The following is a 51,855-nucleotide window of genomic DNA, read 5'->3' as shown; positions in this document are numbered from 1 at the left end:
CTCTGGCTTGACCGCGACGGCCAGAATCTCGCGGACTTCGGCTTCGGTACTGTGCCCATGTTGAGCGGCTCGCACCCGCAATGCGCGGTGCACCTCGTCGGGCAGATTGCGCACGGTTAGCATTGCCATAGCATCACCTCATAAAAATGCATTCGATGCCTTCATAGTATATGTTTGAAGACAAAAGAAACAGGGGCACGGTTTTCAGAGCCGAAATCGGCAGGCAAGCCGCGGCAGATCACGGATTTCAAGCTGCTGCTCTGCAGCCCGCACCAATAGGCTATCTACAGGTAGCCTGCCGTGGAGGCCTTATGGCTGTTGGTTCCTGGCGCATGCCATTTCAAGGTGCCCGTATCCATTGGCTCGCAGGCTACCTATTACTGAGCCACCGCGCTGCGCGACCATAGAGGGTCAGGTGCGCATTCTTTTCACTCCCTCTCTGGTGTACAAAAATCAACCTGCCCAGCACCATCAAACCTTGAGATCATAGGAAGTGCTCCGCCCCCCGGACTCCGATTTGCACAGAACGCCAAGCGCGACCAGTTCGTAGATGTCGCGCAACGCCGTGTCCGGCGAGCATTTGGCGATGGCGGCCCATTTGCTGCTGGTGAGTTTTCCTTCAAATCCGTCGAGCAGGCGGTTTAGCAGTTTCACTTGACGCTCGTTGATCGGTGTTGTGGCCCAGCGCTGCCAGAAGCGCGTTTTGCCGAGCACGGCATCCAGAGTGACCTGCGCGCTGTCGATGGCGCGCCCAAGGTTGTCAAGGAACCAGAGCAGCCAGGCGGTAACGTCGAGGTCGCCTTTTTGCGTACGTTCCAGGATGTCGTAGTAATCCCGTCGTTCGTGCTGGATCTGTGCCGAGAGGCTATAGAAGCGTTGTGGACTGCCGTCTGCACGTGCCAGCAACAGGTCACCGATGGCGCGCGCGATGCGGCCGTTGCCATCGTCGAAGGGATGCAGGGTGACCAGCCACAGGTGGGCCAGACCGGCTTTCAGGATGGCGTGATCCTTGGTGTCGCCATTCAACCAGTCGAAAAAGCAGGCCATCTCGCTGGACAGACTGCCTGCTGGTGGCGCCTCGAAATGAATCTTTTGCCGACCGATAGGACCGGAGACGACCTGCATCGGGCCATTGCTGTCATTCCGATATGCTCCGGCCTGAATCCGGGTCAGCCCGCTGTAGCCGGTAGGGAAAAGCGCGGTATGCCATGAGAACAGACGATCCTGAGTCAATGCCGTCGCGCAGTTCGTGGTGGCATCGAGCACCATCTCGACCACGCCTTCGACATGACGATCCTTCGGCGCGAGTGCGCCGATGTCCACCCCCAAGCGGCGGGCAATGGAGGAACGCACGGTCTCTGCATCGAGTAGTTCCCCCTCGATTTCGCTGGTCTTGAGCACATCTGCAGTCAGCGCAACGAGGCTAGCCTGATTGCGCAAGTCCATGCCGACGTCGGTGAGCCTGCCTATCAACTGTCCCTGAGCGCGGCTGACGCGTGCCAGCGGGTTGGTCAGCGTGGTCAGGTCATAGTGCCATTTTGGCCAGTCGCCGTATTGCCAAATATAGATGGGTTCTCTGTTTTTCATGCGGAGATTGTGGTGCTTATTCTCCGCAAAGGCAAGATATTGGCCGCATATGTTGCGGAGAATAAGAAGTCTATTCTCCGCAGATTGATCGTTTTTCGGAAATCGACATGAAATCGATAGAGTTAGAATTAAACCTAAAAACCTCAGTTCAAACCACGGCGACACGGCGGGCACAGCGAAAAGCCTCAGTTTTTCAGGATTTCATGGCTAACCCAAAGGGTGAGTCATGAAAACATTGCAAGTCATTGTTTTTCCGTTGTGTTCGCCGTGTTCGCTGTGGTCAACTGCTTTTTATAGGTTAAATGATCCTGGCGTTAACCGGTTAAGCGAAAAGAGAGTTCGATGGAGTCTGGCACCATCGATTCCCTGGCCCGATTCCACGATTCCACGATTCCTCGACTCCACCTCCGGAAACCGATGCATGGAGGGTTGGATCGGGAGCCAGCAGCGTTTTGACCTTACGCGCGCTGACGATTAAACCTAAAAACCTCAGTTAACAGGGGCTAATTGACCGCAAAGCCAGGTTTGACGGGTGTTTAGCCCTCACCCCAACCCTCTCCCGCAGGGAGAGGGAGTTTACACCCTTCACCCTGCGGGCCGGGGATGAGGGCTTGCGACATTGGCATCACATCCAACTGAGGTTTTTGGATAAAAGTCGCACCAGAGATTCGCTGCCGGCCTGGTCATGCATGATTCTGATGAATTACGCCCATTTCATTCAGTGCCGCGCTGACCGCGGTCACCGCCCTGTCCATGACCTCCCCGTCGATGGCGCCAATGCATCCGACGCGGAAAGTATCGACAGCGGTCAGCTTTCCTGGATACAGGATGAAGCCCTTATCGCGTACCCGCCGGTAAAACTCGACGAAATCGTAGGCTTCATCTGCGGGGGCATGGAAGGTGACAATGATGGGTGCCTGGTCGGCATCGTCGATAAAAGTGCGAAGCCCCAGAGCGCGCATTCCGTTGATAAGTGCTGCACAGTTTTCGGAGTAGCGTTTATGGCGAGCCGGCTGACCGCCTTCCTGCCAATACTGATCCAGCGCCTTGCGCAACGCCGCGACAACATGGGTTGGCGGGGTGAAGCGCCATTGGCCTGTTTTCTGCATATAACGCCATTGATCGCAAAGATCGAGGACCAGGGAATGGCTATTATTTCCGGCGTGTTCCAGCGCTTCGCTTCGGGCAATGACAAAGCCCATCCCCGGCACCCCTTCCAGGCACTTGCCGGATGCCGCCACCAGGGCGTCAAAGGGAATTTCGCGAACATTGATGGGAATCGCGCCATAGGAACTCATGGCGTCGATAATCAGCTTGCGGCCCCGCGCCGCGACCACGGCGGCGATTTCCGCTAGCGGATTGAGGATGCCGGTGCCTGTTTCACAATGGACCTGGGCGACATGGCTGATTGCCGGGTCGGCGGCCAGGGCGGCATCGATACGCGCAGGGTCGGCTGGTTCGTCCTCGCGATGCTCCAGCACGACGGCTTCACGGCCAAGGTAACCAAGTATGCGCACGATGCGCTGGCAGTAAGCGCCGTTATTGGGTACCAGAACCTTGCTTTGCTTCGGTACCAGCGTTCCCAGGGCGGCCTCGACGGCAAAGGTGCCGCTCCCCTGAAGGGGAATGCAGACGTGGCTGTCTTCACCTCCGACAATGGCTGTCAGTTCCTTGCAAACCGATGCCGTCATTTCATTGAAGGCACTGTCCCAGGACCCCCAGTCGCAGAGCATGGCTTCCTTGGTGGCGGCGGATGTGGTCAACGGCCCCGGAGTCAATAGAACTGGCTCATTCATTTTCATCTCCATCAGGATCAGGGAACAATGGCGGCACGTAACACGCGCCGGGCGGCGGCATCGGCCATGGCTTCATTCACCCGATCGAGCGGATACTTGCCATCGACCAGATCATGAAATGGAAAGCGCCGACGGTTGGCCACCACGAAATCGAGGGCTTCAATCAGATTGCGCGGGTGGTAGTTATGCACACCACGCAGCGTGAGTAGCTTGCGGAGCAACAGATTGGCGTCGATTGTCACCAGTGCATCCGGATTGACCACGCCAGCGAGAACATACGTGCCACCGACGCGAAGCATCTCGATGCCCAGGGGAATGACCTCCGGCACGCCACAGACCTCGATCACGACATCTGCGCCTTCGGGACGACAAACTTCCCGTATCTGGCGCAACAGATTGGCCTTGTCGGTGGTTGCCGGGTCGAGGGCGAGATACACCCCGAACTGCGAGGCCCGCTCTCGCCGTTCAGGAACGGTATCAAGTCCAATCACGGCACGGGCACCACGCGCTTTGGCGATTGCTGCACCATACAATCCGAGCAGACCCAGCCCCTGGATCACCACCGTTTGCCCCATCCGGATGTTGGCGGCTTCGGTGGCGGCGATCATCGTCGCTACGCCGCAATTGATGGGTGTCGCCTCCTCATCGCTTAGTTCGTCGGGCAAACGCAAAATCCACGAATTCGGCAGGATGTAGCAATACTCCCCGAAACCGCCGTGGTGATGTGGCAAGGTTGCCGCCGCCATGTGCCCATATTTATCCACACCGGGCGATTTCTGTGGCAGATCCAATATCTCGCTGAAGTAGTTGCGACCCGGGATGAAATATTCGCTCCAGGTAATGCGGTCGCCGGGACTCAGCGAGTCGCCGCGCATGTCCTTGTCCACACCGTCACCGAGCGCCTCGATGACGCCGATAATCTCGTGACCGAGCACACCGGGACAGGGGTTGGGGCGATGTCCCTGATAGGAATGGATGTCGGAGCGACAGATCGTGGACATGCAAATGCGCACCAGCACTTCTCCTGGCTTCGGCGGGTGCAAGGGGTATTCACGAATCTGAAAGGGTGCGTTGGCCTGATCATAGACGGCAATTCTGCCGCTTGGGGTAATGTTCATGGACGCACTTCAACGCCGTTGATTGCATAGTCGAAAATCTGATGGCTCTTGAGTGTTCCGCTGGCGGCACGCTGCCGATAGCTCTCGCTCAGAGGATGATTCAGGATGAAGGGCACCTGTGCTTCGGTCACGGCGCCATGGCTGCGTAACCGGGCGTCGCCCAGACTCGACAGATCGTGTTCGGCCTCGGAGGCTCCGATGACGACATTTATGTCGCCAATGACCGCAACATCGCCTTCGCGATCAGGCGGTAGATCGAATTGTCGACAGACCGTTGCCTTGTCGAGTGCAGCTGCGATACCGGGCATGTCCTTGAGCAGATCGATGATTGCTTCCGGCGTTGCCTTGCCGCCAAGACACCAGACGCGCACGAAACCGCCCAGTGCCCCATGGTGTTTCACGAAAGCATCCGTTATGGGGCAGATCACGCGTGTATCGCCCATCCCGAACTCCTGATCAAGGATATCCTGCAGATAAATCACGTTGGGTTTGCCTGCCGGCGTCGACTTGTCGTTCATCCCATGATCCGCCGTCAGCGCTACGATCGCACCCAACTCGGCGAGGCGTCCAAACTTCTCATCGATGCGGCGATAGAACTCGTTGGCCACCGGATCGCCCGGCGCATGTTTATGCTGGATGTAGTCGGTCAGCGATAGAAACATCAGGTCCGGGCGGTCACGCTCGAGCAGACGCACGCCGGCTTCGAGTACGAACAGCGACAAGTCCATCGAATACATGTCCGGCAGCGGCATGCCTACCAGGTCGAGAACGTTTTCGATGCCGTTTTCCTGCAAGCTGCACTGATCGGCTTTCTCGGACGAAAAACTGATATTCCCCCGGGTCAGATCGAGATCCTTGCCCAATTGCTTGCGCAGCTTGTCCTTGGCCGTGATCGAGACGACTTTTGCGCCGACATCGGCGAACTCGGCCAGGATGGTGCGGCTACGCAACAACGCCGGATCCGTCATCACGACGGCCTCGCGGGTGGCGACATCAAGATAGTAATTGCCCGAGATGCCATGCACCGCAGGCGGCGCGCCGGTAATCAGCGACATGTTGTTGGGGCAGGTAAAGCTCGGTACCGTACCATCCGAAATCGCGCTGAAGCCCTCGCGCATGAAACGGGCGATGTTAGGAATGATCCCGTCGCGGATGCACTGCTCGATATAAGCAGGATCGCCACCATCGATGCAGACGACGACGACAGGGCGCGAAGGCCAACGGTAGGTAACGCCATTTAATAGAATGCTTTGACTGCTCATTGAATGTTCTCCGAATTGAAGCTTGCGATGTTCTTGTTGATATGGACTAAATGGCCCATTGGCGGATACGGGCGGAAATCAGGTCGATCAGCGTGACGGAGATGATGATGAAAATCAGCACTGCCGCCGTTTCTGCATAGTCGAAACCGCGTATGGCTTCATGCAGAATCACGCCGATGCCTCCGGCGCCCACCATGCCGACCACCGAGGCCGAACGGACGTTCGACTCGAAGCGGTAGAGCGCGTATGAAATCCACAGCGGCAAAACCTGCGGGATAACGCCGTAAAGAATTTCCTCAAGCGCATTGGCGCCTGTGGCGCGCACGCCTTCCACGGGACGGGGATCCATCGCCTCGACCGCTTCGGCAAACAACTTGGCGAGCACACCGGTGGTATGGACCCAGAGCGCCATGACCCCGGCAAAGGGACCAAGACCCACGGCAACGATGAACAGCATGGCGAAGACCATTTCGTTGATGGCGCGGCAAGCGTCCATCGCACGGCGCATCGGCTGATAGACCCACTTGGGGACGAGGTTCTCCGCCGACAGCAAGCCGCAGGGAATGGCGCAAATCACCGCCAGCACCGTACCCCAGATGGCAATGTGTATGGTGATCGCCATTTCCATGAGATACATGCGCCAGTCGTGAAAATTCGGCGGGAAAAAGTCCCGGGCGAACACGGCCATGTTGGTTGAATCCCTGATCAAATCCAGCGGCCGCATGTCGGCGCCTTCCCACGACCAGATCAGGAGAATGAAAAGTCCTCCCCACGCCAGATTCGTTGTCAGACTGGTCGGGGGTGGAACCAATGGCACATCGCGGATGCTTGGTTTGATGTTCATCCTTAAAACCTCGGTTGGATGTAATGCCAATGTCGCAAGCCCTCATCCCCGGCCCTTCTCCCGCAGGGAGAAGGGTGCAAACCCCCTCTCCCTGTGGGAGAGGGTTGGGGTGAGGGCCACCCCCCCGTTAAACCTGGCTTTGCGGTCAATTTGTCGCTCTCAACTGAGTTTTTTAGGTTCATGACAAGTCACAACGGATGGAATCAGAAAAGGCTGCTGAAAAACACAGCCATTCGATGAGATTCACAACCACGATCATTTCATCTGCTTGGCGAGATCGCTCAGCTTGGCGTCAATTTCAGCCAGCTTGGCACTCCTGTCCGTCTCGGACATATTGACGTCGGTCTCGAACTTGCGACGATCCTTGAAAAGTTCGAGTTGGCGGATGGGTAGCAACTGGGCATCGGTCGACGCCTTGAAGCCAGCCAGGCGATACATATTCTTCAGAATTTCTTTTTCCCGATCGTCCTTGCCGTAGCCGACCATGAAATCCTGAATCTTCTTCTTCATGTCGGCCGGTAGGTCCTTGCGCCAGACCAGCGGATCGCGCGGAATCAGGGGCGAAGTCCAAAGAATCCGGATTTGCTCCATTTTCTCGGGGGACTTCTCCTTGATCTTCTGGGTCATCTCGCTGTTACTGGTGGCTACATCCACTTGCTTGTTAAGAACCGCGAGAAAGTTGCCCTCGTGATTGGAGGAGCGCATGGCCTTGAAATGAGTTTTTGGATCCAGCCCGTTCATGGTGAACACGTAATAGGTCGGCACCAGCGTACCGGAAGTGGACTGCGGATCACCGATCCCGAACGTGTATTCCTTGCCGTTTTTCAGCACCTGATCAAGCGATGTAATACCACTATCTCGATGCGAAATGATGTAGGAGTAATAACCGGGCGTGCCATCGAGATCGACAAACTGCACAAAGACTTCGCCACTGGCACGATCAACGGCATCGATCGCCGCCTTGTTGCCATACCAGGCAATTTGTACCTTGTTGAAACGCTGCGCCTCGATGATTCCGGCGTAGTCGGTGGCGTAGAAGCCATTCACCTTTACGCCGACCGCTTTTGACATGTCGTCAAGGAAGGGCTCCCACATCTGTTTGAGTGCCCCCGCCTTTTCGGTGGCGATAATTCCGAAATTGAGTTCTTTGATCTCTGCGGCATGAACAACGCCCGATAAAACGATGGCGACAACCGCCAACAGGGATTTGATCTTGTGAATCATGGTTTCTCCTTCAAAGGGTGGTGCTGGATAAAAAATGGTTATCGGGCCGCAGCCATGGCGAGGCTGAGCCCGGGTTCAGGTTGCTTCATTGCCGGGCTATCGAGCATCTTGCCGAACAGTTCCTTGGCGTCCGCGCCATACAGTTCGCCCAGCAATTGCGGCGTCAGGGCCGCCGAAGGTCCGTCGTATACAACGCAACCGCGATGCAGGGCGACGGTTCGCGGGCAATACTTGAGCGCGAATTCAACCTGGTGCAGGGAGACGACTACCGTACAGCCGCGCTTCCGATTCATTGACGCCAGCAGTTCCATGACGTTGCGTGAGGATTCCGGGTCGAGCGAAGCGATTGGCTCATCGGCCAGAATCACCTTGGCGCGTTGCACCATGCAGCGCGCCAGTGCTGCCCGTTGTTGCTGGCCACCGGACAGGGTGGCGGCACGTTGCCAGGCAGACTGCTCGATACCCACCGCGACCAGCGCTTCCAGTGCTTGCTGGCGCTCATTCAGCGAAAAGCGCATCAGCAAACTGCGCCACAGGCTGGTTCGATAAAGCAGGCCAGTCAACACGTTGGTAATCACCGGCAAGCGGCCGACCAGATTGAACTGCTGAAAGACAAAACCGATATTGGCGCGCAGGCTGCGGATCCTTGGCGCCACCTTCCCGTCTTGCTGTATCAGTTGCTCCAGCACAACGATCTTGCCGGCATCGGCCGCAATAAATCCGGCAATGTGCCTGAGCAGGGTCGACTTGCCCGATCCGGAAGCGCCTATCAGAGCCACCATTTCACCCGAGTCAATATCGAGGCTGACATCCTGCAATGCCTTGCAGGATGGAAATGTCTTGCTGAGATTTCTGATCTGGATGGCAGTTCCCATGGCGTCCCGAATACTTTCTGCGTGTGATTAATCAAACTGCAACACTTCGCAATCTATACTTCGAATGTTGCAGATTGTTTACAATAAGCAACGAATCTATAAGTTAAGTATCTGCCATCAATATTTCGGTTTGATTAAAAACATGAATAAACAACTTCCCGACCACCCATCCAGCGCCATCCAGTTATTGCAGAGCCATTCCCTGCCCTCACTGGTTCAACAGCACCTGGAAACAATGATCGTTACGGGGCAACTGGCACCGGGTAGCAAGCTCACCGAAATCCCCTTGGCCGAACTGCTAGGGGTTTCGCGAGGTCCGGTACGCGAAGCATTTCGCGGCCTGGAGGAAAAGGGCCTGGTGCGCGTCGAGAAAAATCGGGGCGTATTCGTTCGTAACATCACCGCAACCGAGGCCGACGAGATTTATGAAGTGCGCGTGGCGCTGGAAGAACTTATCGTAAAAAAGCTCGCAGCCGCCCCCCCGGACACCAAGGCTTCGTGGCTGGAGAGTCTAGAAACTTTGCTATCCAGTGCCGAGAAGCTGGCCAGCAACGGGGATTTCGCCAATGCCCATGCCTGCAACATCGAGTTTCACGACCGCCTGGCCATCCTGACCGGCAATCAAACGTTGCTGGATAGTTATCGTCGACTGGTCAACGAGCTTTCTCTGTTTCGCCATCAGGCACACGTAAAGGTCCGTGATGCATCCAGCTTGATGGCTTCAGTGAGGGATCACCAAGCCGTGCTTGCGGCCATCACCGAAGGCGACGGAAAACTGGCCTGTCGTCTCATTCGTGTGCACATTGAGGCTAGCCGCAAGCGCCTGCAACGATTGCTTGCCGATCAGGAAGCCGTCATTCCGCTCCTCACGGAGCGCAAGCAGTAACAAATCGATATTTTCAATTCACTCTGGAGTAATCCCATGAACTTTCGAAAAGAAACCATGCGCATCTGTGGTGTGCATGAGGAACGTGATCGCGTCATCGAAGTCCGGAATCCATTTACCGGCACCTGCATCGGATCGGTACCCAAAGCCAGCGTGGAGGATGTACGACGAGCTTTCGCCATTGCCCTGGCCTACAAACCACGCCTGTCGCGCTACGAGCGTTCTTGCATTCTCCAGCGTGCTGCAGAAATCGTTGTGGCTCGCGTCGAGGAAATAAGCAATCTCATCACTGCCGAATCCGGATTGTGCAAAAAGGACAGCCGCTACGAGGCCGGCCGCGTTCGCGATGTACTCATTTTTGGTACCAATGCGGCTTTACAGGACGATGGGCAGGTTTTTTCCTGCGACATTACCCCGCACGGTCGCCAAAGGCGCGTGTTCACCCAGCGTGACCCGTTGCTGGGTGTGATTTCGGCCATTACACCGTTCAATCACCCGATGAACCAGGTCGCGCACAAGATCGTGCCCTCGGTTGCCACCAACAACCGGATGGTACTCAAGCCATCTGAAAAAGTGCCACTCTCGGCACTTCTTCTGGCCGACATCCTCTACGAAGCAGGATTACCCCCTGAAATGTTCCAGGTTGTCACGGGCGATCCATCAGAAATTGCCGATGAACTGCTGACAAATCCGGCGATTGATCTCGTCACTTTTACCGGTGGCGTCAGCATCGGAAAACACATCGCCACAAAAGTCGGTTATCGGCGGATTGTATTGGAGTTAGGCGGTAACGACCCCCTTATCATCATGGATGACGCAGATCTCGATGAAGCCGCCAGCCTTGCCGCTGGCGGCTCCTACAAAAATTCCGGGCAACGCTGTACTGCTGTAAAACGCATCCTTGTGCATCAGGCCGTCGCCGATAAGTTTGTCGAGAAATTGCTGACTAAAACGCGGGCCTGGACTTACGGTGATCCGATGGACGACACGCTGGATATGGGCACCGTCATCGATTGCGCTGCAGCAAAGTTGTTCGAGTCACGCGTAAATGAAGCGGTCGCTCAGGGAGCACATCTGTTGTGCGGAAACATCCGGGACGGCGCGCTCTATTCACCCACCCTTCTCGACCATGTGCGGCCAGGAATGACCCTGGTGCGTGAGGAAACCTTCGGCCCGGTGTCTCCCATCATCCGCTTTGAAACAGTGGATGAAGCGATTGCCATCGTCAATGGCACCGCCTTCGGCCTTTCTTCCGGTGTCTGCACCCAGCGCCTGGATGTCATTACACGATTGGTCAATGAATTGCATGTCGGCAGTGTCAATGTCGGCGAAGTACCAGGCTATCGGCTTGAACTGACCCCCTTTGGCGGCATCAAGGACTCGGGTCTTGGCTACAAGGAAGGTGTCATCGAAGCCATGAAGAGTTTTACCAACGTAAAAACCTATTCATTGCCCTGGCAGGGATGATTACCACCCCGGTCGCCCTGCTGGTGCTGCTGTCGGCATTGATGCACGCCAGTTGGAATTACCTGGTCAAGGCCAGCCCGGACCGTCTGCTGGATACTGCCGGCCTGGCGGTGGGCGGCAGTTTGATTTCGGCCTGCCTGCTGCCCTTTGTGCCATTGCCGGCAGCGGAAAGCTTGCCCTGGCTTGGTGTGACGGTATTCATTCATATCGCCTACTTTATGGCCCTGATCGAAACCTACCGTCACGCAGACTTGTCCATTGCCTACCCGCTCATGCGCGGCACCGCCCCGGTGCTGGTGGCACTGGTCGCGCCCCTGGCTGGAGAGACAATCACCCCGGGCCTGTTGGCGGGCATTGTCCTGATTGGCATCGGAATCACGCTGCCGGCCTGGCTTGGCTTCAGGCGGGCAGCCGTGGCCAAGGCCGGAATATGGTTTGCCTGCTGTAACGCCGTTATCATCGCTGCCTATACAATTGTTGACGGCATTGGTGTACGCCTGTCGGGCAGCGCGGCGTCCTACACGCTCTGGCTGTTTTTTCTTGACGCCTGGGGTATTTTTGCCATCGCCTGGTGGCAACGCGGCCGAGCCGTCATGACTCACTTGCGCCGTCGCTGGGCCCCCGCCCTTGCCGGCTCGGTTCTAACGCTAGGCTCCTACGGCATTGTGCTCTGGGCAATGACCAAAGCATCCATTCCTGCCGTCGCCGCCCTTCGCGAAACTTCAGTAATATTTGCCGTCCTGCTCGGGGCACTATTACTAAGGGAGCGCATGGGCCGCTGGCGCGCCGCCGGTGCGGTCCTGGTTGCACTAGGCGCCGCCGTGATTCGCTGGGGATAGTCGGTGCGTCTGTAGCCACTGGCTTACCTGCCGGGCGACTCACGGGCCATCGTCCAGCGGCAGGTCATGCCCGGTCGTTGGATGCTCGGCAAAGGCCTTATCAAAGCGGTCAGCGAGTTGGTGTGAACGGCTCTGAAACTGTGGTATCCCCTATCTACTTATCTATAAAACAGAGGGAGGCAGGGTCGAATAACTTTTCGATACCGATCAATCCGGCGGCGATGGGCTGGTGCTAAGAGTTCGCATTCATGTACGCAAATAATTACGCAAAAGGCGAAATAAAACAATTGAATCAATCGCCTCGGCGGAACATAATGTTCGCAAAAGGAGCCGCCATGTACGACGCACCGTATCAATTCGAACCGCTACTTCCTTCGCTGGCAAAGCAGGAGCCTCTGCTGACCAAGGCCCATGACCTGTCGCGCAGTGCCACCCAACTGGCCGGGATGCCTATCGCCCCCGGTTTGCGTGGGTTGCTGCGCGGGATGAACTCCTACTACACCAACCGCATCGAGGGGCAACACACTCGTCCGCTGGAAATAGAACAGGCCATTGCCCGAAATTTTTCCGCCAACAAGGAACTTGCCTCACGGCAACGTCTGGCCATCGCCCACATTGAGACCGAAGCGGTTGTCGAGCAACGCTACAGCGGTGAATCCGGCGGCCTCTTGCTCTATAGCCCGGCGGGGATTCAGGATCTGCACTGCGAACTATTCTCACGTCTGTCGGCAGAAGACCGGGTAACTGCCGAGGGTGAAACCATCGTTCCGGGCGAATTGCGCCAGCGCGAGGTGAAAGTGGGGCGCCACATCGCCCCGGCCCACGACAGCTTGCCGGGCCTGCTTGTGCGCTGGAGCCAGTACTATGGCGATATCCGCCGGGGCGAAACCGCGTTGCTGGCGCTGGCCGCCGCCCACCAGCGCCTAGGCTGGATTCACCCCTTTATCGACGGCAATGGCCGCGTCATGCGCCTGCACACGCATGCCATGCTGAGCGCGCTCGGCTACACCAATGGCTTGTGGTCGCCGCTACGCGGATTCGCACGCTCGGTGGACCGTTATTACGCTTGCCTGGCGGACGCCGACTCGCCCCGTCGCGGCGACCTGGACGGTCGTGGCAATCTCAGCGAACAAGGGCTGGTGGCATGGATCGACTACGTTCTTGACGTTTGTCTGGAGCAGGTAAAGTTCATGGGGGGCCTGCTCGACATTGCTGCGATGGAAAGGCGTATAGCCGCCTGTCTGACGTTTGAGGAAGAAAGTCTGCGCTCAGGCGTGCGCCGCGAAGCCTTGCGACCGCTGCATTACCTCTTCCTGACCGGCGGCGAACTGGAGCGGGGCGAATTCAAAGTCATGATGGGACTGGGCGAGCGCACCGCCGTCACCGCCCTGTCTGCCCTGATCCGGCGCGGCCTGCTTAAATCGGATACCCCGCAAGGCAAGGTACGCTTCGGTTTGCCGCTGCATGCGCTACGTTTCTATTTTCCGTCGCTGTGGCCAGAGGCAGAGGCGGATTCAGAGGAATGACCATGTTGGGCAAGGGCGGTTGGCAGAAATGACTCGCCGCCCTGGAAGCCTCGCCAAATGGCACTATGCAAGGAGTGTTGCTGGAGATGCAATAAAGACGGCACTCTTCAGGCGCATCTGCTGAAGAGTGCCTATCTATAAGGGCTGCAGCCGTTTGGTATCAGTGCGAAAAAGTTAAAAGCGATCTGCTCCTGTTACAACAGCATATTGTTCAACTCGGAATTCTTCGAGAAAAGAGAGAGCGAAGCTGTCCGAGTAGTTCCATTAATTCGTCGATGAAAACCGTGGTACGTCCACAGTTTCCTTGCGGTTTTCAGGGACGGGGAAACAGAAACCGTGGTGTCCCCAATTATTATTGGCTCACGGACTTGACTTGTTGAAGAAAGTCAATTGGCAGTAGGTTCCAGCGGCTAAACAATAAGAGTCTGTCCCCGATTGTTCCCTGCGGTGCACCACCCAAGGCCAGAAGAGGCGATCCCCCCGCCAAGCGAAGCGACGGAGAACGAAAACCCAAGCCAGCCGCACGCAAGAACAGGCCTGCAAGGCGCATGAAACGGCGACCTACAAAGGTGGCAGGCGGAGAACCAATAAACACGGGCGTTGCAGCCCGATGCTGATTGAAGAAGCTGAAAAGAGAAACAAGCAAGAACATGAGTACCGTAAGGGCTAACGTAGAAGTCACCGGCGCTGCGCGGCTTTATCGCGCAGCGTCCGTGTGGACTGCCGGGTTATGCCGCCGTGCCATATTTGGCAGCCGGTTCAAGCAGCATGTATTGCGTTTGGCTTTCTTTACGCTCTGTAGAAATGGCATTGAAGTTTGTGACCAAAGCTTCAATAACAGGGTTTCTATTTTCTTCTTTGCCACCAACGTGATAAAAGTGTTCTCGTGTAAGAACGCTATGCTCTGACCAAAGGCTCTTCACATACTCGTTTTCGCGATAATCATTGTGATGCCATGTTGACAGAATGAATCTACCGCTGAAACTGGAGAGTTTATTAAAAAGCTCCCGCTCGTGAGAGTCACCCCACCCATTGTAGTAATCAACATGCCTACCGATATATGGTGGGTCGCAGTAGATAACGTCGGCTGAGGTTGCCTCTTCAATGGTCTTATTAAAGTCCTGGCACTTGAAGGTGAACTCTTTAGTCTTAATGAGTTTGCTCACCCAGCTGACTTGGTTGGTAATCTTCGTTATGTATGCCTGCGCAAATCGCTGAGGCTTTCGGCAAAACGGGATATTGAAGCCACCCTTTCGATTGAATCGAATCATGCCATTGAAGCCAGCACGATTTATAAACAAGAAGTCAAGTGGCGAGTGCTCTGAATTAAATCGCTCTCTTACAAAGTAATAGTGATCTTCGCCCTTGGATAGCAGAACTTCCCCTTCGCGGGTAAGAAATTCCTTAACTACCTCCGGCGTTATTTGACCAGACGCTATGCCGGCGTAGAAGTTCACAAGGTGGGGGTTTGTGTCGCACAAAATGGCTCGGCGTGGCGCAATATTGAAAGCCACGGCCCCTGTGCCCATGAATGGTTCAATCCACGTGCCATTGAAGTCGCTCGGAACTATGCTTTGTATCCACGGGACTAGTTTTGTTTTTATGCCTTGCGACTTAATCGGCGGGACACCCACTTTCGTAATCATTCCTCGCTATTCCTTTTGTCTACGACCAAAGAAACGTCGCCATTCTTGTACGCAACGAATTCTCGAAGATTAGAAATCTTCTTCGTAGCACCGTTTTCGTCTTGGACTGTGATCTTTTTGTAATTCATCCAATATTCGTCAAACCAATGCTCGCCAAGCTTTGAGAACATGCCCCTGCCGCTGACTATGTCGGCAATGTTGTTGATGCTGCCGATGTTGGCTGTGTTTCCGCTTCCACCTTTGTCGCTTGCGATTTTCCATTTTTCTGTAACAAAGAAGTGGAAATTACTTGCTACGGATGCTATGGAATGCAGCTCTTCAATCTTGTGGGCTTTTGTTTCATCAATGGTTGCTCCGACCGCTCTGTCATAGATGATGCCGAGGCAGAAATGGCCGGAATATGAACCGTAAGGGAACTGAATATTCTTGGTGCTTGTTCTGTTCTCAAAATAGGCGCCATGTGAGCCGAGTGTAAATCCATTGCACAAGTGCGGCTTCTTGGGATTTCTGTATGTGGTCTTGAAGTCAACGGCGAACCTGATGGACTCGTCACTAGCTTTTACAAACGATATATCGGGGTAGTAATTCTGATGCGTAGCAAGAACGACTTTGTATTCGTTGGCTTGTGCAAACGCGAGGATCTGTGGGAAAAGATGAATCTCAAGAATCTTTGACACAATCTTGGTATCCGATGAGATCGTATAGACATTCTCGAAAATATCAACAAATCCTTTGACGGTCCATTGGCCGTCTTTCGTACTGACATGACCTTTTAGTTCTGTCACGAACTCAACGAGTTTTCTTGAAAAGCTCTCTTTTTCGGTCATTGTGTCGCTGCCCTGAATTTAGTTAATGGGACATGTTACAGGCTCCGGCACCAGAGAGGAACTGGCGTAGTTGCTGCAGAACAATCGGGGACAGACTCCAATTAAACAGTAACAACCAAAAGGGCTCAGCTTCGAATTCTTTTTGTGCGAACTAAAGGGGGCAACTTCGCATTCTTTTTGGAGCAGCCATGCCACAACGGTCACGCATTAAAGCCCGGTAGGGTGCGCAAATTCTTTTCTTTGCGCACGCGGAATCCCTTGCGTAAATTGAGGTGCTTGATCCGCCTGAAGGTGCGCAACGCTTCGCGTTTCACACCCTACAAAATCGCGCACGGGCACATGGCGGCGATGTGTTGATAGCTCGGCAGGGTTCGCCGGAGAGCAAACGCTGCGCACTACAACTGTTGAGCTGAAAGAAACAGGGGCACGGTTTTCAGAGTCGAAATAGGCGGGTAAGCCGGGACGGATCACGGATTTCAAGCCACTGCCCTGTAGCCCGCATCAATAGGCTATCTTCAGGCAGTCTGCCATGGAAGCCGCATGCTTGTTTGTTCCTGGCGCATGCCTTTTCAAGGTGCCCGTATTCATTGGCTTGTAGGCCGTCTATCGGCCATCGCCTATCACTGAGCCTCCGAAATCAATAGGGTCAGAATCGAATGATCCTGGTGGTAAGCGAAAGGAGAGGTCGATGAAGTCTGATCCCATCGATTTACTCCAGCGATTTACACTTCTCTGGCCAATATTACATATCCCTTGAGATCATTTAAACTACATTATATGCATAAGGAGTCATACAAGATCATTTGAATTGATGGCACATTACTGATCTTGTATGCTTACACAAGCTGGATTTAGTCTATTAAAGATCGTACAGGATAAATTATGGATATTATCGAGCTAGGCCAAACCTTCCGCGCGGCCCGCATCGAGCGCCGGCTGACCCAGCAGGATGTCGCTAAACAGGCGGGTGTTAGCGTTCCCACGGTGTCTCGGTTTGAACGCGGCGATCTGCTCGAAATGGGGGTTGTGAAACTCCTGACTCTGTTTAACCTGGTCGGTCTGGAACTCTATCCGAGGATCTTGGGGCATTCACGTACGCTCGATGATATTCAACGCGAACGAATCAACAGTGCGGCACCACTCGGACTCAGCGTGGGGCAAGAGCGGTACTTCGAGCAAGGTAAGCAAAGCTCCCAGCGCGTCCGCCACTCCAGAAAGGAGAAGGCGATTGGCTGAACCCGTTAGTCTTGACGTCTATGTCGGCGAATCACGAGTAGGCGTCCTTGGCGCTAACCCGGAAGGCCTTTTTATCTTCACGTACCTGCCGGAGACTCCGCCGGAACTCCTCGTGTCACTGACCATGCCCGTCCGAGCGGAAAGCTACAAGTGGGGCCGGGGCGGGCTGCATCCGTACTTTCGGATGAACCTCCCGGAAGGCGCCAAGAAGGACCTGATTCGCCAACGGCTCGGCGCATTGGCCCAAGTGACCGATATCGGCCTACTCGCCTTCACCGGACAACGCACAATCGGCAGGGTTAGCTGCGTACCCCAAGGGCAGCCCTTGGCCAGCATCCTGGATAATCTTCAAGTCGCGACGCTGCTGGCCAGCCCGAACTCGCGGGAGCTACTCCTGCAGCACCTTGAAGCCGGTGTGACTGAGGGCGTGTCCGGGGTCATGCCCAAGCTGCTCCGGGGTGACAAGACCACGATGACCACTGAAGAATACATCGTCAAAACGGGCCGCCCGGATTTGCCCGGCCTGTCCATCAATGAATACCTGTGCCTGCGTGCCGCCGCGCGTGCAGGATTGGTCGTACCCGAAACCTTTCTCTCAGACGATGGCGAAGTCTTGGCGATCCGCCGGTTCGACCGGCCTGCCGCCGGGCCGACCCTGGGTGTCGAGGATTTCTGCTCGCTCCAGGGCAACGATCCAGAATCGAAATACGACGGTTCGCTGGAAAACATCGCAGCGCGGCTGAAGGATTACGTTCCCCCGAAGCACTTCTTTGAAAACGCGACCCGCCTGTTCAAGCTGCTCCTGCTGAACTACGCCATCCATAACGCCGATGCACACCTGAAGAATTTCGCGCTGACCTATACCTCGCTGGCCGATGTGGCGCTGGCGCCGGTTTACGACATTTTGACAGTGACCGCCTTTCCCACGTACGCAACGAACATCCCCGGGCTGACCCTGGAAGGCAAGAAGGTCTGGGCATGCGGGAAAAGCCTGCACAAATACGCCGCCCAGCGCCTGCAACTCTCGCCAACCGTGCGTGCCGACGCCCTTTACCGCGTGACCGATGCGCTTCAAAACACATTCAAGGATATCCAGGTGTATGCCGAGAAATACCCGTTCTTCCGGCCTGCCGCGAAACGCATGATGGACGAATGGGAAAAAGGGATCGCCGGGATCCAGCCGACCGCCAGCGCACGTGTGCTACCGCCTGGAGATGTTAGGGCTTTGCTGGGCATGTCGAATTTGGAACCGGAGCATAAGGAATCCAACGCTTACAAGAACCCGGACGGAGCGTTCTCTCACAAGGCGCGGTAAGGTCGCCGGCTACTCAGCGTGCAACGAAAGCTGTATCAGTGGAGTCAGGCTAATCCCGCCGAAAGAAATTGCGAAGTGTGGAATTGGGTAACAGATCTGCGTAGCAGCATCGCATTCGTTTCAGCGAAAATGAATGCGATGCTGACCCCATTAGCCGCAGACGTGACTGGTTAGCCTGCTCCGGCAAACAAGCCGGCGCGGGCATGTTCGCTGACCGCGCGCGCGGCCGGGTGAGTCAGACGCCGTTCCGGCGAAATCAGGAAGAAGCGTTCGCGGATGTCCTCGGTCGCGCCGACTTGCTCGACCCGGTAGTGCGCCACAACATCTCGCAGGCTCGCGATGGCGACGGGAAACAGGCCGGCCCCGCCCTCACCGAACGCCTTCATCAGGGCACTGTCGTCGAACTCGCCGACGACTCGCATCCGGATACCTTGCCGATCCAGCCAGCGCGGCAGGGCACCATGCAACGCGCTGTCCTTGCCGGGCAACAGCAGCGGTTCGCCTTCCAGACTCGCGGGGAATTGGCCTTTCAGTTTCTTGGCAAGCGCGGGTGATGCCATAAAGGCGACCGCTGATTCTCCCAGCGGGTGGCTATAGCCCTTGATCTCGGTCCCTGGCGGCATCGGGCGATCGGCCAGCACCATGTCGAGGCGATGGATCGCCATATCGGCCAGCAGGCGTTCGAGCCGGTCTTCCTGACAGATCAAGCGTACTGTCTCCGGCAGTTCCAGAACCGGCGCAAGGAGGCGATGGGCGACAAACTTGGGAACCACATCGGCAATGCCGACACGAAATGTGACGAAGCGCTCCTCGCCACCATGGCGCAGGATGTCCTCCAGTTCCGCACCCGTCTGGAAAATTTCCTCGGCGTAGGACAAGGCCAGCTTTCCCGCCGGGGTCAGCTCCATCCGGCGCCCGGTGCGGTTGAAAAGGGCCACGCCGATCCGTTCCTCGAACTTCGAAATCTGGCCGGACAGGGTCTGTGGCGCCAGATGCAGGCGCTCGGATGCCCGGATAACGCCGCCCTCGCGTGCAACGCTGACGAAGTAATGCAGATGTTTGTAATTCAACACAAGGCCATTCCTTTATTCGTTATTTTCGATCATATCGCTAATTATTATCTGTTTGTATCGAATGATGAGAATCCCCATAATCATATTGACTTGTTACGAATGGGGAATCAAATGCAAATCCAGATCCATGCCGACGACTTTGACCTGACCGAAGGCTTGCGCGACCACGTCGCCAAGCGACTGGCGTATGCCCTGAATCATGGCCTCGATATCGTCTCGCGCGTCGTGATACGCCTTTCGGATGTCAATGGCCCCCGAGGCGGCGTCGACAAACGCTGTGCTATTGAAGTTCGTCTGAAAGGCGCTTCCGCGATTGCCATCCGCGACACCCAGGCCGATCTTTACGTCGCCATTGATCGGGCCGCAGAACGTGCCGGTCGCACTCTGGACCGCCGTGTCGCCCGGCGTCACCAACTGGCCACCCGGCAGGCCACCCCTGACCACTCGAATCCTTTCCCGGAGGGAGAGCCATGAGCAAGGGCGGTTTGCTGGTCCTGGCTTCCCAGTTTGCCCCGCGTTTCTTCCAGATTCGTCGCGGCACCTGGTTAGCCATTGCGGTCGGCCTGATGGTGCTGCTTGCCATCTTTGCCTGGGCCGTGCTGGCCGCATTCGGGTGGCTGTGGGGCCAAGGCAAATCGCTCACCGAGGGCGCACCGGAGGCGGTGCGCGTCATCGCAGCACAGGTCGAACAGGCCGTCCCCCGCACGCGCGAGGCGCTCGGCGACCTGGTGCCAGCGCTCAAGTCCGAGCCGCCGCCACGCGACGTATCGGGCACAGACATTGGCCCCGTGACGCGCTATCCCGGCCTGGCACGCTCGCACTGGCAGCGCGACGGCCGCGAGATCACGGTGAGCTACGAGGGTCGCGCCGACTACATTACGGTGCTCGATCATTACGCCAAGGGCTTCGCCACGCAGGGCTACGCACAGAGCGTGATGTCGGCCACGCCCGAGGCCGAGGCACACGACTATCGCAAGGGCGACGAGCGGGTGCGCTTCGAAATCACGCGGCTAGCGCAAGGCAAGATCAAGGCGACGATCATCGCCATCCAGCCATGACCAACTTTTCAAGAAAATACACATGACACCTGAGGAACAGAAAGCCATTCTCGCCATTGCCCTCCATGCCGCCTTCGCCGATGGTGCGAATGATGAGCGCGAGCGTGAGGAAGTGCGACGCGTCGCCGAGAGCCTGGCCAACGAGAACGGCACCGCCGATCTGACCGGCCTGTATCAGGACGTGTTGCTCAAGCGCCTGCCGCTGGCCGCCATTGCGGCGATGCTAACCGATACCGGCCAGCGCCAGTTTGCCTATGAAATGGCGCTCTGCGTCTGCGAGGTTGACGGGCGATTGGCCGACGGCGAGCGACGCTTCCTCGACGAACTGAAGCGCCTGCTTGCACTGCCGGCGATGGAGACCGATCTGATCGAGGGCGAAGTCGACGCGCTGGTCGACCAGACCGAATTCGTGCTGCCGCAGCCTGCAACCACATCCGCGCCCGCAATCCTGTCGGCAGTTTCAGTTGCCGGGCAGGACAAGTCCATCCTCAATTACGCGCTGCTGACCGGCGCACTGGAGTTGCTGCCGCAATCCTGGGCCTCGATGGCCATCATCCCGCTGCAGATCAAGATGGTCTATGGCATCGGCCAGGCACACGGGGTGGCGCTCGATCAGGGCCACGTCAAGGAGTTCATCGCGGCTGCCGGGGTCGGCCTGACTTCGCAGTATCTGGAGCAATTCGGCCGCAAGTTGTTGGGCGGCCTGCTCGGCAAGGCGGCCGGCAAGACCTTCGGCAAGCTTGGCGGCGCGGCGACCGGCATGGCCTTCTCCTTTGCCACTACCTATGCGCTCGGCCAGGCCGCCAAACGCTATTACGCCGGCGGACGAACGATGAACACAGCCCTGCTGCGCGAAACCTTCCAGAGCCTGCTCGGCCCAGCCAGGCAAATGCAGGCCCAGTACCTGCCACAGATCCAACAGAAGGCCGCCACGCTCGACGCCGGCCAGATCATGGCGCTCGTGCGCGCCTGAAGAAATACCTATGAACGCCGTCACCGACAGCTTCGCCACCGGCCCGATGTGGGCCGGCTTTATCGTCTTCGTGCTAGCCATGCTGGCGCTCGACCTGTTCGTCTTCGGCGGGCGCAAGTCGCACAAGGTGTCCGTCAAGGAGGCCCTGGCCTGGGTAATCGCCTGGACCTGCCTGGCGCTCGCTTTCGCTGGTCTGCTCTGGTGGTACCTCAACGGCACCCAGGGATCGGAGGTGGCGCAAAAGAAGACACTCGAATTCCTCGCCGGCTACCTGATCGAACAGTCGCTGTCGGTCGATAACATGTTCGTCTTCGTCATGATCTTCGGCTACTTCGCCGTACCACCCGAATTGCAGCGCCGCGTGCTGCTCTACGGCGTGCTTGGCGCCATAGTCATGCGCGCCGGCATGATCCTCGCCGGGGTTTGGCTGGTCGGCCAGTTTGCCTGGATTCTCTATGTCTTCGGCGCCTTCCTGGTCATCACCGGCATCAAGATGCTGATCTTCGCCGAGGCCCAGCCCGACCTCGAGCAGAACCCGCTGCTGCGCTGGCTGCGCAGCCACCTTCGCATCACGCCGAACTTCCACGGAGAATCCTTCTTCGTGCGCCAGAACGGCATCCTCTGGGCCACGCCGATGTTCCTGGTGCTGGTCTTTATCGAGGCCAGCGACGTGGTGTTCGCGGTGGACAGCATCCCGGCGATCTTCGCCGTGACGACCGACCCGTTCATCGTCTTCACCTCGAACATTTTCGCCATCATGGGATTGCGCGCCCTTTACTTCCTGCTTGCCGACATGGCGGATCGATTCCACCTGCTCAAGTATGGCCTGGCCATCGTGCTGGTGTTCATAGGCGGCAAGATGCTCGTCATGCCCTGGTTCCACATGCCGATCCAGTGGTCGCTGTCCATCGTCGGCAGCATCATCCTGGTGTCGGTCGTGGCCAGTCTTGCCCTGTCGAAACCCCGTTCTGTCGTCGCTGGAGAAGAGGCATGAGCCATTCACCCGATCTACCCGTCCCCATTTCTTCCGAGCGCGACAATGACGGCCGCCTGGTCGGTCTCGCCTTCGACAGTGTGCCAGCGCTGGCGAGGCCAGAAGTGAATCCCTGGCTGGTCGCGGTCGACAGCTCGGACAATGCACTGCGCGCTGTCGCCCATGCCGTGCAGCAGGCCGGTGAAATGAACGCCTGCGCCCTGCATCTCGTGCATGTGCAGCCGTGGCTTTCCAAGGAAGCGGCCGAGGCGGAACTGGCACACCGCGCCTGGCTTGCCAGCGAACGGGCGCGCGGGCTGCTCGACGCAAAAGGGTACCCCTGGCGGCTGCATGCTGTGATGGGCGACGTTGCCGAGGGCATTTTGCACCTGGCCCAGCAACTTCGTTGCAGCGGCATCGTCATCGGCAGTCGCGGCCTCGGTGTCACGGAAGGCCTGTTGTTTGGTTCAGTGACCAGCAAACTTATGCATCTGGGCGGACCACCACTGGCGGTGGTTCCATGAATAATCCCGTCCCGCCCGCCGCTCCGGCGAGGAGAGCGATTTTTGCTAGACCGCCTTGTAGCGCAGTTGTTTTATCAGCGCCGACTTTCTAGAACCCTTTTCTTCAACCACAGGAGACTGCAATGAACAATCCGAAAATCAAGGCCATCGCCCTGCCGCACGGTGGCGTCGAATCCGTTCTCGCCACCAACAAGGTGATCCGCAACACTTATCTGTTGCTTTCGGTGACGCTGTTGTTCGCCGCCGCCACCGCCGCCACGTCGGTGGCGCTGAAACTGCCGCATCCCGGACTGATCGTCACGCTGGCCGGATATTTCGGCCTGCTGTTCGCCGTGCATAAACTCAAGGACAGCGGCTGGGGGATTCTCTCCGTATTCGCCCTGACCGGTTTCATGGGCTACACGCTGGGCCCCATCATCAGTCGCTATCTCGGCCTGCCCAACGGCGGCGAGATAGTCATGCAGGCGATGGGTGCCACGGCCACGATTTTCGTCGGGCTTTCAGCCTACGCGGTGACGACGAAGAAGGACTTCAGCTTCATGGGCGGCTTCCTGATGGTCGGTATCCTGCTCGCTTTCCTCGCGGGTCTGGCGGCGATCTTCTTCGAGATTCCGGCGCTGTCGCTCACCGTCTCGGCCGCTTTTGTGCTGCTGATGTCCGGCCTGATCCTCTACGAAACCAGCAACATCATCCACGGCGGCGAGACCAACTACGTTCTGGCGACGGTGACGCTGTTCGTCTCGATCTTCAATCTCTTCACCAGCCTGCTGCATCTTCTCGGTTTCATGAGCGGGGATGATTGATGCCGATGCCTCCCTTAATGCAGCGTTTCCGGGCATGGGCGCCAAGCCGCGAGGAGCTTGAAGCCAATCGCTGGCTCAGCACGCTGGCACCTCACCTTGCCGATCCCAAGCTGTGGCACTGGTCCCGCCGCGGTGTCGCTGCCGGCGTGGCGATCGGCCTGTTCATCGGGCTGGCGATTCCCGTCGCCCAGATCCTGCTCGCCGCGGCCGCGGCAGTCTTCCTGCGCGCCAACGTCGCGGTCGCCGCTGCCGGGACGCTGGTAACCAACCCGCTGACTGTCCCGCCCATCTACTACGCCGCGTATCAGTTGGGCGCCTGGGCGACGGGAACACCCGTTCCGGCGGTCTTCTCATTCACCGATCCCGCCAGCATCTGGGAAAACCTGGGAACGATTGGCCTGCCGCTGTTCACAGGCTTGGGAATCACGGCAACGGTCGCCGCCCTCGCCAGCTATCTGCTGATCTCCCAGGCATGGATCTGGGGCGTCTTTGCGAAACGGCGCCTGGGTCGAGCATCCGCGCAGGCAGAACTCGATCGGCCTGCGCGCTGAAATCCGCGAACTGAAAGCGCTGCTGCCGACTACCCCCGTATCGCCATACTGAACTGTAACGCCAAGGAGAACCCATGAAACGCATATTCCTCTTCCTCGCCACCAACATGGCTATCGTGCTGGTGCTGTCCGTCAGCATGCACCTCCTGGGCGTTGAACCCCACCTCAACGCCAACGGCCTGAATCTCACCTCGCTGCTGATCTTCGCCGCGGTCATGGGCTTCGGCGGTTCCTTCATTTCGCTGGCCATCTCCAAGTGGTCGGCAAAGAGGGCGATGGGCGTACAGGTGATCGAAACGCCGGCGAACTCGACCGAATTCTGGCTGGTCGAAACAGTGCGCAAATACTCGACCGCAGCGGGCATAAAGATGCCCGAGGTCGGCATTTTCGACACGCCCGAGGTCAACGCCTTCGCCACCGGCATGAGCAAGAACAGCTCGCTGGTAGCCGTCTCCAGCGGTCTGTTGCAGCAGATGTCCAAAAGCGAAGCCGAGGCCGTCATCGGTCACGAAATCGCCCACGTCGCCAACGGCGACATGGTGACGCTGGCGCTGATTCAGGGCGTGGTGAACACCTTCGTCATAATCCTCTCGCGCGTCATCGGCCACCTGGTGGATCGCATCGTATTCAAGACCGAGCGCGGCCAGGGGCCGGCCTTCTTCGTCACCATGATCGTCGCCCAACTGGTGCTGGGCGTGCTGGCCTCGATCATTGTCATGTACTTCTCGCGCCAGCGCGAATTCCGCGCTGACCGGGGCGGCGCCGGCTTCGCCGGGCGCCAGAACATGATCGCCGCGCTGCAACGGCTGAACTCGCTGCATCCCGCGCCCCTGCCGGAAAAGCTGGCTGCCTTCGGCATCAGTGGCGGTGGCGGTGCTGGCATCAAGCGCCTGTTCATGACGCATCCACCGCTGGAAGAACGTATCGCGGCTCTGAAGGCGGAACAGTGATCGTACGCACCGTCATGGATGAATCAAGGAAATGACAGCGCGACGAAAACGCATCGCCCTGATCCTTGGCGGACTGGTCACGCTGTCGTTCGCCACGGCGCTGGTAGCCAACGCCCTGAACAGCAGCATCGCGTTCTTCTACACGCCTACCCAGGTGGCGGCGGACGAGGCGCCCAGGAACAAGGCATTCCGCATCGGCGGCATGGTGAAGGAAGGCAGCATCCGTCGCGAAGGCGATGGTCTGACCATCCAGTTTATCGTCACCGACACGTCCAAAGAGGTTCCCGTCGCCTACAAGGGCATCCTTCCCGATCTTTTCAAGGAAGGCAAGGGCGCCGTCGTCCAGGGTCGAATCGAAGGCGATGGCCGTTTCGTGGCCAGCGAAGTACTGGCCAAACACGACGAGAACTACATGCCGCCCGAAGCGCAGCACGCCATCGACGCAGCGCAAAAGACCTCGCCGCAAACCAGGTAGCGCCCAACCCACAAGACATTTTCATCCAACCATGCATCGAGAAAACGCCGCACCATGAAAGACATTGCCAACTTCATCGCCGGTTTCCGGCGCTTCCAGGAAAAATACTTCAGCGAGGACCGCGAACTGTTCGACCAACTGCGGCAGGGACAACGCCCCAAAGCCGCGATCATCGCCTGCGCCGATTCCCGTGTTGATCCGGCCCTGTTGACGGGCGCGGAACCGGGCGACGTATTCGTGGTGCGCAACGTGGCCAATCTGGTGCCGCCCTACGAGCCGGGCGGCGGCTTCGCCAGCGTGCCGGCGGCGCTGGAATTCGCCGTGCTGTCGCTCGCCGTCGAGCACGTCATCGTGCTCGGTCACGCCCAGTGCGGTGGTATCCATGCCTTGATGAACGGCACCGGTCCGGGCGGCGAGTTCATCGGCAAGTGGGTCGGTATCGCACAACGCGCACGCGAGCGTGTGCTCGTCGATCTGCCGGCCAAATCGCCCGCCCTGCAGGCACGGGCTTGCGAGCAGGCGGCCATCCTCGTCTCGCTGGAAAACCTGATGACTTATCCCTGGATCGCCGAGCGCGTGACGACGGGTGCCATGCATCTGCACGGTTGGTATTTCGACATCGCGGAAGGCGAGCTATTGAGCTACTACCCGGCGCGCAAAGGTTTCGAGCCGATCGGGAGTGATGCGGCTGGAATATAGCGTAGTGCGTGACATTTCCGCCAACGACCTCAAGGGCGCCAATGCGCACCGCCGCCGACTACGCGGTCCAGGCCTTGCCCATCATCTTCAGGAACGACGCGGTGGCAAGATGAAGCACAAACTACACATCGCCCCACTATCTGGAAACGCATCGAGCGAATGCCGTCAGGGAGCAACGTTGCCATGAACTTGAAAGCCTTGTTGCTTTTGCAACCCGGATTCATGATTCGATCGGGCATTCTTGTCTTGTGCATTCTAAGCACGCTGCTGGTGGGCTATCTGCACACCCTGACCGGCATGGCTTTCGAGTTCCACGTTTTCTTCATTCTGCCAGTCCTTGTTGTCAGTTGGTTTAACGGAAAGCGGCTTGGGTATGGGGTGGCGGTGCTGGCTGCTCTCGATTGGTTCATCGCCGACCGATTATTGGCAGGCGATCAGGCAGATGTCGTTCCCTTGATCTTCAATACGGCCATGCGCCTTGCCATCTTCATTCTGGGCGCATGGGTGATCGGTGGAGTGCGTCATGTCCTGCTGCGGGAGTCGCGCATAGCGCGCGAGGATGCCCTGACGCAACTGCCCAACCGCAGGGAGTTCCATGAGCGCGGGCTGCAGGCGTTTGCACAGGCGCAACGGCAGGGTGCATCTTTCACTGCGGTTTTCATCGACCTCGATCGGTTCAAGGAGGTCAATGACACGCTGGGGCATGACATCGGCGATGCGCTACTTACGGTGGTCGCCAGAATTATTCGCGAACAGGTCCGGATCAGCGATATTCCTGGTCGTCTGGGTGGAGATGAGTTCGCTCTCCTGCTGCCGAACATGGGTGCCCAGGCAGCCTCCGGCTACGTTGAAAAACTGCACAATCGCTTGCTCGCGGCAATGAGAGAAAACGGCTGGCAGGTAACCTTCAGCATTGGCGTTGCCAGCTACAAAGTCGCACCACAGGATTTCGACTTGTTGCTCAAGCAAGCGGATACATTGATGTATGAGGTCAAGAACAATGGTCGCGATCGTGTCCAGCAGCAGGAATTTTGAGAGGGGACTGGCGACGGCTGGTTGCGGTGCCGGCTGCGGCAGTCATCGCAGTCATTGTATTGCGCGGCCTGCGCGAACTGCATTTCACCGGCGAAGTGGTGGCCACCTGCGCGGAGTTCGACGGTACTCCCATGAAAACGCTGGGTGCCCCGATCATTCTTTACCCTATGCGCAACGCCGTCGACTACGCGGTTGATGCCCTGACTGCGATCATCAGGAACAACCAGACGGTATCATGAGTCACACCTGCAACAAAGTACCTACAACGCTAATAATCATGAGCTCGTAAGCCCTATGGATCATCTGGTTCAAATCATCCTGCTGTTGGCAGTGAGTGTGATGGTGATGATCGCCTTCCAGCGGCTGCATATCCCCTCCAGCCTCGGTTACCTGCTGGTCGGCCTGATCCTTGGACCCCACACCGCCGGACCGACCGTGAATGTTCCGGAATTCAAGGTATTGGCCGAGTTCGGTGTGGTCTTCCTGCTGTTCTCGATCGGGCTCAACTACTCGCTGCCGCAACTGCATGCGATGCGTCACCAGATTCTCGGCTTGGGTACCGCGCAGGTTGCACTGACCACGTCTGCCGTGGCTGCATTGCTCTGGCTGGCTGGCCTGAGCCCGACGCAGGCCTTCGTCATCGGCACCGTCTTCGCGCAATCCTCGTCCACCATCATCGCCCGGCAACTCGCCGAACAGGGCGAGGACACAACCCCGCACGGTCGGCTCGGCCTCGCCATTTCGGTATTCCAGGATGTCACGGCCGTGCCGTTCCTGATCCTGATTCCCGTGCTGGGCGCCGCTACGGGGATGAACGCGCTCGCCGGAGAACTCGGCTGGGCCTTGGCCAAGGCCGTGCTGGCGTTCGCCCTGGTCTTCTATGCCGTGCGTTGGGCCATGCGCCCGCTCTTCCGCCTGGTCGCCGAGCGCCGTTCCGCCGAATTGTTCACCCTCACGGTCTTGCTGGTGGTGCTGGCAGCCGCCTGGACGACCAATAGCCTGGGCTTGTCGCTGGCGTTTGGTGCCTTTCTGGCGGGCATGATGCTCGGCGAGACCGAGTTCCGTCATCAGGTGGAATCCAGCATCCGTCCATTTCGCGACGTGCTTCTCGGTCTGTTCTTCGTCGGCATCGGCATGCTGATCGACCCAAGTACGCTGCCCCGCATCTGGCACTGGGCATTGCTGGGTGCCCTGCTGCTGCTGTCAAGCAAGATCGTGGTCGTCACCCTGATCGTCCGCCACAGCGGCATGGACACGCTCGGAGCCTGGCGAACCGCCCTGCTGCTGGCGGTGGGAGGCGAGTTTGGCTTCGCGCTGCTCGCCATCGCGCTCGAGTCCAGCGTGATCGAGCCGGAAGTCGGCCAGATCGTGCTGACCGCCGTTCTGTTCTCGATGATCGCGGGCGTCCTGCTGATCCGTTACAACCAGGCGATTGCCGCCCGCCTGACCAGGCCGCCCGCCGAGACTCCCCCGCTGGCGGACCGGGTGGCCAGCCTGCCAGTGCCTCAGGTACTGATCGGCGGCTACGGCCGGGTCGGCCACACCATCGCCGTACTGCTGAAATCGAGCGACGTCGATTTCGTAGCTTTCGACACCGATCCGAAGCGGGTAGATCAAGGGCAGGCCGACGGGCATGCCGTGCTCTACGGCGACATTGCTGATGCGGAACTGCTGGCAGCGGCCCGGGCGGAGCGCGCCAGCCTGGCCATCATCACCGTCGACAGCCATGCCGTCGCACTACGGACGGTAGCCGCGTTGCGCCAGCATTGCCCGCAGGTGCCGGTGATCGCACGCGCCCGCGACCTCCAAGCCAGTTCGGCCCTCATCGAAGCCGGCGCAATCCATGCCTATCCCGAGGCCATTGAATCCAGCCTGCGTCTCGGTGCGACTGCCTTGCGGATGTTACGGATTCCCACCGTCGATATCGACCAGATGCTGCAAGACATACGCGAAATGGACTACCAGCCCGTGATTGAAACCCATGTGAAGGAGGATGCCAAATGACCAGCGCCCAGACGATCCTCGTCGCCACCGATCTTTCCGCTCCGGCCCGCCATGCCGTCGAACGCGCCTTTTACCAGGCCGCCAGCACTGACAGCGAACTCTGCATCCTGCATGCAATGGAGCTCGATGCCCTCGACAGCCTGCGCGAGATGCTGGGGGACGACGTGTTCGCGGTGAAGGCGGCTTTGAAAAACGATGCCCATACGCGCATCGATCAGTTGACTGGCGATGCTGCGATCCATCGTGGTGTTGCGGCGCGGGCGCGCGTAGCCGAGGGGAACCCGCTGGCCACAATCGCTGCCGAGGCCGACGCGCTGGATGCGCATCTGGTGGTGCTCGGTGCCCGCGGCGAGTCCTTCTTGCGTCACGCTTTGCTCGGATCGACAGCGGCTCGCCTGCTGCGCAAGTCTTCGTCGCGACCGGTGCTGGTGGTGAAGCAAGCGCCGCATGAGGCCTATCGCAGCGTCCTGGTTACCGTGGATTTCTCACCGGTGTCGCTGCAGGCCATCCGTTTGGCGAGGTATTGGGCGCCCAATGCCGATTTGGTCTTGTTGCATGCTTTTGAACTGCCCTACGAGGGCAAGCTGACGTTTGCCGGGGTCGACGAGCAGGTGATCCGCCAGTACGTCACCCGCGAGGGCGATGTTCGGCGAAAACGTCTCCACGATGTGGCGGCTGTCGCCGGACTGAGGGCGGTGGAATACTCGGCGCGGATCGTCCACGGCGATCCGGCGCAGCAGATCATCGCCATGGAGCAGGAGGTCGATGCCGACCTGATTGTCATCGGCAAGCACGGCTCGCATATTGCCGAGGAATTGCTCCTCGGCAGTGTGACCAAGCATGCGCTGGCGGAATCGCAATGCGATGTCCTGGTCATCTGCGACCCGCGCCAGGCGCCTGACCAATCGCCATGACCGATCTGGCACTCCTCCTGGGCGCCGTGCTGCTGGCAGCCGCGGGCGGCGAGGCCTTCCTCAAGTCCATCCTCGGAGCGGCAGTCCATCTGCGCGTACCGAAGGCAGTGGTGGCAACCACACTGGCGGCCTTCGCCACCTCCAGCCCGGAACTTACCGTTTCAACCGTCGCCGCGCTTGCCGGCCAGCCGGAAATTGGTCTGGGTGATGCGCTGGGGAGCAACGTTGTCAACATCGCGCTGATCTTCGGTCTCGCCTTGCTGTATGGATCCGTCCAGACCACACGGCAAGATTTCGGGCGCGATTTCACCCTTGCCCTCGCAGTCCCCGCACTGACCTTTGCCCTCATTTTCGACGGTCGGATCGAACGTGCCGAGGCATTACTGCTGCTGGCTGTATTCCTCGTCTGGCTGGCGTGGACGGTGCACCGCGCCCTGCGAAACAGATCAAGTGCGGTAAATGTCGAAGCCAGCGAATTGTCGACAGGAGCCAGCTTGCTGCTCGGTGTACTCGGTCTCGGCGCGCTGATCGCGGCGGGTCGCCTGTTTGTCAGCGGGGCAACGGGCATCGCCGCCGCCTTTGCCGTCGACACCTACGTCATCGGGGTGGTGCTGGTAGCAATCGGCACATCCCTGCCTGAAATGGTGACGGTAATACTGTCGCGACTGCGCGGCCACGACGATGTCGGCGTCGGCACATTGATCGGCAGCAACTTATTCAACGGGCTGGCCATCGTTGGCATCACCGGCACGATACATCCGATCGCCGCACCCGTGAACGAGGTGGCACTGACACTCGCCGGCGGCATCATCGCGCTGCTGCTACTGCTGCCCAACCGCAGCGGCCTGATCGCGCGTGGCCGCGGTTTCCTGCTGTTGATGCTCTATGTCGCCTTTGTCTGGGCGACACTCACCTCCTGAAGTCGATCACCAAGCCTGTTCATCCTGATACTGCCTGGCAAGCTCACTCCACTGCCAAAGTCCTGCGTCAGATCGAGTCAGACACATCCCGTGGCCTGACGACGGACGTAGCGCAACAACGCCCTGGCAGCCAAGGATCCAATCGGCTCGCCGAAAGCCACACCGTCCCGCTTAGGAACGGCTACGAAATAACTTCCCGATTTTATCTTCTCAGGAAGTTGGTAATTACTGATGTACCAATTTCAAATTAGCCTGAAGCCCGTGGATGCGCTGCGCTTATCCACCCTACAATTAACTTGGTATGCTTGAATTTTCGCGATCCCTCATATTTGTTGATATCGCAATCCAGCAGGTCACAATTCGAATGTTAGAAAAGAGGAAGTTATTTCGTAAGCATTCCTCAGAGGGCGTTAACAAATCGGGACCGGCCTGCGACGGGCGTCAATAGGCGATCCTGGCTTGGCATGTTCCAAGAAGCCCATGAACAGCGGCTTCCACGGCACCCTTGTTCAAGAGGTCCATTCTGTGGGCTGCGCAGGCCGGTTCCTTACCGCTGAGCATCAAAGGAATCAAAGGTTTCAGCATCGCATTTGTTTCTGTGAAAAATGAAGAGATCGATGAAGTCTGACACCATCGATTTTGTGACGGGCGTCAATAGGCGATCCTGGCTTGACATGTTCCAAGAAGCCCATGAACATGGGCTTCCACGGCACCCTTGTTCAAGAGGTCCATTCTGTGCGCTGCATAGGCCAGTTCCTTATCGCTGAGCATCAAATAAATCAAAGGTTTCAGCATCGCATTTGTTTCTGCGAAAAATGAAGAGATCGATGGAGTCTGACCCCATCGATTTTGTATTCCAGTGGTCAGCGAGTTGGGAAGAGCAATAGTGGACCACGGTTTTCTGCGGTTTTATGCTTCTTCGGCTCTGAAACCGTGGTCCTATTGTTCGCTATTGTTTTTTCACACATCGTTCAGGAACACTATTTCCAGTTCAAATTCAACTTGCGGTGAGACGTTGCACAGTCGCGCAAGTAGAGATTGATGAGACTTTGGTATGGGATACCTACTTCATCAGAAACTGACTTGAAGTAGTTAATCGCTTCTTCGTCCAGGCGAATGGTGATCTGCTTCTTGAGTTGTGAAGCGTAGGGGTTTTTCTTCGCATTTGAAAAATCGTATTCTTGACGCATGGGGGCACCTTTATCGATAAGACTTTGATTCCTTGGTTGTGGCTTTTCGGGCAGAGATGATTCGTATTACTTGGTTCTCACCTCGATAACAGTGGCAAACGACCAAGAGCCTGAGCGTTTCGCTTAATCCCAGAAGAACAAACCGATCGTCGTCTTCTGAGTGATCCGGATCGTTGATAAGTTTGGCTCGTTCGTCCTGGAAAACCGACTTGGCTTCCTCAAAGCTAATGCCGTGCTTCTTGACGTTGGCTGTAGCCTTATCGTCGTCCCATTCAAAGTGTGGTGCGCTCATGGAGTCAGTGTAGTTACGTTGTAGTTTTTCCGCAAGAACTGAACCGGTGACGGTTTGTTGTGAAAATCGATAGGGTCAGCATCGAATGATCCTGGTGTTAAACAAAAAGATAGGTCGATGGAGTCTGACCCCATCGATTCGTGGATTCCCGCCTACGCGGGAATGACGGGGTTTTTCAATGGGTGCTGAATAGTTACCGTTTTTCTCTGTGCCCTCTGTGTTTGAAGAGGTTTCAACAGAGTTTTCTAGGATTGTTGTGTATTCGCAGGCAGCGTCCGCAGCCACTGACCCACCTGACTGGCGACCCACGGGCCATCGTCCAGCGGCAGGTCATGTCCGGCCGTCGGATGCTCGGCAAAGGCCGTCTTCCAGCGGTCAGCGAGTTGGCGCGAACAGGAGTTATCAACCAGATCATCCAACTGGCTGGTCAGGATCAGCACTGGATGTACAAGTCCGTCGAGTGGCCCCCGGTAGCGCGCCGCCGCCAGTAACTGGCGAAGCGCGTTGCGCCCGCTGACGGGGTATTCGCGTCGATAGGAGACCCAGTTTTTCAACACCTCGGCAGGATGCTCGGGATGGTGGCTGGTCCGTGCCAGGATGGCGCTCTCCCAGTCCTGGTCACTACCGCCGAGCAAAGCGAGCTTCAGCAGGCGCGAATAGTTACCGGGTTTGAGGCGCCGATAGAACGGGCTGAACGGGCGCATGCTGGTATTGATCAGGACAGCGCCGCGTATTTCTTCCGGATGACCTTTCGCCCAGGCCACCGCCGCCATGGCTCCGAGCGACATGGCCAGCACATTATAGGGAGGAGGAATGCCTTGCCCGATCAGTTGGGCACGAATGCACTCTGCCATTTCCTGAACGTACAGCGGGCTCTCCTGTGCATTCAGCGTTCCGTTGCCGGGCAGGTCCGGAGTGTACACCTGGGCATCGGGCACTTCGCGGCGAAAGGTTTCGGGAAAGCTGCCCCAGTGTCGGCTTTCGCGGGTCAGGCCGCGCAGGAAAATCCAGGGTGTCATGGTTTTCCTTTCTGATACCAGTGCGCCAGCGCCCGCTCCTGGTGGCTTTCGCGTGCCTGCTCGGTCGGCATCCAGCGCTGATGGCTGCTGGCGGCGCGGGTGAGGAAATCGAACCAGGCCATGTGGCGGCGCAGGACGCGTTGCTGACGATGCTCGATCAGCGGGTTGAAAATGCCGTGGCGGGAAAAAATCTGCCGAGGATTCTTCTTGACCCACAGCCAGGAGCCCATTTCCAGCGTCAGCGGGAGAAAGCTGCGCGCCGGATGTTCACCGGCGCGCCGGTAGAGGTAATCCCACAGATCGCCGTGGGCCAGGTACTGTCGGCTTTGCGGCTCGAAGATGTAGCGGTGATTGCTGTTGGTCTGGTCGAAGATTTCCTTCAGTGCGTGAATTTCGGGCAGATGCGCTATTGGCGTGACGGTGTGGGCATAGGGAAACCAGATGCGGTCGCTGATGCCGAATCCGGAATGGCAGTCCAGCGCAATGCTGAATTCCCGGGCCAGCAACTCTTCCTCAACCACCTGGCAGAGGGCCTGGCTTTCGGCTTCCATCGGACCCAGCAGCGGGCCGCGATACCACGGCAGGCCAGCGCTGATACGCTGTCCGCCGATCAGGAAAGGAACGTGTTCGCTGGCATCGAGCGGGGCGTTGCGCATCAGGTCGACGCCATTGGGATTGGCCCGCGTGCCTTGCCATACGCCGCCCGGATTGACCACCGGCATGAATACCAGGCGCACGGATTCCAGTTGTCGATGCAATATGCTGTCCCACTGCAGGCGCTTGACCAGGCTACTCAAAAAAGCGATCACGATTTCAGAGCCGATCCGTTCAAGGCCATGCACGCCGCCGAAGAAACCGACGGCGGGAACGGCAGGGCTCGGGTTGCCGAGGGTAATGGCATACACCGGGAAGTTCTGTTCCGCCGCCGCCACCTGGCACATCACGCGCGCGTCGAGGTGTGTGGCACCCTCGGCGATGATCCGTTCGAGTTCGATCAATTCCGGCAGTTCGGATGCCTTCACGATGTATTGTCGGCCATGACGGACGGCGCAGGATCCCTGAGCCCGGTTCTCCCGAAAGCCAAGACCATCAACAGTCCGCTGATCGGTTTCGTGTGCTGCAATGAATCCTTAACATTCACCTGATAGCCTGCTTCTGCCTCGACACGAAACCAGGGAGTGGACTCGCCATGATCCTGAAATTGATCGGACTGCAACAAATCATCGACACGTTCTTTGACGCTGACTGGGTGGCCGTTTGGCCCCTCGACGACCTCTGAAAAGGAGACTTTTCCATGCGTAACCTCTTTCGTAACACCATCTCGCACCCGGCCCTGGCTTTGGGCAGCACGTTGTTGTGGGGCCTGGTCGAATTCATGGCTTTGCAAAATTCACGGCGGGCGGCACGCTCAAAACGGGGGCGTTGAATAAATAGAGTGGCTGAGGTTTGATGCCTGGCCCCCTCCCTGAAAAAAGCCGGAATCTGCCTGTGGCTCGTCGTGGAGGAGTATGGATGTCTACCTCAACTTGCTGGCTGAGCCAGATCCCCTCTGGCGCCGACTTCCTGCATGTAGCGCGCGTAGTCCGTGTCACTCTGCAGAATGTGGCCGACCGTTACCCCGATCATGAAGTTGAGGATGACTAACGCCTGCTGCTGGAAAGCCCAGCCTACCCCCTTGTTCTCCAGTCTCTGAGCGACGAACTCGAGTTCTGAAAGCATGGCCTCATGCTCTGCACGGTGCTCTTCGAGTTTCGGATAGTGAATTTCTGTCAACTTGGCTTCTTCGTAGCGGAAATGGGCCTTCAGGACTCCACCAAATGCGTCAAACACCACCATCAATTGGTTAAAACATTCAGGTTCGCGGGAAAGTTCACAGGCTTCAAGCGCCAGCTTGAAAATTCTTTCATGCTGGGTATCGATATTCGATTGACCAAGCTTCATGTGATCCCCCCATCGGATCAGGTTCTTCAGCGAACAGAACGCCAACCCCTCGACGGCTGTGACGCTGCGGCGATTGCTTTCATCCATTGATTCTTCTCCTCGCGGTTATATGTTCAGGAAGCAATCATCGCCGCAGTTTTTCAGGTGGTCAAGAGAAAGCCAGTTCAATAGGTTGTCGGCACGAACAATTCCGGAGGCACCGGATGCCGCGAATAGTCCGGGTTATGGACACGTTCCGGCAGGACAACCGGCTCCCGTTCAATCTCGGCGTAGGGAATCTGGCTCAGCAGGTGATGGATACAATTCAGACGGGCCTTCTTCTTATCCACCGCTTCGATGATCCGCCACGGCGCTTCGGGAATGTGCGTGCGCTCCAGCATGATTTCCTTGGCGGTGGTGTATTGCTCCCAGCGACGCCGGGATTCCATGTCCATGGGACTCAATTTCCACTGCTTGAGCGGGTCATGGATGCGCATCTGGAAACGCAGATTCTGCTCGTCGTCGGTGATCGAAAACCAGTATTTGATGAGAATGATGCCGGAGCGGATGAGCATCTTTTCGAATTCCGGCACGGTACGGAAAAACTCCTCGTAATCCTCGTCGCTGCAAAACCCCATGACCTTTTCGACGCCGGCCCGGTTGTACCAGCTCCGGTCGAAGAGAACGATCTCGCCACCGGCCGGCAAATGCGTTACGTAGCGCTGGAAATACCACTGGCTGCTTTCGCGTTCGCTCGGCGCCGGTAGCGCGGCCACCCGGCACACCCGCGGGTTGAGCCGCTGGGTGATGCGCTTGATGACGCCGCCCTTGCCGGCCGCGTCGCGGCCTTCGAAGAGGACCACCACCTTGAGTTTCTTGTGTACTACCCAGTCCTGCAACTTGACCAGTTCTCCCTGCAGGCGGAAAAGCTCCTTGAAATAGAAGTGCCGATCCAGATCCGACCCATCGCTTCTCGGCGTGGTGACATCGGAAATCAGATCGTTCATGCGCTCGTCGTCGATTTCCATTTCCAGCTCTTCGTCGAAGCTGTCGCGCATATCGGCATGGATGCGGCGCTCGAATTCAATGCGTTCTTTCGTTTTTTCTGCGTTCATGGTGTCTCCTGTTGCGTGTTTGATTCAGTGTTAAGGATTGGGCAGTGGGTACTCTCGGGATGCTAGCCGTTCATGATCAGCCCGACTTATGCCGCCTGTGCGAGATCGACAGCATCCAGCACTCTTAGTGCCCAGGACGCATCGTCGGGACGCACAACGACGACGCGAAAACCATGCGTGTCTCCTTCCATCCGCACGCCCTCCGAATCGTCAACGTGCAGATCGATGCCGAAGGCCGGCGGGAATTTCGAGGGCAAGCGCGAAAAGCCATGCACCGCCAGGCCATGACTGTGGCGCTCGCTGTTGACCACGCCATCGACGCGGATGCCGTGCAGCAACAGCCAGCGCCGGATGTAGAACGGGGTCCGTCCCGATGTCGTGTAAATCCACACGCTGCATCCCCGGCGGCGCAACTCGCGCACCAGCGAACCGGTGCCGTGGCGAAGCGGTTCGCCAAACCAGCGGTGAATGAATGCCGGAACGTGGCTATCTTCGGTCGGCACGCCGGCGCCATGGCAAGCCAGGGTGTCATCGATATCGAACGAGATGCGCGTGCGTTGCGGACGAAAGGTAGAAGCCAGGATATGGCGCAGGAAGTTCATGGATTGAGGTTTCTGTATACAACAAGGCTGGAGAGCACATGGATAGGCGGTCTACAGCCTATGTGCTTGAAGAGTGCCGTGTTTATTGGATGTGCGGGCATCATGTTTGTAGAACGCCTGTTAGAGCGGCTCCCGTAGGGGCACGGCACGCCGTGCCCCTACACCGCTTTGTGGCGCTTGATCAGCGAGCAGCATTCCGCTCAAGCACTTGGCCTGCGCTTCGAGAAACCTGGCGAATTTTTTCTTGATGCCGGGTATTTTGAACAGCATCTTGAAGCCTCGCTTGGGGAGATTGCGAATCACCGTTGATGGGTTGAAGTAGCTCGCCGCGTTGTCCAGCGTCAGGACAAACGGGGGGAAACCATCGCGCATGAGCAAATAACTGACGATCAGCGAACCGCTGCGGTGATTGCCCTCGATAAACAATTGCGGCTTGCTCAGGATGCGGATATAGACCCCGGCGGCACGCTTCCAGATGGAATCGTTGCGGTGCGCGCCGTACCACTCAAGCAAATCCTTGATGCTGCCTTCCTCGTTGCTGAAGAACCGCTTCTCGGTGGCCGCGATATGTTTGTCGTATTCTGCCCGTTTCGCCGGGTCGGTGCCGCACAATACCGTGGCGTTGATCTCCAGCAACAGGCCGACATTCTGCAAGGAAAAAAGATCGATGCCGCGTGCCACGTAGTCGTCGATCAGTGCATATCCCACCAGCAGGTTGTTCCGGACACTATCCATGAGCGGGTCGCGCGGCTCGAAAAAACGCTCGCTGAGTACCGTAAACAGTCCCTGTACCTCGCTCAGTGATCGATCGATGGCCTGCAGATTCAGATGGCGAGGCGCCGGCATCAACGTTCCATTGTCAGGCGAGCAAAAGTGGAGAGCAATTGCAGAGCCACCGGGGGCGTCCCCGGCAGCGTCTCGCAATAAAGAGGGAGCAAGCTCCCCAACAGCCATGTTACTGAATCCGGGCCAGTGCTGCCTTGCTCAGTTCTGCTACATTGGCAGGCAGGCGGATGTAACCGAGTTCGTTGCTCAAGCCCTGGCCATCGGTCAACCCCCAGTTCACGAAGCGCTTCAATGCCTCCGACTTCGCCGGATCAGTGTTGCGCTCCTTGAGCAGGAGCCAACTGAACGAGATGACCGGATAGGAATCGGCGCCATCCGGATCGGGGATGAAGACGCGCAGGTTGGCCGGAATACGGCTCAGGTTGGCAGCCAGCGTCGCCTCGCCAACGACCTCGTTCGGTGCCACGAAGCGGCCCGCCTTGTTCTGGAGTTGCGCCATGGACAGGCCGACGACCTTGGCATAACTGTATTCGACGTAGCCAATCGAGCCAATACTGAGTTTGATGCGCGAAGCGACCCCTTCGTTGCCGCGTACCATCATGGTTTTGTCCGGCCACTCGACCACCTTGCCGACGCCCGGCCCGCGGTCGCGCCACAGGGTGCTGATGGCGCTCAGATGATTGGTGAGGGCGTAAGTCGTTCCGCTGCTATCCTGCCGCGCCACCAGGACGATCTCCCGATCGGGCAGATTGAGACCGGGGTTGGTTTCCTTGATTCGGGCATCGTTCCAGCGCGGAATCTTGCCCATCAGCAGTGCGACATAGGTATCGCGACTGAGCTTGAGCGGGCCGTTGAGTCCCGGCAGGTTGTAGGCCAGCACCACCAGGCCCGCCGTGACCGGCACCAGCACGGCGCCGTTCTTTGCCGAGGCCATCTGATCATCGGTCATGGCGGCGTCGCTGGCGCCAAAGTCCACTTTGTCGGCGAGGAAGAGCTTGACGCCATCCCCGCTACCCACTGGCGCATACTCGATCGAGGTCGCCGGTTCGACTTTGCGGTAGGCGGCGATCCATTTCTTGTACAAAGGCGCAGGGAAAGTCGCGCCGGCACCGCGCAAAGCCAGAGGCGCTCCAATTCCCGGTTTGGTGTCCTGCGCTTGCGTCATGGATGCGGTCAGCATGGCTGCCGCCAGCAGCGATCCGAGGATTGCAATTCGAAGCTTCATGCGTGGTTTCCTCTTGCGGGTAGTTAACGTGAAAATCGCGCCAGCGACTCTCGAACCTCCCCTCGCCTTTTGGGAGAGGGGTCGGGGGTGAGGGAAACGGGTAAGGCTTTCATTAATTGGGGTGTCTGGCAAAGCCTTGCCCGTTAACTGAACTGCCCGGTGATGTAGTCTTTGGTCAGCTTTTCGCGCGGATTATGAAAAATCTGATCGGTCGGGCCCATCTCGACCAGGTAGCCGGTCCGGGTTCCCTTGGAAATATCGACCGAGAAAAACGCCGTGGTATCCGCGACGCGGATCGCCTGGTGCATGTTATGGGTCACCAAGGCAATGGTAAAGTCCTTTTTCAGCTCGACCATCAACTCCTCGACGCGACGGGTGGCGATCGGGTCGAGCGCCGAGCAGGGTTCGTCCATCAGCAACACCTCCGGTTCGGTGGCGATGGCGCGGGCAATGCACAGACGCTGCTGCTGACCGCCCGAGAGCGCCAGTCCGCTGACCTTGAGCTTGTCCTTGACTTCGTCCCACAACGCGGAGCCCTGCAGGGCGTGCTTGACGCGGTCGCCGAGGTCACCCTTGTAGCGGTTCAGGCGCAGGCCGAAGGCAACGTTGTCGAAAATGCTCATCGAGAACGGGTTGGGCTGCTGGAATACCATGCCGATGTAGCGCCGCACCACCACCGGATCGACGCCCTTGCCATAGACATCCTGCCCGAGGAAATGCACGTGGCCATCGAAGCGGAAGCCCTGCACCAGGTCGTTCATCCGGTTCAGGCTACGCAGCACCGTGCTCTTGCCACAGCCGGAGGGGCCGATAAAGCCGGTGATCTTGTTCTTTTCAACCGGCACATGGCTGTCGCGCACGGCCATGAAGTCGCCGTAGAAAATCTTGTCCAGTTTACAGTCCATGACTATGGTCGCTGGCGCCGAGGTTGGTAAATGCGCCGGGGCGGCCTGTTGCAATGCTGCATTCATGATTCAGTTCCTCTCAGAGGCTGTGAATTAATAGGCACAAGCATCCAGGACCGTCATTCCGGCGAAAGCCGGAATCCAGTGCGTACCTCTGATATTCATGAAAACAATCAGATAGACGAGCTGGACCCCGGCCTTCGCCGGGGTGACGAGCAAGGAGATTAGGCGGAAATGAATTTTTCACAGCGTTTCAGTTTCAAATCCGGGGTTTGCCGACGATGCGGCTGACGACATTGACCACCAGCACGATCATCACCAGCACCAGCGATGCTGCCCAGGCGAGTTCGAGCTGATTGTCGAATGGCATACCCGAGAAGTTGTAGATCAGCACCGCCAGCGAAGCCGTTGGACTCATCACCGCCAGGTGGCCGTCGTCGAAGATCCAGTAGTTGCTGAACAGCGCGGTAAACAACAGCGGCGCGGTTTCGCCCGCCGCCCGCGCAATGGCCAGCATGACGCCGGTCAGGATGGCCGGCATGGCGGTCGGCAACACCACCTTCCAGATCACTTGCGTGTTAGTGCTGCCCATGCCGTAGGCGGCGTCCTTCATGATCTTTGGCACCATTTTCATGGCTTCCTCAGCGGTCAGCACGACAATGGGGACCATCAGCACGGCCAGTGCGACGCCACCCGCCGGCGCCGAGTAGGTGCCGGTGGTGAGCACCACCATGGCATAGGCGAAAACGCCGGCCAGGATGGACGGCAAGCCGGTCAGCGTCTTGGCGGCGAAGCGGGCGACGCTGGCCAGTTTGCTGAACGGGCCCAGTTCAGCCAGAAAGATGGCGGCCATGATACCGACCGGAATGGCGATCAGCGCGGCGATGCCGACCATGACGAAAGTGCCGACCAAGGCGTTGCCGAAGCCGCCGCCCATCTCGAAACCAGCGGGCGGCAGCTCGGTGAAAATCTCCAGATTAAGCCGCGCTCCGCCGCGCGTGATCAGCATGTAAAGCACCGAGAACAGGGGCACGCTGGCTAGCAGCGCGCTGATCCAGGTCAGGCTGGTGAGCAGGATGCTGCGCAGCGCGCGGCCTTCAATCTTGTGCTGCAGGCTGGGCACTGCCGCAAGGGACGAGTTCAAAGAATTCAATGGATTGGCTTCACTCATCATTTACTTCCTTTCTGGGCGTAGGCCATGATCATCGAGCCGACGATATTGACCGCCAGGGTAATCAGCATCAGCACCAGCGCCGCGTACATCAGCACCTCGATCTCGTTCGGTCCGGCCTCGGGGAAATTCAGCGCCAGCAGGGCAGCCAGGGTATTGGCGGGAGAAAAGAGGGAGAGTGAAATCTGGTTCGAATTGCCGACCAGCATGGCCAGCGCCATGGTCTCGCCCAGCGCGCGGCCGAGACCCAGCACCAGGGCGCCGAAGATACCCGTAGCAGCCGATGGCACCATGACCCGGAGGATGGCCTCCCAATGCGTCGCCCCCATGCCGTAGGCCGCTTGCTTGGTCCGTAGCGGTACCGCACGCAAGGCGTCCTGCGCCACGGCGGCGATGGTCGGCAGAATCATGATGGCCAGCACCAGGGCGGCCGGCAGCAGACCGGGGCCGCTCAGCGACGAGCCGAAGAAGGGAATCCAGCCGAGCGTCGCGTGCAGCCAGTCGGTCATCGGGCGAATCGTGGGAATCACCACAAAAATTCCCCACAGGCCATAGACCACGCTGGGAATGGCGGCGAGCAATTCGACGATGGTGCGAAAAATGGCGGCGAGGCGGTGGGGGAGAAAGTCCTGGGTCAGGAAAATTGCCATGCTGACGCCGAAAAATCCGCCTATCAGCAGCGCCATCAGCGCGCTGTAAAGCGTCCCCCAGATCGCCGGAAGAATCCCGAACTTGTGTTGATTGACGTCCCAGACGGAACCGGTGATGAAGTCCAGCCCGTATTTCTGAATGCCTGGAATGGCTTTGCTACCGATCTCGAAAACAAGTGCGAAGACCAGCGCCAGGATCAGGATGACGCCAATGCGGGCCAGGGCACGAAAGGTGCGGTCAGCCAGAACGTCAAAGGTCGATGGCGGCTGACAGACCGAATCCAGTTGGACAGGCACGACAAAGGGTTTATTCATGGACGAAATCCAGTACGGTCGAGTACGGTTGTTAACGCCGGGAGTCTGAAAAAAGTCCCGGCGGTTTGATCTTTCGCGGCGGAGTTGTAAAGCCCGAGAAACCCGAGCACTCCGCCTGTTGCATAGCAGATGGCCTTACTTGATGTTGGCAGCGGCCTTGCGGACTTGCTCGATGACCACCGCAGGCAGCGGGATGTAACCCATCGCGTCAGCCATTTTCTGGCCGTCGGTCAGGCCGTACTCGATCATGTCGCGCATGGCCTTGGCCTTGGCCGGATCGCTGTTGTTCTTGCGGAAGATCATCCAGGTGTAGGAAGTAATCGGGTACGACTTGGCACCGTCCGGATCGGGTAGCCAGGCGATCATGTCTTCCGGCAGTTTGACCGCCGCCAGCGTCTCGGCACCATTGCCGGGAGCCGCATACTGGCCCGCCTTGTTCTGCAACTGGGCAAAATCAACTTTTGCCAGCTTGGCAAAGCCGTATTCGATATAACCGATGGCGCCCGGAGTCTGGCGCACGGTGGCGGTCACGCCATCGTTCTTGGGCGACTTGATGTACTTGTCGGTGGCTGGCCAGTTGACGGTGTTGCCTTCGCCGAGGGTCTTTTTGAATTCGGGATTGATCGCCGACAGGTGCATGGTGAAGACGGCGGTGGTGCCGCTCGAATCGGCACGAACGACGACAGTGATCGGCAGGTCAGGCAGCGTCAGGCCGGGATTGGCGGCGGCAATCTTCGGGTCATTCCACCGGGTGATCTTGCCCAGGAAAATATTGGAATACACGTCGCGCGGCAGTTTCAAACCCTTCGGGCTGCCAGGCAGGTTGTAGGCAAGAACGATCTCGCCGGCAGTCATCGGCAGCAGTTGCACGCCTTCGGCAACCTTGGCGATGTCTTCCTTCTTCATTGCCGAGTCGCTGGCGGCAAAATCGACGGTTTTGTTCAGGAAGTCCTGTACTCCGGCGCCGCTACCCTTCGACTGATAATCCACCGTCATGGTGGCGTTCTTCTTGCTCAAATCCTTGAACCAGGTGAGGTAGATCGGCGCCGGGAAACTCGCACCGGAACCGGTCAGGCGGATCTTCTCTTGAGCAAGTGCGGGGTTGGTCGCGCACAGGGTCAAGCCTGCGGCAAAGGCGGCGAACTTCATCAAACGTCTCATCGTGCAAACTCCTTGGATTGGTCGTCCGTCAACTCTAAGTCGATACTGTTACAGCAATATTACGGAGCGAAATTCAGGTAGCAGCTGAAGGGGGTTCGCCCCAGGGTAAATTTGTTCTAACCATCCACCGTCATTCCGGGCTCGACCCGGAATCCAGTTGGTTTATCAAGCTAGTCATTTAACATCTTGTTCAGATGGACGAAACTGGATTCCGGGTCAAGCCCGGAATGACGGGGGTTTTTCGATGAGTGCTGAATAGTTACAATATTTCAAAGCGGCTGACACCCGAAGGTGTTAGCCACTTTGTTTGTTCTGCCTACTTTTTAACGCCTACCCACGAAGCGTTCTTGCCATCGGCGGTGGCGACGCAAGTGACTGCAACGCCCGAGACTATTGCCTTTTCGCCTGCGTTAAAGAACTTGCCAGCGTCACCGGAATAACACTGCGGCACTTTGGCTGGCGTGGCCACTTTCTCTTCTGCCTTCGCTGCCGGTTTCATTTCGGCTTTGGGTTCGGGTGTGGCGGCGCAGGCGGCGAGCAATGAAAGGCTTGCGAGAGCGATAAACAGGGAACGCATTTTGATGAACTCCTGATAGGTGAGAAGGGGTTACGGATGAACAACCCTGACTATCATGCAACAGGATTGTTTCAGTATTCTTACAGTCAGTTGGCAACCTACTGTCGGTTGATATCTTGTAGCAAGCCATTCCTTTACGCTCTTCGGAGTGAAGAGTGAAGTGTGTCTGGAGGGGTATGTCGTATCACCTTCCCTTGATGTAAACAGTTGTTGCACTATTCTGTTATTTCCATTATTCTAAAAACATGGAATCTAAAAATGCTGTAAACGCCCTTGCTGCCTTGGCCCAGGAAAGTCGTCTGGCCGTCTTCCGGTTGCTGGTTCGTAATGCGCCGGACGGTCTTACTCCCGGACTGATCGGAGAGCAGCTTGATGTGCCGGCGCCAACACTTTCATTTCATCTTAAAACACTGGCGCAAGCGGGTCTGGTTACGGCGATACAAGAAGGCCGTTATGTGCGGTACCGAGCCGAAATGGCCGGGATCGATGCATTAATCTCGTTTCTGACCGAAGACTGCTGCGGTGGTCATCCCGAACGTTGCTCCCCAAAAGGAAAATAAGCATGAATACACCCAAGCCCATCAACGTGCTGATTTTGTGCACCGGAAACTCAGCCCGCTCGATCCTCGGCGAGTCCTTGTTTAACCACCTCGGGAAAGGGCGCGTTCACGCCTTTTCAGCGGGCAGCAAACCCTCCGGCAAAGTCAATCCGGTGGCGCTGGAAACATTGGAAAAGCACGGCATCCCCCTGCCGTCCGAGGTGCGCAGCAAGTCATGGGACGAGTTTGCCGCTGCAGGTGCGCCGAAGCTCGATTACATCTTTACTGTGTGTGCGAGTGCCGCAGGCGAAACCTGCCCGATCTGGCCGGGATATCCAAAAACTGCGCCAACGACAGTGCATTGGGGCATCGACGACCCGGCGCATATCGAGCCGCTGGAAGCGCGTCGGGAGGCATTCGAAGTTGCCTATCAGCAGTTGGAACGACGCATTCAGGCGTTTCTCGCGCTGCCGCTTGAAACGCTTTCGGCAGACGAGATCAAGGCCGCAGCCCGGCGCATTCATGAAGAAGCGGGCCAGTAAACTCTGATAAACGCTGTCCTGGACCCTGATGCAGCTACAAGCCCTGACAGCTATTACTATTTTTTGATGGAGATTCAAGATGGCCACTATTCAGATTTTTGATCCAGCCCTGTGCTGCAGCACCGGTGTTTGCGGCGTGGACGTGGATCAGCAACTGGTCAGCTTTTCTGCCGATCTGGAATGGGCCAGGAAGAACGGCGCACAGATCGAACGTTTCAATCTGGCGCAACAGCCGATGGCCTTTGCAGAAAACGCCGTCGTCAAAAAATTCCTCGAACGCTCCGGTGCGGAATCCTTGCCGCTCATCCTTGTGGAGGGTGAAGTGGCCCTGGCTGGGCGTTATCCCAACCGGGGAGAACTGACCCGCTGGGCAGGCATCAGCGCGTCGGCTGACGAAAGCAAACCCGCCACAGGATGCTGCAGTGGCAGCCGTTGCTGCTAAGCAAGGAAAATAAAACCATGAAATTCCTCGACACGCCGCCCCGCTTTCTCTTCTTCACAGGTAAAGGGGGCGTCGGGAAGACATCGATTGCTTGCGCCACGGCCATCCAGCTAGCGGAAAGTGGGAAGCGAGTGCTATTGGTCAGCACCGATCCAGCCTCCAATGTCGGTCAGGTGTTTGGTGTGACGATTGGCAATCGCATCTTTCCCCTCGACGCCGTGCCGGGACTTTCTGCCCTTGAAATCGATCCGCAGGCCGCTGCCCAAGCCTATCGCGATCGCATCGTCGGGCCAGTACGTGGCGTATTGCCGGATGCCGTGGTCAAAGGCATCGAGGAGCAGCTTTCGGGGGCGTGCACTACCGAGATCGCGGCCTTCGACGAATTCACCGCACTACTCACCGACTCGACGCTGACTGCCAATTACGAACACATCATTTTTGACACCGCGCCCACCGGACACACCATACGTCTCCTTCAATTACCCGGTGCCTGGACGGGATTTCTTGACGAGGGCAAAGGCGATGCTTCCTGCCTTGGCCCCTTGGCCGGTCTGGAAAAACAACGTACCCAATACAAGGCGGCGGTCGATGCGCTGGCGGATAGTCAACGCACGCGCCTGATTCTGGTGGCTCGCGCCCAGCAAGCCACGTTGCGCGAGGTCGCACGTACCCACGAAGAACTCGCCGACATCGGGCTTTCGCAGCAGTATCTGGTGATCAATGGCGTATTGCCTGCCAGTGCCGCAAGCAATCTCGCGGCCGATCCATTGGCGAAGGCTATTCATAATCGTGAGCAAGCCGCGCTGGCCACTATCCCCGAAGTGCTCAAGTCGTTGCCTCGGGATCAGATACCGCTCAAATCGTTCAACCTGGTTGGATTGACTGCCCTTCACCAGTTACTGGTGACGTCGAGTGAGTCAATGCCCGCACTTGCTGAACCACAGGTCGTTCTGACTGCGCCTAGCCTGGCAACGCTGGTTGATGAGATTGCAGAGGATGGCCACGGCTTGATCATGCTCATGGGCAAAGGCGGAGTCGGCAAAACTACCTTGGCGGCCGCATTGGCGGTTGAACTCGCCAGTCGCGGCTACCCGGTGCATCTCACTACCTCTGATCCGGCCGGCCATTTGTCCGAAACGCTCGATGGCGCCCTCGAGAATCTGAAAGTCAGCCAGATCGATCCGGCTACCGAAACCGAGCGCTATCGCCAGCACGTACTCGAAATCAAAGGCGCATCCCTCGACGCCCAAGGGCGCGCCTTGCTGGAAGAAGATCTGCGCTCGCCCTGCACCGAAGAAATTGCGGTCTTTCAGGCGTTCTCCCGGGTGATCCGCGAGGCCGGAAAGAAATTCGTGGTGATGGATACTGCACCAACCGGCCATACCCTGTTGCTGCTCGATGCGACGGGGGCCTATCACCGTGAAATTTCCCGCCAGATGAGCGGCAAAGGTTCGCATTTCACGACGCCCATGATGCAGTTGCAAGACCCCAGGCAGACCAAGGTGCTCATTGTCACTTTGGCAGAAACCACGCCGGTACTGGAGGCGGCCAACCTGCAGGCAGATTTGCGCCGTGCGGGGATTGAACCCTGGGCCTGGGTCGTCAACAACAGCATCGCGGCGACGATCGTGCACTCCCCGCTGCTGCTTCAACGCGCCAGGAATGAATTGCGCGAGATCGATGCCGTTGCAACGCGTTATGCCAAGCGTTACGCGGTGGTGCCTTTGCTCGAGGATGAGCCGATTGGGGCCGAGCGTTTGAGAAAACTGGCCGCAGGGCAGCAACTGGCCACTGCGGAGGTGTGAAATGAGTGAAGTAACAAAAAAACTATCGTTCCTCGACCGGTACCTCACTGTCTGGATATTTGCCGCCATGGCGCTCGGTGTCGGGCTTGGCTTTTCAGTTACGGGTATCGAGGATTTCATCAACAGCTTCCAGGTCGGAACGACCAACATTCCGATTGCGGCGGGGCTGATCCTGATGATGTATCCACCTTTTGCCAAGGTGCGTTACGAAGAATTGCCCGACGTCTTTCGCGACAAGAAGGTGCTGGGTTTGTCACTGCTGCAGAACTGGATCGTCGGGCCGCTGCTGATGTTCACGCTGGCGATCGTTTTTCTCCAGGACAAGCCGGAGTACATGGTCGGCCTGATCATGATCGGCCTCGCCCGGTGCATTGCCATGGTGATTGTCTGGAACGAGCTGGCCAAGGGTTCCACTGAGTATGCGGCCGGTCTGGTGGCTTTCAACTCCATCTTTCAGGTGCTGTTTTTCAGCGTTTATGCTTGGTTGTTCATCACCGTGCTGCCGCCGTTCTTCGGTTTGTCCGGCTCGGTGGTCGATATCTCGATCAGGCAGATTGCCGAGAGCGTCTTCATCTATCTGGGCATTCCCTGCATTGCCGGTGTGCTGACCCGCGTGATCATGCTGCGCTTTGTCACCGAGGAGTGGTATCACACCCGTTTCGTGCCGAAGATCGGGCCGCTCACGCTGGTCGCGCTGCTGTTCACCATCGTGGTCATGTTCAGCCTGAAGGGCAAGCTGATCGTGAGCATTCCGCTCGATGTGGTGCGCATCGCCATCCCGCTGCTGATCTATTTTGTGCTGATGTTCATCTTTGCGTTTTTCATGAGCAAGCGACTGGGGGCCAGTTACGAAAAGTGCGCCACGCTCTCGTTTACAGCCGCCAGCAACAACTTTGAACTGGCCATCGCCGTGGCCGTGGCGGTTTATGGCATCGATTCGGGGGTCGCCTTTGCGGCGGTGATCGGTCCGCTGGTCGAGGTTCCGGTGATGATCGGCCTGGTCAATGTCTCGCTCTGGTTCCAGAAGAAGTATTTCGTTACGGCCTGAGAATGGATCGAAAAACTCGCTGTGCCCATCCCGAGTGATTCATACCTCGCTTCCCTCAACAATGCATGACATGAGAACGAAGTCGAACTGAAATGGGCGATTTCTGATGCTGCACCGCACCAGTCATGATGGAGATGCCGAAGAAATGTAGCAAGAGATTTTCTTAAAGTAACATTGCAGGACAGTAATTTCTGCCGACGCGAAAATCCGATTGCCTGGCGTTTCCAAATACCAGCAATCTGCTTATGGATCGGCTGCGCTTGATGAAGCAAAACGCTGACTAACGGGTTAGTTGGCCGAGATGTGAGTGCATCAGTTGATAAGACTGCTCTCCGGGAAGCGAGCGGTAAAGCGGCTACCCTTGCCCGGCTCACTTTCGATCTCCAGCGTGGCATGGTGGCGCGTCAGAACGTGCTTGACGATGGCCAACCCCAGACCGGTGCCTCCGGTTTCACGCGAACGACTCCGATCTACACGATAGAAGCGCTCGGTCAGGCGTGGCAGGTGTTGTGAAGCAATACCGATACCCGTATCCGCCACGACAAACTCGCCGAACCCTTCATGCACACGCCAGATCAGATCGATCCTGCCACCGGGCGACGTGTAGCGCACGGCGTTTCCCGCCAGATTGCTGAAAGCACTGCGCAACTCGTTGGCATAGCCAGCAAGCACCGATGGTGTCTCTATGGTCAAGGTAATCTCATGCTGGCCTGCGGAAAGCGCCTGGGCATCGGCGAGGATGCTGTGCAGCATCGGCTCCACCGCCACCGGATCATGATTCGACCCCGAACCTCCAGTTTCGAGCGCTGACAGGGTCAGCAGATCATCGATCAGGCGCTTCATGCGTCCGTTCTGCTCGCAGATCAGCGTCAGGTAATGTTTGACCTCTTCTAGTGAGTAGGTCTCGTAGTCGTCAGAAAGCATTTCGGAAAACCCGGCGACTACCGTTAACGGCGTTTTGAGTTCATGCGAAACATTGGCGATAAAATCGCGGCGCATGGCTTCCATGCGCTCAAGCTGACTGATGTCCCGCGAAACCAGAAGGCTCTGGTCATTGCCATAGGGAATGATCTGCAGCATCAGCGTCAAGCCATCAACGCGCCCACCCCGGAAAATCATAGGTTCAGCGTAGCGCCCACTATCGAGATAGGTGACGAAATCCGGATGGCGAATCAGGTTGGTCAACGCTTGCCCGCGATCGGTGGCCTCCGACAGCGCAAAGTGCATTTCCGCAAGTTCATTGATCCAGTCAATGTGTTGATGACGATCAAAGGCTATCACTCCTTCCGGCAGAGCATGGAAAGCACGGACGAAACGCTCGATGGTATCTGAAAGCAACTGCTGCTGACTCAGGCGAATACGAACCCGGCGATGAAGCACGGCAAAAGCGATCTCCCAGACGCCTCGCCCCCTTGGCAAAGGACTGTTAAGCGGGCCTTCCAGCCAGCCCACCAATTGTCGAAGATGTAACAGATGCCAGCACAGCATCAGCAGCAGACAAACGATCACCGCCGTCAGTCCCCAACTGAGCCCATAGACAATAGCCACCGGCGCAAAGACGAAACAGGCGATGGCCAACAGCAGCCAAAAGCTACGCCCCCAGATCATGCCAACAACCAATCCCTTGCTTCTCCGGAATATCTCATTCGTGCAGCGCCGAGAAACGGTAGCCGCTGCCACGCACCGTCTGGATCAACCGATCATGCCCGGTCAATTCAAGCGTTGCGCGCAAGCGACGAATATGGACGTCCACCGTCCGCTCCTCGACAAAGATGTGGTCACCCCATACCTGGTCGAGCAACTGGGCGCGACTATGAACGCGCTCGGCATGCGTCATGAAGAAATGCAGCAGGCGGAACTCGGTCGGTCCGAGATCAATCGCCTGGCTATTGCCGGAAACCCGATGCGTTACCGGATCGACACGCAAGCCTTTGACTTCAACGCAGTCTTCGGTCATTTGCGGCGATCGCCGGCGCAACACCGCTTTGATCCGGGCCAGCAATTCGCGTGGCGAAAACGGTTTGGTCAGGTAATCGTCTGCCCCCGCCTCCAGGCCGGCGACCTTGTCATGATCCTCGCTGCGTGCCGTGAGCATGATGATCGGCAGATTGCGGGTGCGCTCGGCACCGCGCAAACGGTGGGCGTACTGAATCCCGCTCATGCCGGGCAACATCTAGTCGAGCAACACCACATCGGGCAGAATTTCGTTGACCAGAAGCTCCGCCTCTTCAGCGGTATCTGCACACAACACCCGGTGCCCGGCATGTTGCAGGCTGGCGGCAATCAGTTCCTGAATTGACGGCTCGTCTTCAACGACAAGAATAGTGGCAGACATGAATTTTGTACTCCAGAGAAACACATGCTGGCAGTTTATTAATCCGGGATTACAAATTGATGACAAGCGAGGATGGCATGGGTAATCCGGCATTCGATTACTGAGCAACAGTGCTGTAACAATTCTGCAACGGACGCCAACTAGAATCTGAAGGCGTTGTTAATCCTGATGCGAGTCCTGACGCTTGAATCAGATTCTCCTTTCGCAGGTAATCCCTCATTCGCAGGCAATCCTTCATGCGCAAGTTTCCGATCAATGCGGTAGCCCGTCCCCCCGGTTGCGACAAGTGTGCCGAGGAAATTGCTACAATTTTCTGCAATCATTCCTTGCAGGTGAGCTTTCGACCGATTGCAGATTTCAAGCGCTGCGAAATCATCGGCTACATGACCACGGTTCGCGGTCCGGCGGGTATGGTGCAGGGCTCCTGCGGACGGCTGGCGAGAATAGCCCGCCAGTTGAACTTGCTCGATGAATTCTGTTTCGATTCCGTGACGACGATCGTTCAACGCTTCCAGGAATGCGGGGGCAATGGATTGCTGTTTGTCCCGCTACCTGCAGGAGCCATCGAGGCGATCGGTCTTCCCTTGGCCGACTCGATAAATGAAGCCGTTACTACCCTCGGTCATCTGCCGGAGTCGACCGTTTTTGTCATTCCGGCCATAGCGCCGGCGAAATTTCCGGTTGCCAGGGAGTTTGTATCGTCCCTGCTGGAAAAAGGATTTCAGCTCGCTTCATGCAGTTTTGGCTGTAGTCAGGCAGAACGGGAGCTCTGGTCAAAATTGCCGGTAAATTTCACGCTGCTTGAAGAGCATTTTT

Annotated in this window: 56 protein-coding genes and 1 pseudogene; 29 read left to right on the top strand and 28 right to left on the bottom strand. The window is 57.7% G+C overall.

All coding sequences use genetic code 11. The features are described from left to right. From ACOYNV_RS07435 to phnC, 8 genes are all read right to left on the bottom strand, one after another. Positions 1-123 (bottom strand): FitA-like ribbon-helix-helix domain-containing protein (locus tag ACOYNV_RS07435; RefSeq protein WP_422899122.1); only part of this gene is annotated, 123 nt, incomplete at its 3' end. 348 nt (positions 124-471) lie between these two features. Continuing rightward, positions 472-1,587, bottom strand: a complete 1,116-nt coding sequence (locus tag ACOYNV_RS07430; protein ID WP_422899117.1) for a Fic family protein — start codon at positions 1,585-1,587, stop codon at positions 472-474. A 683-nt stretch (positions 1,588-2,270) separates the two neighbouring features. Then, positions 2,271-3,383 carry a 2-aminoethylphosphonate--pyruvate transaminase gene (locus ACOYNV_RS07425; protein ID WP_422899116.1) on the bottom strand — a complete coding sequence of 371 codons (1,113 nt, stop codon included), beginning with the start codon at positions 3,381-3,383 and terminating at the stop codon, positions 2,271-2,273. A 17-nt stretch (positions 3,384-3,400) separates the two neighbouring features. Next, entirely contained in the window at positions 3,401-4,501 is a 1,101-nt protein-coding gene (locus ACOYNV_RS07420) for a zinc-binding dehydrogenase (protein WP_422899115.1), read from the bottom strand. Then, complete coding sequence (phnA, locus tag ACOYNV_RS07415; RefSeq protein ID WP_422899114.1) at positions 4,498-5,763, bottom strand: phosphonoacetate hydrolase; 1,266 nt, start codon at positions 5,761-5,763, stop codon at positions 4,498-4,500. Before phnA ends, ACOYNV_RS07420 begins: the two co-directional genes overlap by 4 nt. Before the next feature lie 46 nt (positions 5,764-5,809). Continuing rightward, positions 5,810-6,607, bottom strand: coding sequence for a phosphonate ABC transporter, permease protein PhnE (gene phnE / locus ACOYNV_RS07410; protein ID WP_422899113.1), 798 nt, complete (start codon positions 6,605-6,607; stop codon positions 5,810-5,812). A 255-nt stretch (positions 6,608-6,862) separates the two neighbouring features. After that, a complete protein-coding gene (gene phnD, locus ACOYNV_RS07405; protein ID WP_422899112.1) occupies positions 6,863-7,831 on the bottom strand; it encodes a phosphonate ABC transporter substrate-binding protein in 969 nt (322 codons plus the stop codon). Between the two features lie 38 nt (positions 7,832-7,869). Next, on the bottom strand, positions 7,870-8,706 hold the full coding sequence (gene phnC, locus ACOYNV_RS07400; protein ID WP_422899111.1) for a phosphonate ABC transporter ATP-binding protein: 837 nt from the start codon (positions 8,704-8,706) through the stop codon (positions 7,870-7,872). 142 nt (positions 8,707-8,848) lie between these two features. Between phnC and ACOYNV_RS07395 the strand changes: the two genes are divergently transcribed. From ACOYNV_RS07395 to ACOYNV_RS07380, 4 genes are all read left to right on the top strand, one after another. Continuing rightward, positions 8,849-9,592 carry an FCD domain-containing protein gene (locus ACOYNV_RS07395; RefSeq protein ID WP_422899110.1) on the top strand — a complete coding sequence of 248 codons (744 nt, stop codon included), beginning with the start codon at positions 8,849-8,851 and terminating at the stop codon, positions 9,590-9,592. A gap of 36 nt (positions 9,593-9,628) precedes the next feature. Continuing rightward, on the top strand, positions 9,629-11,059 hold the full coding sequence (gene phnY / locus ACOYNV_RS07390) for a phosphonoacetaldehyde dehydrogenase (protein WP_422899109.1): 1,431 nt from the start codon (positions 9,629-9,631) through the stop codon (positions 11,057-11,059). Beyond that, positions 11,056-11,898 carry an EamA family transporter gene (locus ACOYNV_RS07385; protein WP_422899108.1) on the top strand — a complete coding sequence of 281 codons (843 nt, stop codon included), beginning with the start codon at positions 11,056-11,058 and terminating at the stop codon, positions 11,896-11,898. The genes phnY and ACOYNV_RS07385 overlap by 4 nt, the downstream gene beginning before the upstream one ends. 335 nt (positions 11,899-12,233) lie before the next feature. Continuing rightward, positions 12,234-13,424, top strand: coding sequence for a Fic family protein (locus ACOYNV_RS07380; protein ID WP_422899107.1), 1,191 nt, complete (start codon positions 12,234-12,236; stop codon positions 13,422-13,424). 728 nt (positions 13,425-14,152) lie between these two features. Here ACOYNV_RS07380 and ACOYNV_RS07375 read toward each other — a convergent pair. Next, on the bottom strand, positions 14,153-15,070 hold the full coding sequence (locus ACOYNV_RS07375) for a Dam family site-specific DNA-(adenine-N6)-methyltransferase (protein ID WP_422899106.1): 918 nt from the start codon (positions 15,068-15,070) through the stop codon (positions 14,153-14,155). Then, a complete protein-coding gene (locus ACOYNV_RS07370; RefSeq protein WP_422899105.1) occupies positions 15,067-15,897 on the bottom strand; it encodes an EcoRV family type II restriction endonuclease in 831 nt (276 codons plus the stop codon). The genes ACOYNV_RS07375 and ACOYNV_RS07370 overlap by 4 nt, the downstream gene beginning before the upstream one ends. An 882-nt stretch (positions 15,898-16,779) precedes the next feature. Between ACOYNV_RS07370 and ACOYNV_RS07365 the strand changes: the two genes are divergently transcribed. Together ACOYNV_RS07365 and ACOYNV_RS07360 are read left to right on the top strand one after the other, a co-directional pair. Beyond that, complete coding sequence (locus ACOYNV_RS07365; protein ID WP_422899104.1) at positions 16,780-17,133, top strand: helix-turn-helix domain-containing protein; 354 nt, start codon at positions 16,780-16,782, stop codon at positions 17,131-17,133. After that, the gene (locus tag ACOYNV_RS07360) at positions 17,126-18,448 is read left to right on the top strand and encodes a type II toxin-antitoxin system HipA family toxin (RefSeq protein ID WP_422899103.1); all 1,323 of its coding nucleotides are present in this window, start codon (positions 17,126-17,128) and stop codon (positions 18,446-18,448) included. Before ACOYNV_RS07365 ends, ACOYNV_RS07360 begins: the two co-directional genes overlap by 8 nt. A gap of 170 nt (positions 18,449-18,618) precedes the next feature. Here ACOYNV_RS07360 and nhaR read toward each other — a convergent pair whose 3' ends face one another. Next, positions 18,619-19,521 carry a transcriptional activator NhaR gene (gene nhaR, locus ACOYNV_RS07355; RefSeq protein WP_422899102.1) on the bottom strand — a complete coding sequence of 301 codons (903 nt, stop codon included), beginning with the start codon at positions 19,519-19,521 and terminating at the stop codon, positions 18,619-18,621. A gap of 111 nt (positions 19,522-19,632) precedes the next feature. On the opposite strand from nhaR, the gene ACOYNV_RS07350 reads away from it, so the two are divergent. The 12 genes from ACOYNV_RS07350 (at position 19,633) to ACOYNV_RS07295 (ending at position 27,801) form a co-directional block, all read left to right on the top strand. Next, positions 19,633-19,995: an HPF/RaiA family ribosome-associated protein gene (locus ACOYNV_RS07350; protein ID WP_422899101.1), complete on the top strand. Its 363-nt coding sequence runs from the start codon at positions 19,633-19,635 to the stop codon at positions 19,993-19,995. Next, on the top strand, positions 19,992-20,579 hold the full coding sequence (locus tag ACOYNV_RS07345) for a hypothetical protein (protein WP_422899100.1): 588 nt from the start codon (positions 19,992-19,994) through the stop codon (positions 20,577-20,579). The genes ACOYNV_RS07350 and ACOYNV_RS07345 overlap by 4 nt, the downstream gene beginning before the upstream one ends. A 22-nt stretch (positions 20,580-20,601) precedes the next feature. After that, complete coding sequence (locus tag ACOYNV_RS07340) at positions 20,602-21,552, top strand: YcjF family protein (protein ID WP_422899099.1); 951 nt, start codon at positions 20,602-20,604, stop codon at positions 21,550-21,552. A 10-nt stretch (positions 21,553-21,562) separates the two neighbouring features. Then, positions 21,563-22,546, top strand: a complete 984-nt coding sequence (locus ACOYNV_RS07335; protein WP_422899098.1) for a TerC family protein — start codon at positions 21,563-21,565, stop codon at positions 22,544-22,546. Beyond that, entirely contained in the window at positions 22,543-23,049 is a 507-nt protein-coding gene (locus ACOYNV_RS07330) for a universal stress protein (protein WP_422899097.1), read from the top strand. Before ACOYNV_RS07335 ends, ACOYNV_RS07330 begins: the two co-directional genes overlap by 4 nt. Positions 23,050-23,171: 122 nt before the next feature. Beyond that, a complete protein-coding gene (locus tag ACOYNV_RS07325) occupies positions 23,172-23,852 on the top strand; it encodes a Bax inhibitor-1/YccA family protein (RefSeq protein WP_422899096.1) in 681 nt (226 codons plus the stop codon). Beyond that, positions 23,852-24,403, top strand: a complete 552-nt coding sequence (locus ACOYNV_RS07320) for a DUF2062 domain-containing protein (RefSeq protein ID WP_422899121.1) — start codon at positions 23,852-23,854, stop codon at positions 24,401-24,403. The genes ACOYNV_RS07325 and ACOYNV_RS07320 overlap by 1 nt, the downstream gene beginning before the upstream one ends. A 74-nt stretch (positions 24,404-24,477) precedes the next feature. After that, complete coding sequence (gene htpX, locus ACOYNV_RS07315) at positions 24,478-25,353, top strand: protease HtpX (protein ID WP_422899095.1); 876 nt, start codon at positions 24,478-24,480, stop codon at positions 25,351-25,353. Positions 25,354-25,384: 31 nt separating this feature from the next. Then, positions 25,385-25,828, top strand: a complete 444-nt coding sequence (gene ccmE / locus ACOYNV_RS07310) for a cytochrome c maturation protein CcmE (protein ID WP_422899094.1) — start codon at positions 25,385-25,387, stop codon at positions 25,826-25,828. A 54-nt stretch (positions 25,829-25,882) separates the two neighbouring features. Next, positions 25,883-26,527, top strand: coding sequence for a carbonic anhydrase (locus ACOYNV_RS07305; RefSeq protein WP_422899093.1), 645 nt, complete (start codon positions 25,883-25,885; stop codon positions 26,525-26,527). Positions 26,528-26,710: 183 nt separating this feature from the next. Beyond that, positions 26,711-27,562, top strand: coding sequence for a GGDEF domain-containing protein (locus tag ACOYNV_RS07300; protein WP_422899092.1), 852 nt, complete (start codon positions 26,711-26,713; stop codon positions 27,560-27,562). Next, complete coding sequence (locus ACOYNV_RS07295) at positions 27,559-27,801, top strand: hypothetical protein (RefSeq protein WP_422899091.1); 243 nt, start codon at positions 27,559-27,561, stop codon at positions 27,799-27,801. Before ACOYNV_RS07300 ends, ACOYNV_RS07295 begins: the two co-directional genes overlap by 4 nt. A gap of 1 nt (position 27,802) precedes the next feature. Here the strand turns inward: ACOYNV_RS07295 and ACOYNV_RS07290 are convergent, their stop codons facing one another. After that, on the bottom strand, positions 27,803-27,931 hold the full coding sequence (locus ACOYNV_RS07290; protein ID WP_422899123.1) for a hypothetical protein: 129 nt from the start codon (positions 27,929-27,931) through the stop codon (positions 27,803-27,805). On the opposite strand from ACOYNV_RS07290, the gene ACOYNV_RS07285 reads away from it, so the two are divergent. From ACOYNV_RS07285 to ACOYNV_RS07270, 4 genes are read left to right on the top strand one after another with little or no spacing between them, the layout of a single operon-like run. Further along, positions 27,902-29,566 (top strand): cation:proton antiporter, encoded by a 1,665-nt coding sequence (locus ACOYNV_RS07285; RefSeq protein WP_422899120.1) that lies wholly within the window; start codon positions 27,902-27,904, stop codon positions 29,564-29,566. The two genes, ACOYNV_RS07290 and ACOYNV_RS07285, sit on opposite strands and share 30 nt — an antisense overlap. Then, complete coding sequence (locus ACOYNV_RS07280; RefSeq protein WP_422899090.1) at positions 29,563-30,480, top strand: universal stress protein; 918 nt, start codon at positions 29,563-29,565, stop codon at positions 30,478-30,480. The genes ACOYNV_RS07285 and ACOYNV_RS07280 overlap by 4 nt, the downstream gene beginning before the upstream one ends. After that, positions 30,477-31,400, top strand: a complete 924-nt coding sequence (locus tag ACOYNV_RS07275; RefSeq protein WP_422899089.1) for a sodium:calcium antiporter — start codon at positions 30,477-30,479, stop codon at positions 31,398-31,400. The genes ACOYNV_RS07280 and ACOYNV_RS07275 overlap by 4 nt, the downstream gene beginning before the upstream one ends. Further along, positions 31,379-31,651, top strand: coding sequence for a cation-transporting P-type ATPase (locus tag ACOYNV_RS07270; protein ID WP_422899119.1), 273 nt, complete (start codon positions 31,379-31,381; stop codon positions 31,649-31,651). The genes ACOYNV_RS07275 and ACOYNV_RS07270 overlap by 22 nt, the downstream gene beginning before the upstream one ends. A gap of 729 nt (positions 31,652-32,380) precedes the next feature. Here ACOYNV_RS07270 and ACOYNV_RS07265 read toward each other — a convergent pair. The 4 genes from ACOYNV_RS07265 to ACOYNV_RS07250 all read right to left on the bottom strand — a co-directional run bounded on the left by ACOYNV_RS07265 (position 32,381) and on the right by ACOYNV_RS07250 (position 34,923). After that, positions 32,381-32,590 carry a BrnA antitoxin family protein gene (locus ACOYNV_RS07265; RefSeq protein ID WP_422899088.1) on the bottom strand — a complete coding sequence of 70 codons (210 nt, stop codon included), beginning with the start codon at positions 32,588-32,590 and terminating at the stop codon, positions 32,381-32,383. A gap of 10 nt (positions 32,591-32,600) precedes the next feature. Continuing rightward, the gene (locus ACOYNV_RS07260; RefSeq protein WP_422899087.1) at positions 32,601-32,882 is read right to left on the bottom strand and encodes a BrnT family toxin; all 282 of its coding nucleotides are present in this window, start codon (positions 32,880-32,882) and stop codon (positions 32,601-32,603) included. A 245-nt stretch (positions 32,883-33,127) separates the two neighbouring features. After that, positions 33,128-33,901, bottom strand: coding sequence for an alpha/beta fold hydrolase (locus ACOYNV_RS07255; RefSeq protein ID WP_422899086.1), 774 nt, complete (start codon positions 33,899-33,901; stop codon positions 33,128-33,130). Next, complete coding sequence (locus tag ACOYNV_RS07250; RefSeq protein ID WP_422899085.1) at positions 33,898-34,923, bottom strand: M14 family zinc carboxypeptidase; 1,026 nt, start codon at positions 34,921-34,923, stop codon at positions 33,898-33,900. The genes ACOYNV_RS07255 and ACOYNV_RS07250 overlap by 4 nt, the downstream gene beginning before the upstream one ends. 272 nt (positions 34,924-35,195) lie before the next feature. Between ACOYNV_RS07250 and ACOYNV_RS07245 the strand changes: the two genes are divergently transcribed. Continuing rightward, complete coding sequence (locus tag ACOYNV_RS07245) at positions 35,196-35,327, top strand: hypothetical protein (RefSeq protein ID WP_422899084.1); 132 nt, start codon at positions 35,196-35,198, stop codon at positions 35,325-35,327. Between the two features lie 95 nt (positions 35,328-35,422). Here ACOYNV_RS07245 and ACOYNV_RS07240 read toward each other — a convergent pair whose 3' ends face one another. The 10 genes from ACOYNV_RS07240 to ACOYNV_RS07195 all read right to left on the bottom strand — a co-directional run bounded on the left by ACOYNV_RS07240 (position 35,423) and on the right by ACOYNV_RS07195 (position 44,328). Next, a complete protein-coding gene (locus tag ACOYNV_RS07240) occupies positions 35,423-35,929 on the bottom strand; it encodes a bacteriohemerythrin (RefSeq protein WP_422899083.1) in 507 nt (168 codons plus the stop codon). Between the two features lie 77 nt (positions 35,930-36,006). Further along, the gene (gene ppk2 / locus ACOYNV_RS07235) at positions 36,007-36,936 is read right to left on the bottom strand and encodes a polyphosphate kinase 2 (protein ID WP_422899082.1); all 930 of its coding nucleotides are present in this window, start codon (positions 36,934-36,936) and stop codon (positions 36,007-36,009) included. An 86-nt stretch (positions 36,937-37,022) separates the two neighbouring features. Then, positions 37,023-37,538: a hypothetical protein gene (locus ACOYNV_RS07230; protein WP_422899081.1), complete on the bottom strand. Its 516-nt coding sequence runs from the start codon at positions 37,536-37,538 to the stop codon at positions 37,023-37,025. A gap of 120 nt (positions 37,539-37,658) precedes the next feature. Beyond that, complete coding sequence (locus tag ACOYNV_RS07225; RefSeq protein WP_422899080.1) at positions 37,659-38,384, bottom strand: hypothetical protein; 726 nt, start codon at positions 38,382-38,384, stop codon at positions 37,659-37,661. Between the two features lie 109 nt (positions 38,385-38,493). Beyond that, a complete protein-coding gene (pstS, locus tag ACOYNV_RS07220) occupies positions 38,494-39,549 on the bottom strand; it encodes a phosphate ABC transporter substrate-binding protein PstS (protein ID WP_422899079.1) in 1,056 nt (351 codons plus the stop codon). 143 nt (positions 39,550-39,692) lie between these two features. After that, on the bottom strand, positions 39,693-40,454 hold the full coding sequence (gene pstB / locus ACOYNV_RS07215) for a phosphate ABC transporter ATP-binding protein PstB (protein ID WP_422899118.1): 762 nt from the start codon (positions 40,452-40,454) through the stop codon (positions 39,693-39,695). 259 nt (positions 40,455-40,713) lie between these two features. Continuing rightward, on the bottom strand, positions 40,714-41,628 hold the full coding sequence (gene pstA, locus ACOYNV_RS07210; protein ID WP_422899078.1) for a phosphate ABC transporter permease PstA: 915 nt from the start codon (positions 41,626-41,628) through the stop codon (positions 40,714-40,716). Beyond that, entirely contained in the window at positions 41,625-42,590 is a 966-nt protein-coding gene (gene pstC, locus ACOYNV_RS07205) for a phosphate ABC transporter permease subunit PstC (RefSeq protein WP_422899077.1), read from the bottom strand. The genes pstA and pstC overlap by 4 nt, the downstream gene beginning before the upstream one ends. 135 nt (positions 42,591-42,725) lie before the next feature. Beyond that, positions 42,726-43,751: a phosphate ABC transporter substrate-binding protein PstS gene (gene pstS / locus ACOYNV_RS07200; protein ID WP_422899076.1), complete on the bottom strand. Its 1,026-nt coding sequence runs from the start codon at positions 43,749-43,751 to the stop codon at positions 42,726-42,728. 316 nt (positions 43,752-44,067) lie between these two features. Then, a complete protein-coding gene (locus ACOYNV_RS07195) occupies positions 44,068-44,328 on the bottom strand; it encodes a hypothetical protein (RefSeq protein ID WP_422899075.1) in 261 nt (86 codons plus the stop codon). Between the two features lie 245 nt (positions 44,329-44,573). On the opposite strand from ACOYNV_RS07195, the gene ACOYNV_RS07190 reads away from it, so the two are divergent. From ACOYNV_RS07190 to arsB, 5 genes are all read left to right on the top strand, one after another. Continuing rightward, entirely contained in the window at positions 44,574-44,888 is a 315-nt protein-coding gene (locus tag ACOYNV_RS07190) for an ArsR/SmtB family transcription factor (protein WP_422899074.1), read from the top strand. A 2-nt stretch (positions 44,889-44,890) separates the two neighbouring features. Next, positions 44,891-45,409, top strand: a complete 519-nt coding sequence (locus ACOYNV_RS07185) for an arsenate reductase ArsC (protein WP_422899073.1) — start codon at positions 44,891-44,893, stop codon at positions 45,407-45,409. Between the two features lie 79 nt (positions 45,410-45,488). Beyond that, positions 45,489-45,851, top strand: a complete 363-nt coding sequence (gene arsD / locus ACOYNV_RS07180; RefSeq protein ID WP_422899072.1) for an arsenite efflux transporter metallochaperone ArsD — start codon at positions 45,489-45,491, stop codon at positions 45,849-45,851. 17 nt (positions 45,852-45,868) lie between these two features. Then, complete coding sequence (gene arsA, locus ACOYNV_RS07175; RefSeq protein ID WP_422899071.1) at positions 45,869-47,656, top strand: arsenical pump-driving ATPase; 1,788 nt, start codon at positions 45,869-45,871, stop codon at positions 47,654-47,656. A 1-nt stretch (position 47,657) separates the two neighbouring features. Next, positions 47,658-48,704, top strand: a complete 1,047-nt coding sequence (gene arsB / locus ACOYNV_RS07170; protein ID WP_422899070.1) for an ACR3 family arsenite efflux transporter — start codon at positions 47,658-47,660, stop codon at positions 48,702-48,704. Positions 48,705-49,016: 312 nt separating this feature from the next. Here the strand turns inward: arsB and phoR are convergent, their stop codons facing one another. Together phoR and phoB are read right to left on the bottom strand one after the other, a co-directional pair. Beyond that, a complete protein-coding gene (phoR, locus tag ACOYNV_RS07165; RefSeq protein ID WP_422899069.1) occupies positions 49,017-50,312 on the bottom strand; it encodes a phosphate regulon sensor histidine kinase PhoR in 1,296 nt (431 codons plus the stop codon). 34 nt (positions 50,313-50,346) lie between these two features. After that, a pseudogene (gene phoB / locus ACOYNV_RS07160) lies at positions 50,347-51,039 on the bottom strand (phosphate regulon transcriptional regulator PhoB). Between the two features lie 236 nt (positions 51,040-51,275). Here phoB and ACOYNV_RS07155 point away from each other — a divergent pair. Beyond that, a partial coding sequence (locus tag ACOYNV_RS07155; RefSeq protein WP_422899068.1) for a hypothetical protein occupies positions 51,276-51,855 on the top strand: 580 nt, incomplete at its 3' end.

Source organism: Propionivibrio sp. (assembly GCF_049316945.1).
GTDB lineage: Bacteria > Pseudomonadota > Gammaproteobacteria > Burkholderiales > Rhodocyclaceae > Propionivibrio.
The sequence above is the reverse complement of the archived record's forward strand: the minus strand, read 5'-3'. Positions and strand labels throughout refer to the sequence as shown.

Coding starts and splice junctions, on each gene's coding strand:
- ACOYNV_RS07430 (WP_422899117.1), bottom strand. CDS start 1,587: ATGAAAAACAGAGAACCCATCTATATTTGGCAATACGGCGACTGGCCA.
- ACOYNV_RS07425 (WP_422899116.1), bottom strand. CDS start 3,383: ATGAATGAGCCAGTTCTATTGACTCCGGGGCCGTTGACCACATCCGCC.
- ACOYNV_RS07420 (WP_422899115.1), bottom strand. CDS start 4,501: ATGAACATTACCCCAAGCGGCAGAATTGCCGTCTATGATCAGGCCAAC.
- phnA (WP_422899114.1), bottom strand. CDS start 5,763: ATGAGCAGTCAAAGCATTCTATTAAATGGCGTTACCTACCGTTGGCCT.
- phnE (WP_422899113.1), bottom strand. CDS start 6,607: ATGAACATCAAACCAAGCATCCGCGATGTGCCATTGGTTCCACCCCCG.
- phnD (WP_422899112.1), bottom strand. CDS start 7,831: ATGATTCACAAGATCAAATCCCTGTTGGCGGTTGTCGCCATCGTTTTA.
- phnC (WP_422899111.1), bottom strand. CDS start 8,706: ATGGGAACTGCCATCCAGATCAGAAATCTCAGCAAGACATTTCCATCC.
- ACOYNV_RS07395 (WP_422899110.1), top strand. CDS start 8,849: ATGAATAAACAACTTCCCGACCACCCATCCAGCGCCATCCAGTTATTG.
- phnY (WP_422899109.1), top strand. CDS start 9,629: ATGAACTTTCGAAAAGAAACCATGCGCATCTGTGGTGTGCATGAGGAA.
- ACOYNV_RS07385 (WP_422899108.1), top strand. CDS start 11,056: ATGATTACCACCCCGGTCGCCCTGCTGGTGCTGCTGTCGGCATTGATG.
- ACOYNV_RS07380 (WP_422899107.1), top strand. CDS start 12,234: ATGTACGACGCACCGTATCAATTCGAACCGCTACTTCCTTCGCTGGCA.
- ACOYNV_RS07375 (WP_422899106.1), bottom strand. CDS start 15,070: ATGATTACGAAAGTGGGTGTCCCGCCGATTAAGTCGCAAGGCATAAAA.
- ACOYNV_RS07370 (WP_422899105.1), bottom strand. CDS start 15,897: ATGACCGAAAAAGAGAGCTTTTCAAGAAAACTCGTTGAGTTCGTGACA.
- ACOYNV_RS07365 (WP_422899104.1), top strand. CDS start 16,780: ATGGATATTATCGAGCTAGGCCAAACCTTCCGCGCGGCCCGCATCGAG.
- ACOYNV_RS07350 (WP_422899101.1), top strand. CDS start 19,633: ATGCAAATCCAGATCCATGCCGACGACTTTGACCTGACCGAAGGCTTG.
- ACOYNV_RS07345 (WP_422899100.1), top strand. CDS start 19,992: ATGAGCAAGGGCGGTTTGCTGGTCCTGGCTTCCCAGTTTGCCCCGCGT.
- ACOYNV_RS07340 (WP_422899099.1), top strand. CDS start 20,602: ATGACACCTGAGGAACAGAAAGCCATTCTCGCCATTGCCCTCCATGCC.
- ACOYNV_RS07335 (WP_422899098.1), top strand. CDS start 21,563: ATGAACGCCGTCACCGACAGCTTCGCCACCGGCCCGATGTGGGCCGGC.
- ACOYNV_RS07330 (WP_422899097.1), top strand. CDS start 22,543: ATGAGCCATTCACCCGATCTACCCGTCCCCATTTCTTCCGAGCGCGAC.
- ACOYNV_RS07325 (WP_422899096.1), top strand. CDS start 23,172: ATGAACAATCCGAAAATCAAGGCCATCGCCCTGCCGCACGGTGGCGTC.
- ACOYNV_RS07320 (WP_422899121.1), top strand. CDS start 23,852: ATGCCGATGCCTCCCTTAATGCAGCGTTTCCGGGCATGGGCGCCAAGC.
- htpX (WP_422899095.1), top strand. CDS start 24,478: ATGAAACGCATATTCCTCTTCCTCGCCACCAACATGGCTATCGTGCTG.
- ccmE (WP_422899094.1), top strand. CDS start 25,385: ATGACAGCGCGACGAAAACGCATCGCCCTGATCCTTGGCGGACTGGTC.
- ACOYNV_RS07305 (WP_422899093.1), top strand. CDS start 25,883: ATGAAAGACATTGCCAACTTCATCGCCGGTTTCCGGCGCTTCCAGGAA.
- ACOYNV_RS07300 (WP_422899092.1), top strand. CDS start 26,711: ATGAACTTGAAAGCCTTGTTGCTTTTGCAACCCGGATTCATGATTCGA.
- ACOYNV_RS07285 (WP_422899120.1), top strand. CDS start 27,902: ATGGTGATGATCGCCTTCCAGCGGCTGCATATCCCCTCCAGCCTCGGT.
- ACOYNV_RS07290 (WP_422899123.1), bottom strand. CDS start 27,931: ATGCAGCCGCTGGAAGGCGATCATCACCATCACACTCACTGCCAACAG.
- ACOYNV_RS07280 (WP_422899090.1), top strand. CDS start 29,563: ATGACCAGCGCCCAGACGATCCTCGTCGCCACCGATCTTTCCGCTCCG.
- ACOYNV_RS07275 (WP_422899089.1), top strand. CDS start 30,477: ATGACCGATCTGGCACTCCTCCTGGGCGCCGTGCTGCTGGCAGCCGCG.
- ACOYNV_RS07265 (WP_422899088.1), bottom strand. CDS start 32,590: ATGCGTCAAGAATACGATTTTTCAAATGCGAAGAAAAACCCCTACGCT.
- ACOYNV_RS07260 (WP_422899087.1), bottom strand. CDS start 32,882: ATGAGCGCACCACACTTTGAATGGGACGACGATAAGGCTACAGCCAAC.
- ACOYNV_RS07255 (WP_422899086.1), bottom strand. CDS start 33,901: ATGACACCCTGGATTTTCCTGCGCGGCCTGACCCGCGAAAGCCGACAC.
- ACOYNV_RS07245 (WP_422899084.1), top strand. CDS start 35,196: ATGCGTAACCTCTTTCGTAACACCATCTCGCACCCGGCCCTGGCTTTG.
- ACOYNV_RS07240 (WP_422899083.1), bottom strand. CDS start 35,929: ATGGATGAAAGCAATCGCCGCAGCGTCACAGCCGTCGAGGGGTTGGCG.
- ppk2 (WP_422899082.1), bottom strand. CDS start 36,936: ATGAACGCAGAAAAAACGAAAGAACGCATTGAATTCGAGCGCCGCATC.
- ACOYNV_RS07230 (WP_422899081.1), bottom strand. CDS start 37,538: ATGAACTTCCTGCGCCATATCCTGGCTTCTACCTTTCGTCCGCAACGC.
- ACOYNV_RS07225 (WP_422899080.1), bottom strand. CDS start 38,384: ATGCCGGCGCCTCGCCATCTGAATCTGCAGGCCATCGATCGATCACTG.
- pstS (WP_422899079.1), bottom strand. CDS start 39,549: ATGAAGCTTCGAATTGCAATCCTCGGATCGCTGCTGGCGGCAGCCATG.
- pstB (WP_422899118.1), bottom strand. CDS start 40,454: ATGGACTGTAAACTGGACAAGATTTTCTACGGCGACTTCATGGCCGTG.
- pstA (WP_422899078.1), bottom strand. CDS start 41,628: ATGATGAGTGAAGCCAATCCATTGAATTCTTTGAACTCGTCCCTTGCG.
- pstC (WP_422899077.1), bottom strand. CDS start 42,590: ATGAATAAACCCTTTGTCGTGCCTGTCCAACTGGATTCGGTCTGTCAG.
- pstS (WP_422899076.1), bottom strand. CDS start 43,751: ATGAGACGTTTGATGAAGTTCGCCGCCTTTGCCGCAGGCTTGACCCTG.
- ACOYNV_RS07195 (WP_422899075.1), bottom strand. CDS start 44,328: ATGCGTTCCCTGTTTATCGCTCTCGCAAGCCTTTCATTGCTCGCCGCC.
- ACOYNV_RS07190 (WP_422899074.1), top strand. CDS start 44,574: ATGGAATCTAAAAATGCTGTAAACGCCCTTGCTGCCTTGGCCCAGGAA.
- ACOYNV_RS07185 (WP_422899073.1), top strand. CDS start 44,891: ATGAATACACCCAAGCCCATCAACGTGCTGATTTTGTGCACCGGAAAC.
- arsD (WP_422899072.1), top strand. CDS start 45,489: ATGGCCACTATTCAGATTTTTGATCCAGCCCTGTGCTGCAGCACCGGT.
- arsA (WP_422899071.1), top strand. CDS start 45,869: ATGAAATTCCTCGACACGCCGCCCCGCTTTCTCTTCTTCACAGGTAAA.
- arsB (WP_422899070.1), top strand. CDS start 47,658: ATGAGTGAAGTAACAAAAAAACTATCGTTCCTCGACCGGTACCTCACT.
- phoR (WP_422899069.1), bottom strand. CDS start 50,312: ATGATCTGGGGGCGTAGCTTTTGGCTGCTGTTGGCCATCGCCTGTTTC.